We start from the raw sequence: 57,671 nt of genomic DNA on the forward strand, positions 1-57,671 counted from the left end.
CTCCGCCGCTGCCCGACGGCATCAACGTCAAAGGTGCGGCCCCCTACATCACCGGTAACGCGGACTTCTACCGCATCGACACGGCGCTGCGGGTGCCCCAGCTGACCACCGCCGAGTGGCAGCTCAACATTCACGGCATGGTCGACCGCCCGCGCATCCTGACGTGGGCAGACCTGAACGCCATGGCAGCAACGGAACGCGCCGTCACCTTGACCTGCGTCTCCAACGAGATCGGCGGAGACTTGATCGGCAACGCGATGTGGACCGGCTTTCCCATCAAGGCGATCCTGGAATCCGTTGGAGTCCACGGTGATGCGGACATGCTGTTGTCGAAGAGCGCCGACGGCTGGACGGCCGGCACCCCACTCGATGTACTCACCGATGGCCGTGACGCCATCTTGGCCGTTGCGATGAACGGGACACCGCTGCCCGTCGAGCACGGATACCCGGTCCGGCAGGTGGTGCCCGGGCTGTACGGCTACGTGTCCGCGACCAAGTGGGTTGTCGACTGGGAGATCACCCGATTCGACACCGCACGGGCGTACTGGACCGTTCGCGGCTGGTCGGCGCGCGGCCCCATCAAGACGGGATGCCGCATCGACACGCCCCGAACGGGCGGCCGCCTGGGCACAGGCACTCAGATCGTGGCGGGCACGGCGTGGGCCCAGCATCGGGGCATCACCAAGGTGGAAGTACAGGTCGACGACGGCCCCTGGCAGCCCGCGACGCTTGCCCCCGAGTACTCGGTCGACACCTGGCGGCAATGGTGGTTCGGTTGGCAGGCGACGCCGGGTGAACACATCATCACCGCACGCGCCACCGACGGCACCGGAGCGGTGCAAACCGATCAGATCGCGTCCCCCGTACCCGATGGGGCGACGGGATATCCGAAACGGCTTGTCACGGTGGCGGCCTGACTATCCGAACTCCACAATGCTGCGAATATTCTTGCCCTGCTTCATGTCCCGATATCCCTGAGCGATCTCGTCAAGGGCATAGGTGCGGGTCACCATCTCGTCCGTCTTGAGTTCACCGCTGGCATAGAGCGCCAGCATGGTGGGCACTGCCTCAAACGGGCTCCAGTTCCCGTAGATGACGCCCTTGATCGTCTTCTGCATCAACGTGACCATGCTCAGATCCAGTGACACATCCTCGGGACGGAAGGCGCCCATGCTGGTCATCGCCACCGTGCCGCCCTTACGGATGGAGTCCACGGCCGCCGTGAGATCGCCCGGCTCCATCCGGCCCACCGTGATCATGGTGGCGTCCGCGCCCTGTCCGTTGGTGTAGGAGCGGGCCCGATCGGCGGCTTCCTCCATCGAGGCGAACACCTCAGTCGCGCCGAATGTTTTTGCCGCCTCACGCTTGTACGCCACCGGGTCGACCAGCAGAACATTCGCCGCTCCTGAATGCGCGGCCCCCTGGACCGCGGCGGCACCGACTCCACCCAGGCCCATGACGATCACCGTCTGCCCGGGCTTGACCGCGGCGGCATTGACGGCAGTACCCCATCCGGTGCCCATCGCACATCCCAACAGACACAACCGATTCAACGGAAGCTCTTTGGGAACCTTGTACGCGGACTGAACCGAGACGGTGGTGTACTCGCTGAACGCCGAGAGCCCCAGCTGCTGCCCACACGGCTGCCCGTCGAGACGCAGCCGGTAGCTGGTGGGGTCGTCGAATCTGGATCCGGTGAGCGCATAGGCGCCGGCATCGCAGAGCTGCTGCATGCCGCGCGAACACCACAGGCAGCGGCCGCAGGCGGGCAGAAACGTCAGCACCACATGGTCTCCGACGGCGAATTGCGTTGTGCCATCGCCAACCTTCTCCACAACGCCGGCGCCCTCGTGACCCCCACACATCGGCAGCATCTCCACCGGGAAGTCTCCGGTGGCGATGTGATCGTCGGAATGACACAGACCGACCGCGGCCATCCGGACCATGATCTCGCCGGGTCGCGGATCTTCCACCTCTACCACGCAGGGCTCGAATTCTCCTGGCACGCTGCGTATCACCGAAGCGTGAGAACGACGATAGGACGTCATGCACTCGCCCGCTGGGCACGCCGGACAGCAGATGGTTCGCCCTTGTCGTGCGCTGCGAAATTGGCCAGTTCACGGCCGCGCATCCGGTTGATCACTCGCTGATGTTCGCGGGCATGGTAGGCAAGCGGCGAATAGGTGACACGCTCGGGCAGCACCCGAGCGGCGGCACGATAGGCGGTGAAAAACCTACGCAGCAGACGCTCATCCCGCTGGGTCCATGCGACGCCGAGAATGTCCCGCACCCGCTGATCCATGGCCCCGAAAGTCAGGACGAAGAAAACGCGGGAAATCGGTGCCAGCACGGGCTTTAACGCTGCGACCACGAGACTCGAGGGAACCCAACGCGGGAGCCGGCGCAGCAGCGGTGAGTCCTCGATGCCGCTCAAAGGATCGACCAGTTTCCCCAGATTCTCTGCGACCGCAGGATGATTGATCAGAACCTGCCCGACCATGCGGTCGTAGTACTCCCAGAACTCCGCGCGGGTTCTGGGATACCCACGCTCGGGTACCTGAGTGATCCGGGCCAGTAGACGATTGTCCTGAAAGAGCTGCTCGTCCTCCTCGTCGGTCAGGTCCCGTCCCAGGAATCGCGGCGTCACCCGGCGCCCCGCCACATACGCCGTCGCGATCACCCAGGCGTACGCCTCCGGGTCCAGGGCGCTGATGTGCTTACCCTGCCTCCCGCCGCTCTCACCCTGCATCTGCAGCGGCTTGTGCATCGTGCGTAACCAGTAACCCTGTTCGATCGCGGCCTTACCCCCGAAGATCCACTGCTGCACCGCGTCGAAGGAACGAATGGCCCGGCCCGCCGGGTCTCGATCTGCCACCGAGTACCGATCGGTCACATCCCCGATCACCGGATGCATGCCCTGCATGATGAACGCCGCACCGACAGCGGGCAGATACAACCATTGCCCACCCAGGGACGCGGTCACACCGAGGGGATCGAACAGCTCGGGCACCGGCTGCGCCCAATCTCGCGAAACCGGGCCCTGCGTTGCCGGGGACTCCACCAGTGCAGTCACAACGAAACCTCCTTGTGTCGTTACCCGAGAAGCTAACGTGAACACCAGGTCGCATATAAGTCTCGTCTGGGGGCCGTCATGGCATCGGAAAATCGCAGTTCACGGCTGCGCAAGGCGCCACAACAGCAGAGATCGCGGGAACTGGTCGCAAAAATCGTGACGGCGACCGGGCAGCTGCTGCGCACCGAAGGCCCGGAGGCGATCACCACCAACCGCATTGCCGCCATCACGGGTATCGGCAAGGGCTCGATCTATCAGTACTTCAGCACTAAAGACGACATCATCATGGCCGCGATCCGGGACGCCGCTGACCGACAGCTGCCGGGTGTCCGGTCAGCGCTGGCGGCCAACGCACTGGCGCCACCGCAGCAGATGATGGACTCCGCCATCGACATGTTGATCGCATTCACCACCGACAACGCCCCTACCCTGCGCTATCTCAACGAGAATCCCGAGTTCGCACGCGAGGTCGAGGCCAGCTCGAATATGCCGGTACTGATGCAGACGATGATGACCCTGCACGTTCAGCAGTATCGCGATCAGTACCACGCTGATCTGGAAGCGGAGACGATCGCGTGGCTCTTCATCAACTCGGCGATCACCACCACGCTGATGTTCTTCCAGACCGACCGGACTCCGATCGATCTCCAACAACTCCGGGTGGGCCTCAAACGAATGGCATACGGTCTGCTGACTTCGTAGCCGTACCGGCGGGCTGCCCAAAAAATTAGGTAGCCCCGCGCCGCCGTCGGGTCGGGGGGTCGGACGGTGGCGCGAGGCTACCCATGTATCGACACCTACTTCCAGAGCGTTACAGCCTCTCCGAAAAATCTTGAAACTTTTTTTAACCAGATTCCGGGAATGACAAAACCCCCGGTCACAGGCGTAGTGCCGATGACCGGGGGTCTCGATGAGGTGCTTAGGTCGCTCAGGCTTCCAGGATTGCGGTCACGCCCTGGCCGCCCGCGGCACAGACCGAGATGAGTCCGCGCACCGGCTTACCGGTCTCAGCCTTCTTCTCGGCGAGCTGCTTGGCCAGCTGGGCCACGATGCGGCCGCCGGTGGCCGCGAACGGGTGCCCGGCCGCCAGCGACGAGCCGTTGACGTTGAGCTTGGATCGGTCGATGGCGCCCAACGGCTTGTCGAGGCCGAGGCGCTCCTTGCAGTAATCCGCCGACTCCCACGCCTGCAGTGTCGCGAGCACCACCGAGGCGAACGCCTCGTGGATCTCGTAGAAATCGAAGTCCTGCAAGGTCAGGCCGTTGCGGGCCAGCAGACGCGGCACCGCGTAGGTCGGCGCCATCAGCAGACCATCGGGACCGTTGATGTAATCCACCGCCGCGGTCTCGCCGTCAACGAAGTAGGCCAGCACGGGGATGCCGCGCTCGGCGGCCCACTCCTCGCTGGACAGCAGCGCCACCGAAGCGCCATCGGTCAACGGGGTGGAGTTACCCGCGGTCATGGTGGCGTCGCCGTGCTTCACACCGAACACCGGCTTCAACGTCGCCAGCTTCTCCACGCTCGAGTTCGGGCGCAGGTTGTCGTCGCGGTACAGCCCCAGGAACGGGCTGATCAGGTCGTCGAAGAAGCCACGGTCGTAGGCAGCGGCCATCTTCTGGTGGCTGGCGGCGGCCAGCGCGTCCTGCTCGGTGCGCTTGACGCCCATCTGCTTGGCGGTGATGGCGGCGTGCTCGCCCATGGACAGCCCGGTGCGCGGCTCGCCGTTCTGCGGAATGTCGACGCCGAGCGCGGCGGGCAGCTTGCCCAGCAGCTTGAGACGGGTGACGTTGTCCTTGGCGCGACGGATCGCCAGCAGGGTGTGGCGAAGATCATCACCGAAGTTGATGGGCGCATCGGAGGTGGTGTCCACACCGCCGGCCAGCACCGACTCGTAACGGCCCAGCGCGATGCCGTCGGCACCCACGATGGCCGCCTGCAGACCCGTGCCACATGCCTGCTGCAGGTCGAACGCCTGCGAGTACGGGGACAGCGGGCTGCCCAGCACCGATTCGCGGGTGAGATTGAAATCACGGCTCAGCTTGAGCACCGCACCGGCGATGACGGCGCCCAAGCGCTCGCCCTTGAGGTTGAAGCGATCGGACGCGCCGGTGATGGCGGCGGTCAACATGTCCTGGTTGGAGGCGTTCGCATAGGCGCCGTCCGAACGTGCGAAGGGGATGCGGTTACCACCGAGAACCGCGACGCGGCGGCGACCTTGCGAAGCGTCTGACTTGCGTGCCGAGCTAGTTGCCACTTGTCTCTCCACTGTTGAGGGGGCAGGATTACCGAGCATTCTTACTCTGGAGTAAGTTCTTTGTCGAATTCACCCTAGACCAATTACGAAGGACGGCACATGTCCCCCAAGCTCACTGACGACCTGTACGCGCTGCTGGTCAACTCCGGGCCCGGCAACCTGCTCGCCGGCCGCCTGGGTATCCCGCAGCCCGAGAACCTGCGCCGCTACAAGAAGGGCCAGCCCGCACTGGCCGGGCCCGTGCTGATCGGCGGCGAGGGCCGCCTCGCCGAGCCGCTGCGCGCCGCGCTGGCCGAGGACTACGACCTGGTGTCCAACAACCTCGGCGGCCGCTGGGCCGACAAGTTTGGCGCCCTGGTCTTCGACGCCACCGGTATCACCACACCGGTCGAGCTCAAGGGACTCCACGAGTTCTTCACCCCACTGCTGCGCAATGTCGGCAAGTCCGGCCGCCTGCTTGTCATCGGCACCACCCCGGACAAGGCAGCCACCACCGACGAGCGCATCGCCCAGCGCGCCCTGGAAGGCTTCACCCGCTCGCTGGCCAAGGAGTTCGGCAACGGCGCCACCGTGCAGCTGGTCTACGTGCACCCCGACGCCAAGACCGCTGCCACCGGCCTGGAGTCGACCGTCCGCTTCATCCTGTCGGCCAAGTCGACCTACGTGGACGGTCAGGTGTTCTACGTGGGCGCCGACGACTCCACCCCTCCCGCCGACTGGGACAAGCCGCTGGCCGGGAAGGTCGCCATCGTCACCGGCGCCGCCCGCGGTATCGGCGAGACCATCGCCGAGGTGTTCGCCCGTGACGGCGCCGCCGTCGTCGCGATCGACATGCCGTCCGACGACCTGACCGCCGTCGCCCAGAAGGTCGGCGGCACCTCGCTGGCCCTGGATGTCACCGCGGCCGACGCCATCGATCAGATCACCGCGCACCTCAAGGAGCACCACGGCGGCAAGGCCGACATCCTGGTCAACAACGCCGGCATCACCCGCGACAAGCTGCTGGCCAATATGGACGACGCCCGCTGGGACTCCGTCATCGCCGTGAACCTGCTTGCCCCGCAGCGTCTTACCGAAGGCCTCATCGACAACGGCACCATCGGAGAGGGCGGACGCATCATCGGCCTGGCCTCCATCGCCGGTATCGCCGGTAACCGTGGCCAGACCAACTACGGCGCCACCAAGGCCGGCATGATCGGCATCACCCAGGCGCTGGCCCCGTCGCTGGCCGAGAAGGGCATCACCATCAACGCCGTCGCACCGGGCTTCATCGAGACCAAGATGACCGCCGCCATCCCGCTGGCCAACCGTGAGGTCGGCCGCCGCATCAACTCCCTGAACCAGGGTGGAGAGCCGGTGGATGTTGCCGAGACCATTGCCTACTTCGCCAGCCCCGCCTCGAACGCGGTGACCGGCAACGTGGTTCGCGTCTGCGGCCAGTCCTGGCTGGGGGCGTAGCCATGGCTCAGCCGTCCGGGCTCCAGAACATGGTGATGGCGGCAGTGGGTGCACTGCCGTTCATCCCCCGTCCGTCCACCCTGCCCAGCAGGGTTGTTCGGACCCACGGTGTACAAATCGACCCCGCACACGTCGCCGCCTACGCCAAGGTGACCGGCTTGAGCTTCACCGACAAGGTGCCGGTGACGTATCCGTTCGCGCTGCAGTTCCCCTCGGTCATGGCATTGGTGACGGGATTGGACTTCCCGTTCCCGGCCATCGGCACCGTGCACCTGGAGAACCACATCACCCAGCACCGCGCCATCACCGCGACCGACACCGTCGACATCGAGGTGCGCACCGAGAACCTGCGCGAGCATCGCAAGGGCCTGCTGGTGGACGTCCTGACCGACATCACGATCGGCACCGACACCGTGTGGCAGCAGACCATGACGTTCCTGCGTCAGCAGCGCACCAGCCTGTCCGACGGGCCCAAGTCGGAACCGCCCAAGGCCGTCAAACTGCCGCCGCCGAACTCGACGCTGCGGATCAGCGGTGGACAGATCCGCCGGTACGCATCGGTGGGCGGGGACCACAACCCGATCCACACCTCGTCGATCGGCGCGAAGGCGCTGGGCTTCCCGAAGGCAATCGCTCACGGAATGTTCACCGCCGCAGCAGTTCTGGGAAACATCCAGGGCGAGATCCCCGACGCTGTGCGTTACGACGTCAAGTTCGGCAAGCCGATCCTGCTGCCCGCCTCGGTGGGCGTGTGGATCGAGAAGGACGGCAAGGGCTGGGACATCGCCGTTCGCAATCCCAAGAAGGGTGATCCGCACCTGAACGGAACCATCACCCCGCTCTGATAGCACCTCGTTGAAGGCCCGCGACCGGTAATCCGGTCGCGGGCCTTCTGCGTTCGCCGAGTGTCGACTTTCCGCGCGAAATCGCGCGAAGGCGACCCAACACCTCGACACTCGGCGGCGAAGCGAGAGACGCACCTGGCCATCCTTGCCCGTCAGCAGATCCGCAATTAGATTCATGTCAAATAGCAACGAAAAGACAGGCGCGCCATGGATAAAGAGCAGGTCTATGCGGCGATTGCTGCGGAGCGCCGCGAGCTCGCCGATGCACTCGCGGGGCTCACCGACGACCAGTGGGCAACGCCTTCACTGTGCGGAGCCTGGACGGTGCGCGGCGTGGCCGCTCACCTCATCGCTCCGCTGATCAATTCACCCGCCAAGTTCATACCGGCGATCCTCAAAGCCAAAGGCAGCTTCGACAAGGCCAGCGTTGCGGTCACGGCCGATGTCATCGAGCGACACGGCGCCGAGCTGCCCCGATTGCTACGCGAGCAGGCCGAAAATCGTTTTGCCCCACCGGTTCTAGGACCTAAAGCCCAGCTTGCAGATACCGTGATCCACGGCCAGGATATCCGCCGGCCGCTCGGGATCAGCCGGTCCTTCGATCCGGAGCGCCAACGCACCATACTCACCTTCCTGACATCGTTCGCGGCACAGCGGGCGTTCACTCCTCGCGATCGAAGGCGCGATGGACTGCGATGGGAAGCAACGGATCTCGCATGGTCATCGGGCCAGGGGAAGGTCGTGCGCGGCCCCGCGGAAGCCATCATGCTCGTGCTCTCGGGTAGGCCGGTTGCCCTCGCCGAGGTCACCGGGGATGGCGTGGCCCAGCTACACGGTTAGCGCGCACGCCCGGGTAATACTCACGCTGATCTCGACGGCTGCACTTCGGCGAACCGCTCGTTAGGATCGCTCGTCATTTCCTGCAGCAAATTCGAGGAGTACGTCGTGCCAGCGGACGAGGATCACCAGGAAGCGCCATCCGTCGACTGGCGCGCACTGCTGCGACAGCTCCCTTTGTTGAACATCCTCGGCGTGGTCGCCGTCCTCGTCGCGGCCACCCTGGTGGTGGTCAAGAATCTGCCCGACCACAGCACCGACCAGCTACTCAACGTGTCCTACGACCCGACGCGTGAGCTCTACAACGTCCTCGACGGCACCTTCACCAAGCAGTACAAGGACAAGACCGGCAAGACGATCGAGATCAAGCGCACCAACGGTGGATCGGGGCGCCAAGCCCGCAGCGTCCTGGACGGCAGTCAGCGCGCCGACGTGGTGTCGCTGGCATCTGTGAGTGACGTGGACACATTGAGCCTGCGCGGGCTGATCGCGCCCAACTGGCGGCAACGGCTGCCCAACAACTCCGTCCCCTACACCTCGACCATCGTGTTCGTCGTGCGCAAGGGCAACCCGCGCGATATCCACGACTGGCCCGACCTCGCCAAGGAAAACGTCGCCGTCATCACGCCGAACCCCCGCACCTCCGGGAACGGGCAGCTCTCCGTGCTCGCGGCATGGGGCTCGGTGGTGACGCGCGGGGGCACCGAGACGGACGCACGTTCCTATCTCACCGCGTTGTTCCGCAACGTGGCCGCGCTCGACAGCGGAGCGCGCGGTGCCACCAACACATTCTCGGTTCAACGGCTCGGCGACGTGCACCTGACGTGGGAGAACGAGGCGATCAACGAGGTGAACGCCAACAAGGGCGAACTCGAGATCGTCTATCCGCCGGTGAGCATCCGCGCAGAGCCTGCGGTCGCCTGGGTGGACGCCAACTTGCACGACACCAAGCGCGCCGCGATCGCCAAGGCGTATCTGGAATACCTGTTCACCGATGAGGCGCAGGAGGTCGCCGCCCAGCGCGGTTACCGTCCGATCAAGCCCGAAATCCTTGCTCGCCACAGCAATACGCTGCCCGCGATAAACCTGTTCCCCATCACGGCCATCGCGACCAGCTGGGATGACGCACGACAGAAGTTCTTCTCGGAGAACGGGATCTACGAGACCATCCCGCGCACCACCGACCGGGGCACCACCACCTTCGCCTCCGACAGACAAGGACGCTAGATGCCCTCGGTACTAGGAGTATTCGAGAACTACGACGCGATCAAGGCCCGTCGCGACATCGTCGCCGGTCTGACGGTGGCGGCGATATCCCTTCCCCAAGCCATGGCCTATGCGCTCATCGCCGGGGTCGACCCGAAGTACGGTGTCTACTCCGCGATCGTGGTCACGGCCATCGCATCGATCTTCGGGTCCTCGTCGCATCTGATCAACGGACCCACGAGCGCCATCTCACTGCTGGTGTTCAGCTCGCTGGCATTCCTGGATCCGGAGAACCGCACCGGGCTGTTCGAAGCCCTGTTCCTGCTGGGTGTGCTGGTCGGTGCCATCCAGATCCTCATCGCCGTCTTCAAGCTCGGTGACCTCACCCGATACATCTCCGAGTCCGTCGTCATCGGATTCATGGCAAGTGCTGCCCTGCTGCTGGCCATTGGCCAGCTAGCCAATGCTATTGGTGTGCGGGACAAGGGAGATGGGCACATGCAGGTGCTGCAGCGTGCCTGGCTCACCCTGTTCCACGGCGATGGCGTGAACTACCGCGCGTTGGTCCTGAGCGTCTCGGCGGTGGTGTTGGCGATACTCCTGCGCCGTCTGGTTCAACGCTATGGCCTGCCGCAGATCGACATGCTGCTGGTGCTCATCGTGACGGCGGTCATCGCGTACGCCTATGGCTGGTCGGTGCCGGACGGCACTGGACATACCGATGTGAAGATCTCCGGCAAGATCCCCGCCAGCCTTCCGGAATTCCACATCCCCGAGGTTCAGGTGAGCACCCTCGGTGAGCTTTCGCATGGCGCATTGGCCATTGCGTTCATCGGTCTGATCGAGGCATTGTCGATTGCCAAGGCCATCGCACACCACACCGGACAGCAGATCGATTACAACCGTCAGATCCTCGCCGAGGGGCTGGCCAACCTCACCGGTGGCTTCTTCCAGAGCCTGCCCGGGTCGGGTTCGTTGTCCCGATCGGCCATCAACTACCAATCCGGTGCGGCGACCAGGTTCTCCGGAATTGTCAGCGCCGCAACGGTGACCATCGCGCTACTGCTGTTCGCGCCGCTGCTCCGGTACATCCCGCAGGCGGCACTGGCCGGCCTGTTGTTGGTCACCGCTGTGCGGCTGGTCGACTTCCGGCGCCTCTCGTACGCGCTCAAGGCCTCGCGGTACGACGCCGGGCTGGTCATCATCACGGCGCTGGTCGGCGTGGCCGTGAACCTGGACACCGCGGTGCTGATTGGTGTCGTGCTCTCGATCCTGCTGTTCGTGCCGCGCGCGGCCAAGCTCAAGGCTGCCGAACTCATCGTCACCGAAGAGGGTGTGATCCGTGAGCGGACCCCCCAGGACAACCCCGCCGACGCCGCCAGCTCGGTTCGCGCGTCGTCCCCCGTCATCTACGACCTGGAGGGCGAGCTGTTCTTCGGTGCGGCACCCGAACTCGACCGCTATCTCGAAGCGCTGCACGCCCGGATCCGCGACGAGAATCTGAAGGTCGTGATCCTGAGGTTGAAGCGGGTACGCCATCCCGACGTGGTCTGCATCGAGCGCCTGGAGCACTTCATCCGAGAGCACCAAGAGCTGGGCGTCACCGTCCTGCTCGCCGGAGTGCGGCCGGATTCGCTCGCGCTGCTGCAGAACGTGGGCTTCACCGATTGGCTCCCCGCCGAGCAGGTGTTCCCGGAGGAAGACCGCGAATTCTCGGCGACGCTAAAGGCCGTGCGATACGCGCAGACCCGGTTGGCCGAAACACCTTCGGCCCCGGCGGCACACCAGGAAAAGCTCTACTACCTGGTCTGAGGACTTAGGCGCGCTTGGCCACGGGCTCATCGCGCGGACGACCACGCAGACCGCGCCAACCGAGGTTGAGCAGCGTGTCCTTGGCGCTTTCGACCTTGATATCGCCGGTCGCCACCCGGGAGGCGACAGCCTCACCACCGCCGACGAGGGCCACGGCCATCGCGTCGTAGTCGGTATCGGGATCGATTTCCGGTGAAGCGGCCTTGATCAGCCGCGCCACCAGTTCGATGATGCGGTCGCGCCCCTCGCGTACTTGCTTGGCGAACAGCTGCGTACTGGTGGCCTGTCCGTAGATCACGATCCACGAAGCCCGGTGGGTGTCGACGTAGTTGAGAAACGATACGACGGTGGTGCTCAACACGTCTCGCGGCGATTTCGTGAGGTCGATATCGCCACGCACCGCCTCGACGAACCTGCCGAGTTCGCGGCGTAAGCAGGCGACAAAAAGGTCTTCCTTGGAGCCGTAATACAGATAGAGCATCGGCTTGGAAATCTTGGCCGCCGCAGCGATGGCGTCCATCGAGGTGTCCCGGAAGCCGTTGAGCGCGAACTCCTCCACGGCGGCGTCCAGCATCTGCTGCTCCCGAACAGCACGGGGCAGCCGCTTGGTACCACCGGCCATGGATGCCTCCGAGGTTGGGACGTCAACGCGAACTTACTCCAGAGTAAGCTACTGAGTGGTTCGACTATTGCACACACCCCAGAACTGCGGGTCCAAAGAGAGTTTATCTGCCCGACTCGGGGGCGGCGCGCAAACGTCACTCACCCGATACCCCCACCCCGTACCATGCGCGACGTGGACTTCACCCTTGCGCTGACCCCCGACCTGGTGGCCGTCTTTCTGACCCTGTTCGTGCTGGAGGTGGTCCTGGGCATCGACAACGTCATCTTCATCTCCATCCTGGCTAGCAAGCTGCCCAGCGCGCAGCAGGCCCGGGCCCGCAATCTGGGGCTGACCCTGGCAATGGTGATGCGCGTGGGGTTGGTCTTCTTGGCCGGCTGGATCATCACGCTCAAAGAGGACGTTCTCGAACTGTTCGGCCAGGGGTTCTCGATCAAGGACTTCATCCTGATCGCCGGCGGGCTATTCCTGGTCTACAAGGCTGTCCACGAAATACATCTCAAGCTCGAAGGCACCGGCGAAGAAAGCGGAACTTCCACGGGTGTAACGACATTCAAATCCGTGCTGGTGCAGATCCTGCTGCTGGACCTGGTGTTCTCGCTCGACTCGGTGATCACGGCGGTGGGCATGACCAGCAATATGATCATCATCGTCACCGTGGTGGTGCTGTCCTTCGCGATCATGCTCTTCGCATCGCGCTTCGTCTTCGCCTTCGTCAACCGCCATCCCACCGTCAAGATGCTCGCGCTGTCCTTCCTGCTGCTCATCGGGGTGTTCCTCATCGCCGACGGCTTCCGTATCAAGATCGACAAGGCGATGATCTACGGCCCGATGGCGTTCGCCATCTTGGTCGAGGCCCTCAATCTGATGGCCGCCGCACGTAAGGCCCGACAGGACAACACGACTCAGCGTCCCGTTGCCCTACGTCCCAGCTACCCCGGTGTGGACGAGTCCGTGGCGATTGCCGCGGCCACCTCGACGAGTCCGGACGCAGGTTCGGTCGGATTATCCCGAAAGCCCGTGACGGGCGAGGGCGGCGATACCCCGGCCGGACTCGGCTAACGCGGCACGAGCCGAACCCGCAGCTCCTCAAGACCACGCAGTGAGCTGTTGGTGGTCCACCTCGGTGCGCCCTCGACCTCGACGCGTTGCACTCGGTTGACCAGTTCTCGCAGCACCGCCTGCCCTTCCATGCGGGCCAGCCCTGCCCCCAGGCACAGATGTACACCGGAACCGAACGCCACGTGCTGGGTCACCGGGCGAGTCGCGAGAAAACGATCCGGGTCATCGAACTCGCGCGGATCACGGTTGGCCGCACCCCATAACAACGCCACCCGGACACCGGCCGGGATCACCGCGTCCCCGACGGGGTAATCCTGCGCCGCAGTGCGATAGAAGTTCTGGATCGGAGAGGAATAGCGCAGCTGCTCCTCGACCGCGCCCGCGAGCAACCGCGGATCTGACCTGATGAGCTCGAACTGGTCCGGGTTTTCCGACATGGTCAAGAACATGGTGCTCAGCAGGTTGGTGGTGGTCTCATTGCCTGCCAGCAAGAGCAAGAGCGCGAAGTAGAACAGCTCGTCGTGGCTGATCTCGCCCTCGCCCGCATCCGCGACGAGCTTGCCCAACACGGTGTCTGCCCCCAGCAGGTTTCCCTTGCCGAGTTGAGTCATGAAGTAGTCATGCAGATGCCGAACACCGTTGAGAGTTCCCGGAACCTGCCGCAAGCCCTTCGGGCTGAACTCGACATTGGCCACTCGCACCGATTCGTTGGACCAGTGCCGGAAGAACGCCTCATCTTCGGGCGGAATGCCGAGAATGTGCGCGATCATCCTCATGGGCAGCGGAACTGCCAGGTGCTCGACGACATCCGAGCCGGGGTCGCCCAGGAGTCCCGTCACCAACTCGGCGGCCATCCGGTCGACCGTCGGCGCCCAACCCTCCAGGGCTCCACGGGTGAACCCGGGCAGCGCCTTACGGCGCAGTTCGGTGTGTCGCGGTCGGTCCATGTTCAGCAGCACCGGAACTTCGAACCGTGCCCGTACGACGCCGTCGCGGTTGGACAGCAGCGCGTCATTACGAGCTGCCGCGCGCACATCCTCATAGCGACACAGGATGAAGGCGTTGCGTTTTCGGTTGTAATGCACCCGGCCACCCGCCAGCAGTGCGCGATATCCGGGGTATGGATTGGCGGCGGTCTCCGGGTCCATCGGATCGAAAACGGTCTCCTGCACGCCCGGAAATCGGCGGCCGGAAACCTTGGCTCGCATCTCGGTGGCCGCGTTGGTGATCAGTGACCGAACAACGGGTTTGGTGGTGGTGTAGACCAGCCGTGCATCATGTTTGAGGGTCATTTCAGATGCCCGACAAGTTCACCCTCGGTGCCGAAGAGCCTTTCCTGCCATTCGACCATGAGGGCACTGGTGTCGATGTCATCCGGATGGAATCCCTTGCGCATGAACGGCTTCATCTCCCGATAGATGCCCCGGAACAGCGGCCCGCGCACCATCCCGAAGGTCTCTCGCAGCAGCCGCAACGGCTGGCGCCGACCCACCGGATCCGTGGTGACGATGGACACCCAGGACGAGGCCACGATCGCCGGCACCGCGATGGTGGAGAGGAGCCGCATCATGCGGATGCGCAGCTGCTCGGACGCGCCGATATCGCGATAGACGTCGAAGGCCACCGACTTGTGTTCCAGCTCTTCCAGCGCGTGCCAATTGAGCATGTTCCGGATTTCGGGGTCGGACAACAATTTCTGGATATCCGGCCGCCCCAGGACATTCTCCGCGAACACGGCGGTGAAGTGCTCGGCTCCCACCGTGAACGCCAGGAACAGGTGCCGCAGCCGGGTCAACCGCTCCGGATCGGGGTACTGCTTGTCGAGGAACTTCTCCATACGCTCGGTGCTCTGCAACAGGTACTCAAACCACGCTGTGGGGTAACCCATTTCGGCAAGCTGCTCGTTGAGCTCACGATGCTGCAATCCGTGCGTCATCTCCTGACCGATGAACCCGGCCACTCTTTTCTTGAGATCGGGATCGGTGATCTTGTCCCGGTACCGGCGCACGGATCGCACGAAGATGTCCTCCCCCGGCGGAAATACGGCCGACAGGAAGGCCACGGTGTGGCTGAAAACGATGTCGTCCTGCGCGAAGTGCTTGGGCCCGGAGGGCGTCTCTCCGAATCCGAATTGGATTCGTCGCGTCTTCGGATACGTAATCTCGGCGGTCGCCACCATCGCACTACCTCTCGCTCGTCATTGAGTTCCGTAAATAACCGTAACGGAGACTTCCGTAACGGACAAGGGAGTAAAGTTCACGCGTAATGGACCTGACTATCGACCAGCTGGCACAGCGCGTAGCCATGACGGCGCGCAACATCCGCGAGTGGCAGACACTCGGGCTGGTACCCCCGCCCGAGAAGCGGGGACGGGTCGGCATCTACTCCGACGACCATGTCGCGATCATCAATCACGTCAAGAACTTGAAATCCCAGGGGTTCCCGCTGGATGTCATTCGCCGGGTCATCGACTCAGGCGGCGGCTCCGAGGACAGCGTCCGCAAGATGGTGATCGAAGCCCTCAGCCCATTCGCCACGGGAGATCCGGTGGTGATGCCGCGCGCCGAGCTCATCACGCGCGTCGGCACGGGCGCCGATGTGGCACTGGCCGAGCTGGGGCTGGTATCCGATGTCGATGCGAAAACGATCTCGGTCCGCGACGGCGAAACCCTCGATGCAATCGAACTGCTGATCGCCGCGGGCATGTCGATGTCCCGCATCACCGAGACCCTGCGCGAAGTGGACCGGCTGCAACATCAGATCGCGCAGCTGTTGCTGGGGGCCTACGTGGCCGACGTGTGGCAGCCCTTCGTCGAGTCGGGCTACGCATCCGAGGACTGGGCTAAGATCGCCGAAAATGCTTCAAAGGCAAAACAATTGACTGTCACGCTGGCATCGCGACTGTTGGCGCGGGCCCTCGATGACACCGTCGACCCGATCCTGCTGCAACAGGCCGACGAGGCCGAGGCCGTGCTGGAACGCAACCGCCCGGCCTCATCGGCCTAGTCTCAGTCGACCTCGCCGCAACCCCGGTCCAGGCCACGAACCTCGATGGGGCACCACACCGCACGGGATACCTCGGCGGCCCACTGCTGGGCGTCGGCCAGGGTCGGCACCTCGATGATGCTGAAGCCGCCGAGTTGTTCCTTGGTCTCGGTGTACGGCCCGTCGGTCGTGGTATGCCCAGAGGCGTTGGCACTCACCATGGTCGCGGTAGCGGCCGGCTGCAGACCAGCGGCGAAGAGCCACACCCCCGCCTCCTGCATGCGGCGGGTGACAGCCTGTACATCGGCACCGACGGTCACCAAGGCGGCATCGTCGGGCTGCACCGCATCAGGTGGATAAACAATCGAAAGCAGATAGCGGCTCATGTCAGGCCTCCTCGTCCTGGAAGGGCCGCACCTCGACGGGCTCCTCGCATGCCGCCGACCCCTCGGCGGCCCACTTCAACGCCGCATCGAGGTCAGGCGCGTTGATGATCCAGAAGCCACCGAGGTGTTCCTTGGTCTCCAGGTAAGGGCCGTCCGTGGTGGTGACCTTTCCGTCCACACTGCGGACGACAGTCGCATCCGATGGCTCGGTCAGACCGTTCGCGAACACCCAGACGCCGGCCTCTTTCATTCTCTCGTTGAGCGCGCCGGTCTGGGCGTACAGCCGCTGCACATCCTCATCACTCCAGTCGGCTGCGTTCTCCGCGTAGCTGTGGACCGAGAGTAGGTACTGCTTCATGGTCGTCCTTTCTATCCGCTTCTGGCGATGGGGACGCCCGGTCGGCTTCCCTTCAACCTCACTACGAATAGACCTGCCCGAAATCGACACCTCATCGCATAAGTCGGAAAGAAATTGCGGAGGATCTCACTGCGGGCAGCCGAACTACGAGCCGTGCGTCCCGAGCTTGTTGTCCAGGTACTCCTGGCGGCAGGCTCGGCGCGCGATCTTTCCGCTGCTGGTGCGCGGGATCGCGCCGGCCTGAACCAGCTGGACATCGGCGATGGGCAGGGCGTGCCGACGAGAGACAGCGGCCCGGATCGCCTCGACGATGGGGCCCGGTTCTGCCCGCCCGGCTCCCGCGGCGCGTTCGGCGACGATGACCAACCTCTCTCCGGCACCTTCACCTGCCTCGACGCCCACGGGCAATTCGTTGGTGGGCACTGAGAAAGCCGCCACGAATCCACGCCGCACCACCGGAGAGGCGTCCTCGACGGTGGCCTCGATGTCGTGCGGGTAGTGGTTACGGCCGTCGACGATCACCAAATCCTTGACCCGGCCGGTGATGTACAGCTCACCCTCGAGATAGACGCCGAGATCGCCCGTGCGGAACCAGGCAGCGCCCAGTCCGGCGCCGGTGGCATGGCTGCCCTCGCCCAGGCGCGCCCGCAGCGTGTTGCGGAAAGAGAAGTCCGTCTCCTCCGGACGGCCCCAGTATCCGCGGCCAATATTGTTGCCGTGCAACCAGATCTCGCCCACCTGTCCGTCGGGCAGCTCCGCCCCGGCAGTCGGGTCGACAATCACCGCCCACTGACTGCGGGCGATCTGACCACAGGACACCTGCGGCACCGCCTTCTCATGGGCGGCGTCCACCCGTACCGCGTATCCGGCACCCAGCTGTTCGCGATCCACATAGATGACGGACGGCTCCGCTTCGGGCGCGATCGAGGAGACGAACAGCGTCGCCTCGGCCATACCGTAAGACGGCTTGATGGCGTTGGCCGGTAATCCGTGGGGACCGAAGGCCTCATTGAACTTGCGGATCGACGCGATGCTGACCGGCTCGGAACCATTGATCAGCCCCGCCACCTTGCTCAGATCCAGGGCTTCGCCATCCTTCGGCAGGCCTCGCTCGGCGGCCAGCTCGAAGGCGAAGTTAGGGGCGGCGCCAAAGGTGCGGCCCACGTGAGACGCGGCCGCGAGTTCCTTAATCCAGCGACCGGGCCGCCGCACGAACGACATCGGCGACATGAGCGTCATCCGCCCCCCGCACAGCGGGAACATGAGCATGAGCAGGCCCATATCGTGGTAGAGCGGCAGCCAGCTCGCTCCGCGGACATCCACATCCAGACCAACGGAAATGACCATCTGCAGCACGTTGGTCATCACCGCACGATGGGTGATCTCGACACCGGCGGGCACTCGCGTCGATCCCGACGTGTACTGCAAGTAGGCGATGTCATCGGTATCCGGCGTCACCCGCACATACGTCGCGCCCACCGAGTCGGGCACGCCGTCGACGGCCAAGACCCGGGGCCGGCGCTCGCGCGGCAGCCTCCGGACGAAACCGCTGACGGATTCGGCGGCCGCCTCGTTGGTGAGTACCACCGTCGGTTGGGCATCGGTCAGCACCGCATCGAGCCGCTCGGCATGACCCGGCAGTTCGGGGGCGAAAAGGGGCACCGCGATGGTCCCGGCCTCGATGGCGGCGAAGAAGCCGATGACGTAATCGAGGCCCTGCGGCGCCAAGATCGCGACCCGATCCCCGGGCTTGGTCACCTGCTGAAGCCTCGCCGCGACCGCACGCGAACGCGCCCGCAGTTGGGGCCAGTTCAGATCGGACGGAGCGCCCTCCGGGTCGCTGCTGAAATCGACATAGCGGTAGGCAAAAGTGTCGTGCTCGCCATCGACGGCGCACTCCAAATAATGGTTGACGGTGTAGCCATCCGGTAAGGAGATCGCGCCCGTCTCGTCCAGGTACTCCTCGACACGCAACCCTGACACCAGCGCACTCATCGCAACCTCCGCGTAGCCGTAACTACGACAGCCGGACAACAACAAGCAGCAACGAATAGCCATCACGCTTTGCTACGGTCCCGACCGAACGTAGATGGTACGTGACGTACCAGTAGCAAACGGTACTCGAAGTCCCAATAAGACGCCGCGTCTAAAAAGGCCTGAAGGGACATTGTTCACTGTGTGCTTTGACACCCCCGAGTAGCGATGTGACGGGTGCGACCGCGCCGGGCCGAACCTGCGCCGGTGCCCGACCCTTTTCGGGCATTCCCTTCCCGGCCGGTCACTATTAGACTCGTGACAAATAGCATCCAGCGTCGGAGGCGAATATGCGATCCAGGGATCTGATCAAGTACTGGTCGCGGTGGGTGACCATGCACGGCATCAGCCGCGTCGGACTACTCACCCAGGTCCGCAAAATGCCCTTGGCGGCGTTGTTCCTCAGCCCGGATCGCGCCAACAACCATTACCGGTACATCGAACAGATCCGGTCCGTGGGCCCCATTGCTCCGGCCCGGGCCACCGGCCTGGTCTTCACCGGTCTGGCGCAGACACGCGAGATCCTGCGGGACCACCGATTCATCACCATGGCGCCCAACAACATTCCCTCCCCGGTGCTCCCCCAGGGGCTCAGCCGGTGGATCTTCAACAGGACCGAGCCCGGTCTGCCCAACCCGGTGGAGCCTCCCGCCATGCTGGCCGTCGACCCACCCGAACACACCCGGTTCCGCAAGCTGGTGTCGAGGGCGTTCACACCGCGCGCGGTAAGCAAGCTGGAGGACCGCGTCCGTGAGGTGACGCTGGAGCTGCTCGACAACCTGGAACGCAAGGAGCGAGCCGACCTACTCGACGACTATGCCTCGCAATTGCCGGTGGCGATCATCGCCGAGATGCTCGGTGTTCCACGCGAAGACGCTCCGTTCCTCCTGGAATGGGGCAATCACGGTGCGGCGCTGCTGGACATCGGCATGACCTGGTCTGCGTATCGCGATGCCACCCAGGCGCTCATCGAGATCGACCGCTACTTCGACGCTCACCTAGTCCGGCTGCGCCGCGAGCTTGCACAAGACCCCACCATCGACGGCATCTTGGCGAGCATCGTGCGCGACGGCGATCTGGACGACCGCGAACTCAAGGCCACCATGACACTGCTGCTCGGTGCCGGATTCGAAACGACGGTCAACCTCATCGGGAATGGCATCGTGGCCCTGCTGCGTCACTCCGAACAGCTGGCGTACCTGCAGGAGAATCCGGAAGGCTGGCCGAACGCCGTCGAGGAGATCCTGCGTTACGACTCCCCGGTACAGGTCACCGGCCGGGTGGCCACCGAAACCGTCGAATTCGACGGCCACACACTGCCTGCCGGCTCGATGGCAGTGCTACTCCTCGGCGGAGCCAACCGCGATCCCGCTGTTTTCGATGAGCCCGATGTCTTCGACGTGAGCCGCGCCAACGCCCGCGAACACGTGGCATTCGGCAGTGGTGTCCATGTCTGCCTGGGCGCGAGTCTGGCGCGGATGGAGGGTGTGGTGGCGCTGCAGTCGCTGTTCGAACGCTTCCCCGAACTCGCGCTGGCAGCCGATCCCACCCCGGGCAAGCATGTCAATCTGCACGGCTTCGGAAGCCTGCCAGTGAACCTCGGCCGTGCCCGGGTACGAGCCAGCAGTTAATCTCGAGGCTGCGCGATGTCCGTTCGGCATCGAGCGAGCCGACACGGGGATCGGACGGATGCACGACCGGATCAAACAGCGCACCCATTGGGCGGTGACGCACGGGATGGCCCGTGCGTACCTCAAAGTGCTTGCCCGACGCGGTGAACCCGTAGCGCAGCTGGGAATCGACACGTCCCAGGCCGCAGGCATCTACGCAATCATCGACAAGATCCGTGGCCGCGGGAGGATGTCGCAGGCAGGCGATGGCTGGATCACCGCGGATGCGCAGATCGTCCGAACGATCTTCCGCGACAACCGGTTCGTCACCTTCAAACCCGAACACCGGTCGTCCTCACCGATCATTCAGCGCTTGGCGGCGTGGAGCGACCCGCAGCTGCTCAATCCCGCCGAACCGCCGTCCATTCTGATCACCGATCCACCCGACCACGGGCGGCTGCGACGCCTCGTCGCCGCGCCGTTCACCCCACGCGCCATCGAAGCTCTGCGCGGACGCATCCAGGACGTGACGAACGGCCATCTGGACGCGCTGGAACAGCATCCGCACCCGGACCTGATCCCCGATTTCACCGCGAAGATCCCCATCGCCGTGATCGGCGAGATGATCGCCGTGCCGCCGCAGGATTACTCACTGCTCTATACCGCGATGAATCGAGCGATCCAGCTGATCGCGACCACCGCCCCGTCATGGCGCCAATATCAAGACGGCACAGCGGCTTTACGGGAAATAGACGAATACCTTGAGAAACACGTCGCCCGTCTGCGCCGTGAAGGCACCGAAAGCGAGCTGGCCACAGGACTTCTCGACAGCGATCTGAGTCACTTCGAGCTCAAGATGTTCTTCGCAGTGTTCCTGGGCGCGGGATTCGTCACCACCACACATCTGATGGGCAAGGCTATCCTCGCGCTGCTTCGCCACCCCGAGCAGCTGGCGGCGCTGCGTGCCGATCCGAGCCTGTGGCCCAACGCCGTCGAGGAACTCATGCGCTACGACACCTCGAACCAGTGGTCGGCCCGCGTCGCCACCGAAACCGTCGAAATCGAAGGACACACCATCGAGGCCGGCCAGTCGGCGCTGCTACTCCTCGGCGGAGCCAACCGCGACCCTGCCGTGTTCGAGAACCCCGACGTCTTCGACATCACCCGGTCCAACGCGCGCGAAAACATCACGCTGGGCACCGGAATTCACGTGTGCCTGGGCCAGGTGCTGGCACGCGTCGAGCTGCATACCGCGCTGCAATCGCTGTTCGAACGCTTCCCAGGGTTAGCGCTGGCCGGTGAGCCGGAGTACTTCGACGGGATGGGTATTCACGGGCTGCGCAGCCTGCCCGTGACGCTGGGACGTTAGCCGCAGGCGGCGACGCCCTTGAAAGCCAGCACCCGGCGCACCGAGGCGTTGATCGCGTCGCCGTTCAGTTCGCCTGCGTTGTAGGCCGATTCGAGGCGATCCAGGACTGAGCCAACCTTTTCGGTGCTCACCCAGAGCGCCCAGTCGACACCGGCCTTGATCGACTTGAGCACCGCCTCCTCGATCGGGAAACGGTCGGTGATGGCGGCCATCGAGGACAGGTCATCGGTGAAGATCACTCCGTCATAGGCAGGCGCCCCGTAGCCGGTTCCCTTGCGCAGCAGGTCGACTGCGGCCGGACTCAGACTAGATGGGTCGTCGCCGGTCAGTCCGGGCACCTGCATGTGGCCGATCATCACGGCGGCACCGCTGGTCACCAGCGAGCGATACGGCACCAAATCGTTGTCCTTCAGCTGCTCCAGCGGCGGGGTTACCACGCCGTTGGTGTGCGAGTCACCCGACGCGTGGCCATGGCCCGGAAAGTGCTTCACCACAGCGCGCACACCACTGGCCTGATATCCCCGCACCGCTGCCTCGGCGTACTCGGCGACCTTCTGCGGGTCGCCGCTGTACGAGCGGTCCCCGATGGCGCCGTCCGGGTCGCCGTCGGTCACGTCGGCATCGGGTGCGAAGTCGATAGTGATGCCGAGGTCCTTCATCTTCTGACCGCGCTCCTGGCTGAGCGCCTGCACCTGTTCGGGAGTCTGCGTGGCGGCCAGTTCCCGCGCGGACGGGGACGGACCGATGAGGTCCTTGAGGCGAGACACCCGCCCGCCCTCCTCATCGACGCTCACCGCTGCCGGGATCGGACCGGCGGTGACGACGTCGTGCAGGGAGCCGTCAGTCAGCATCTCCTTCTTGGTCCAGCTGCCGACGAAGATGCCGCCAACGTGATGGTCTCGCACCAGCGCACGGGCGTCATCGGCGTCCTTGACGCCCACCATGAGCAGCTGCGCCAGCCTGTCACGGGTACTCAGGCAGGCCAGGTCAGCGGCGGGCGCTGCGGTGGCGGGGGCCTTTCCCGAAGACGACGGCGAGGGTTCCTTGGACGGCTCCGAGGTATTGCCGCCGCAGGCGGACAGCGCCACCACAACGAGACCGGTCAGTACTGCCCCTGCACGCATTCTCATGAGGCCATCGTGTCATGCGCCGGTGTCCAGCCGGGCCAGCCGGTCGCCGAGGTAGCCACGGAACACCTCATTGTCCGTGGATACCAACGCTTTTCGGTAGGCCTCGGCGGCTTCCCGATTCCGGCCGAGTCGGGTGAGCAGATCGGCGCGCGCGGCGTGCAACGGGTAATACGCGTCGAGGTCCTCCCGCAACGGCTCGATGGCATCCAGTCCAGCCTGCGGGCCGTCGCGCTCACCAACGGCCACCGCGCGATTGAGCGCGACCACGGTAGTGGGGGTGAACGCCGTCAGCTGGTCGTATAGCGCGACGATCTGGCTCCAGTCGGTTTGTGCTGCCGTGGGCGCATCGTCATGCACGGCATTGATGGCGGCCTGGATCTGATACGGCCCGGGGGCGTTGCGTCTCAGGCAACGCCGCACCAGCTGGTGCCCCTCGTCGATCATCTCGCGGTCCCATCGGGTGCGGTCCTGATCGGCGAGCAACACCAGCGCCCCACTGGCATCGGTACGGGCGCGACGGCGCGCCTCGGTGAGCAACACCAATGCCAGGAGCCCCAGCACCTCGGGCTCGTCGGGCATGAGATCGGCCAGCACCCGCGCCAGTCTGATCGCCTCGGCGGATAGGTCCGTACGGGTGAGCGTCGCACCCGAGGACGCCGCGTAGCCCTCGTTGTAGACGAGGTACAGCGCGGCCAGCACCGACGACAACCGGTCCGGTAGATCGTGGTCCCCCGGCACCCGGTACGGGATACCTGCCGACGCGATCTTCTTCTTGGCGCGCGTGATGCGCGCGGCCATGGTCGATTCGGATACCAGATATGCATTGGCGATTTCAGGGGTGGTGAGTCCGCCAAGCAGGCGCAACGTGAGCGCGACCTGGGCCTCCTGGGACAAGGCCGGGTGACAGCACGTGAAGATGAGCCGCAGGCGATCATCCCGCACCGCACCCACCTCCTGCGGTTCCGGCCGCTCCTCCTGCAGAGCGGTTGCCTCTCTGGATAACTCGTCGCGTCGCTGGTCTCGCCGCAATTTGTCGACGCCGCGGTTGCGGGCCGTGGTGGTGATCCACGCACCCGGATTGGGCGGAATACCGTCTCCTGGCCATTTCGCGATGGCCACCTCGAACGCCTCCTGTACGGCGTCCTCGGCGAGGTCGATGCTGCCGAAGTAGCGAATCAAGGTTGCCACGGTGCGGCCGTACTCCTCGCGGAAGATGCGGCCGATCTCGTCGTGCGCCACGGGTCAATGGTGCCTCTCCGGTGTCGGGTGTCCTACAGACACCACGAACGAGCCGCGCGGAAATCGACAGCGCGCCACAATTGCCCCATGGCCTACGACGAAGACCTGGTAGAGCGCATCCGTGAAGTGATCGCCACAACCAAGGGCGTCACCGAGAAACGGATGTTCGGCGGCCTGGCGTTTCTGGTCGACGGGCACATGACCGTCGCCGCGAAACGCGAAGGCGGCCTGCTGGCGCGTTGCGATCCCACGGAGACCGAGGCTCTGGTGACCAAGACTCATGTCAGCCGGATGGTGATGGGTGGGCGCGAGATGGACGGCTGGCTGAGCATCGACGCCGAGGGCGTGCGCACCAAGCGGCAGCTGGAGCCGTGGGCGAAGCGCGCCCTGCTCTACGCCGGCTCACTGCCACCCAAATAGCCCGCGGCGGCCACTATCCGCCGCGCAGCACCATCAGCTTCTGCATATCCGCCAGGCCCTGCTCCTGTGCCTGCCCAAGGAACGTCGGCAATGGGGCCTGCACTTCGGGTAGTACTTCGTTGTCGATGAGGCCTTGCAGCTCGGCCTCCTTACCGCCGCGGCCTGCTTGGTTCTCGATTTCTTGCTGCCCGGAAAGCGTTGAATAATCGTAGAATTCGCGATCCGACGGCCGCGTACTATCGACCTGCATGCCGCCGGGTTTCCAATACGAGTAGTTGGCCAGCTTGGCTTCCGCGGTGCGGACCGCCACGATGTGGCTGGGCGCCGAGGTGGGAATCTCGCTGGGTGGCGCGATCTCACCCATCAACTTCTGCGTGTGTGGAGATTTCATGAGCGTGGTCATCTCCTCCACCGACATGTCATCGGTGACGTGTGCAATCCACTTGCGTCCCGCCACATTGTTTTTGGCGATGTTGGCGATATCGGCGCGGGCAGCCAGGTACGAGAAACGCGGATCGGTACGCCACCCGTTGCCGCCGGACCCGATGGTCAGCAGCAGCGGAGCCAGGTCGACGCTGGAGGTCAGCTGCGTGCGCGTATCCCCCGCCTTCGGGGTGAGCACCCCGTGCGGATCGCGGATGTACAGGGGAACCCGGATCGACTCCTCGTAGGCGGTGGCCCCCTTGCCGCGCAACCCGTGTGAGCCCCCGTATTCGCCGTGATCGGAGGTGAAGACGACCACCGTGTTGCGGTCAACGTCCGGACGCGATGCCAGCTTCTCGAGAACCCGGCCGATCTGAGCGTCCACCTGCTGTTGCAGCCACAGGTACATGTCCAGGCAGCGGGCCCATTGGCGGGCCATGTCCGGACCCGAATAGGGCACCGCGCCGGTCATGATCGGCGACATGAAATTGGCGTAGTCGATCTGCAGCTGCGGCTTGCGATGCTGACGCAGCTCATCGGGCGTCTGAAAATTGGCGGGGACGTTATCGAACCAGTGCGGAACATCTTCCGGAAGAGGGTTTCTCGGCCACCAGCAGATGTCGTGCGGATTGACCAGTGACACCGTGGTGCACCAGGGCCCCTTGCCCGCTTCGGCGTCGAACCACCCTGTGAACTGATCGACTATCCCCGGGTCCTTCTGCAATCCCTGGTTGGGAGCCCCATTGGGCGAGGGGAAGGTTCCACCCGAGAAACCGTGTGCGTCAAGACCTTCAGGATTGGTGTCGCTCCAGTCTCCCAGGTGCCACTTACCCCACCACCAGGTGCGGTAACCCTGCTGGCGCAGCATGGTGCCCCAGGTGGGGAACTGTGGAGCCAGGCTCGATTCACTGGGCCCTTCGCCGGTGAACAGGCAGCCGGTCTGGTGTGAGTACAGCCCGGTCGTCATGACTCCTCGCGATGGGGTGCACATGTTCGACGCGGTGTAGTGCGATGCGAAAGTAACGCTTTCCCTTTGCAATCGGCTAAGGCTCGGCAGGAGGTTGGTGAGTTTCTGGATATCGGGGAACCACTGCGGGGCCCGCATCTGATCCACGATGATCACCAGGATGTTCGGCTTGTTGCCACCCGCCGCCGTCGAATCAGTACGCCCCGGCTTGCGGAGCAGTTCATATCCCCCGAAGCCTACGGCGGCGGCACCCGCCGCGACTGCCCCGGTAGTAAGCACGGTCCTGCGGTTGAGCTCGGCCATGGATCCAACGTAACCGCAATTCCTGGCAATGAACGCTGAAGAACCCTGCCAGTTTTGGGTACGACGCGCTACGGCTGCGCGGGAGCGGCCGGCGCCGACGGCGGCGGGCCCGCCGGAGCCGTAGTCACGGGGGCGCCGGGAACAGCATTCGAGCTATGCGGTGGCGCAAGGGGCGCCGGTGCAGGAGCAGGAGCAGGTGCCGGTGCAGGAGCGGGGACAGCGGGAGGCTGGGTGCCCATGATCTCGATCTCGCTCACCGAGACCAGGCCGTTGAACGCGTCCTGCCGTTGGCCGCTCTTGTTCACGATCGACACCCCGGGTTCGGTGGCCTCGATGACCATGGTCACCGAATCAGTCACCACATTCACCTTGATACTCGCCAGCGCACGACTCACCGGAACCTGCTGCTTGACCGAGCTGCCATCGCTGAATTCCCAACGCACCCGGGTGATCTTGCGGTTCTGAGCGAAGCGGTCCGATCCGTCGATATCGGTCTTGGCGTATCCGGGGATCAATCCCACCGAGGTGATGAGTGTTGGATGATCGAACTTGGCCGTGATCGACTGCCCGTCTTGTTCCTTCCACTGGCACCGCCACGCGGTGAGTGGGTCGTTGTCGAACGCCTTGGCGGGGTCGTAGACGTATTTCACCCCGTTGCTGTCGGTGCCGTCCTCGGCCTGAACGCAATTAGTGGACACATCCACCGGCTTAACGACACTCGAGGGCGCCGCAGGTGGCGCCGTGGTGGCGGTCGCCGCGGCGCTGCTGGTGGTCTTCGGGTCATTCGGCGGCAGCATTCCGTGCGTCTGCTGCTGGGTGGATCCATCGCCACGCACCGCCATGTATCCGACGTAGCCGAGGCCGACGATCACGAGCAGACCGGCAAGCATCGCGAAGGCCATGATGATCCCGCGATGCGATCGCGCATTGGGGTCACGCCACGGATCGGAGAACTGCACCTGCGCGGCCAGCGCGGGCGGGCACGCGGGCAACTGCGCCAGGGCCTCACGCAGATCGGGGCGTGTGTGCCACAGCCGCAGCAGTTGATCCTGAGGTAGCGCCGGGTTGTGCGCGGCGGCGAACTCCGCGTCGTAGTCCGGCGCCGGTCCGTAGTTATATGGACCGGTCATGGGCGGCCATTATTCCGCACGAAGAGCCGTCGGGGGCCACAGGTAGCCACCCGCCATGCCGGTCCGTTCACGGTTCTCCATGTTCCGTACTCGCCCCCATCGAGTATCCGCAGGCCCGCTGCGTGGTCCGCCAGAGAATCGCGACCATCTTCGGACGTGCTACTTTGGCCGCTGGTATCTGCATGACCCAGAGGAGCTCCGATGACCAGATTTGTGGTGCCAGCCGCCGCGAGCGTGCTGATCGGTCTGCTGCTGGGCGCTGCGGCCGTCTTTGGCCTGACGCTGTCGGTTGAACAGGACAAGAAGCCCGTCGTGACTGGTATCGATCCGTCGACGGCAATCCTCAACCGTCCCGATTACGGCAACCGGAGCTGACATCGCGCGGCTCCCGGCAGCGCCGCGCCGCATTTCCTGAACCGTGACGCACCGCCTTGACTCTTCCCCGCTGAGCCTGCGGTGGCTCGCGGTCGCATCGGTACTCGCCCTACTGCTGACCTTCGCCCAATCACCCGGACAGATATCACCGGATACCAAGCTGGACCTGGCGATCAATCCGCTGCGGTTCGCCGCGCGGGCCCTGAACCTGTGGAGCAGCGATCTGCCGTTCGGGCAGGCACAGAACCAGGCCTACGGATACCTCTTTCCCCACGGCGCTTTCTTCTCGATGGGTCACCTGCTCGGGGTGCCGGCCTGGGTGACGCAACGGCTGTGGTGGGCGCTGCTCATCGTGGCCGGGTTCTGGGGTGTCATCCGGGTCGCCGAGGCGCTGGGTATCGGTACCCGAGGCTCCCGGCTCATCGCGGCGACCGCCTTTGCGCTGTCCCCCCGGGTGCTGACGACCCTGGGCGCCATCTCGTCGGAAACGCTGCCCATGATGCTGGCCCCGTGGGTGCTGTTGCCGGTCATCCTGGTCTTCCAGGGTCGGATGTCTCCACGCCGGGCCGCGGCATTGTCGGCCCTCGCGGTCGCATTGATGGGTGCCGTCAACGCCGTCGCCACCGCCCTGGCCTGCGGGGTGGCCTTCATCTGGTGGCTGGCCCACAGGCCGAACCGCACGTGGTGGCGATTCACGGCATGGTGGATTCCCTGTCTGGCGCTGGCCACCACATGGTGGATCGCTGCCCTGCTCATCTTCGGCAAGATCAGCCCGCGGTTCCTGGACTTCATCGAATCCTCCGGTGTCACCACGCAGTGGACCTCGCTCACCGAGGTGCTGCGCGGAACCGACAGCTGGACCCCGTTCGTGGCCCCGACCGCGACGGCGGGGTCCTCACTGGTCACCCAGTCGGCCATGGTCATAGCCACCGCGATGATCGCCGCCGCCGGCATGGCGGGGTTGGCCATGCGGGGTATGCCGGCTCGCGGACGGCTGGTCGCGATACTTCTGGTGGGCCTGGTGCTGCTGACGGCCGGATACACCGGAGCACTCGGATCGCCTGTGGGCCAGCAGATTCAATTCTTCTTGGACGACAGCGGCACGCCGCTGCGCAATGTGCACAAGCTCGAGCCGCTGATTCGTCTACCACTGATCCTTGGCCTGGCGCACGCGTTATCGCGGATACCGCTGCCCGGGAGCGTGCCCATGCGGGAGTGGCTCGCCGCGCTGGCACGCCCGGAGCGCAATCGGGCCGTTGCTTTGGGGATCGCCGTGTTCGTGGCACTCGCCGCGAGCACTTCGCTTGCCTGGACAGGCCGGCTGGTGCCCCGCGGCGGCTTCGATGCCATCCCCGGCTACTGGCAGGACACGGCGCACTGGCTGGCGGATCATGATGACGGCGGACGGGCACTCGTGGTACCGGGAGCCCCGTTCGCAATCCAGACCTGGGGCCTCACCCGCGACGAACCCCTGCAGGCTCTGGGTCAAACTCCTTGGGGTGTACGCGATTCCATCCCGTTGACACCACCGGAAACTATTCGTGCCATCGACTCCGTGCAGCAGCTGTTCGCCGCCGGCCGTCCCTCGGACGGGCTGGCCGACACGTTGGAGCAGCAGGGCATCTCGTACCTTGTGGTGCGCAACGACCTCGATCCCGATACGTCCCGTTCCGCCCGCCCGATCCTGGTGCACCACACCATTGAAGGATCCCCCGGACTGACCAAGGTCGCCCAGTTCGGGGACCCCGTCGGGGCCGGGACGGTGGAGGGCTTTGTCTCCGACAGCGACCTACGCCCAAAGTATCCGGCGGTCGAGATCTATGCGGTGGGTCGGCAAAAAGCCTACGGAGAACCGTATTTCACGGACATCGACAGCATGCCCCGGGTAGCGGGCGGACCCGAGGCCCTGCTGCGCCTGGGCGAGCGGCGCCGCCAGCTGAACCAGCCACCGCTGGGCCCGTCCCTGTTGGCCACCGACGCCGCGCAGGCGGGTTTGCGTCCCGGGCCCGCGATGGTCACCGACACTCCGCTGGCTCGCGAGACCGACTACGGGCGTGTGGACGACCATTCCTCGGCCATCCGCGCACCCGGGGACAAACGCCGCACCTTCAACCGGGTGCCCGACTACCCCGCCACCGGGGTTCCCCTCGTCAACGGAAGCTGGACCGGCGGAACCATCACCGCGTCCAGTTCTGCCTCGGATTCCACGGCGCTGCCCAATGTGGCACCCGGCACCAGCACTGCGGCCGTCATCGACCGCGACAACGCGACAAGCTGGGTCAGCAGCTCACTGGAAGCCGCTCTTGGACAATGGATCCGAGTAGACTTGGATCGGCCGATCACCAACGCGATCCTGACCGTGACACCGAGCGCCACCGCACTGGGAGCGCAGGTGCGGCGGCTGGAGGTCGAGACCGACAACGGCACCACATCGGTGCGGTTCGATGAGCCGGGTAAACCCCTGGACATCGCGCTGCGGCCGGGGGAAACCAACTGGATCAAGGTGACGGCCACCGGTACCGAAGACGGCACCTCGGGTGTGCAGTTCGGGATCACCGAGCTGTCCCTCACTCAATACGATGCCGCCGGATACGCCCATTCCGTCGATTTACGCCACAGCGCAATCATTCCCGCGCCGCCCGCGGGAGCAGCGGTGCTCGGCTGGGACCTGGGATCACCGCTGGAGGGGCGGCCCGGCTGCATGCCGTCACCGGCAAGACTGCGCTGCGCGGGGACGCTCTCGCTCTCTCCCGAGGAGCCAGGCACCTTCATCCGGACATTGACTGTGCCCCATCCTGTTTCGCTTACGCCGTCGCTCTGGGTACGGGCTCGCTCCGGGCCGCAGCTGCGCGATTTGATCACGCAGCCCGGTACCACCACGGCCTCCGGCAGTGCCGACCTGATTGACCTGCGGGGCTCGTCCTATGCGGCCACCGACGGCGATCCGGGCACCGCCTGGACGGCACCACAGAACTCGGTACTTCGCGAGCACCTCCCCTCTCTGGTGATCAAACTTCCCAAACCCGTCGCCGTCGGTGGTATTCGATTGCGCCCCAGTAGCACCGAGGTCCCCGCACACCCCAAGCAAGTAGCGATCGATCTCGGGGATGGTCCGCAGGTGCGTTCCATCGATCCCAAGGCCGACACCTCCACGCTGTCTCTGCATCCGCGCGTCACCGACACCATCACCGTCACGGTGATGAACTGGACCGACATCATCGACCGGACCGCGCTCGGAACCGATCAGAACAAACCACCCGGTATCGCCGAGCTCGTCGCACTGGACACCAGCGGCCGGCCGGTCGCTCCCGCCGACGCAAACACCAACGACAACCGTGTGATCAAAATCGGGTGCGCTGATGGACCGGTGCTGGCTCTTGCCGGGCGCTTCATCCCCATGTCCATCACCACCACCGTGCGGAAACTATTGGACGGCAGTGCCATCCAGGCCACACCGTGCGATACGACACCCATCGAAACGGGCGCGGGGCCTCAGGACGTCACCGTCAACCCACGCCAGCAGTTCATCGTCGACGGTGTCCAGCTCACCGCACCGGGCACGACACCGTCCGCCGCCACCGTGACAGCGGCAGTCAAGGGCAGATGGGACGCGGCGCGACGCGAGGTCTCCGCGGATCCGGCCCCACAGGACCGGGTGCTCGTGGTCCCAGAAAGCATCAACCCCGGGTGGACTGCCCGCGACGGGCAAGGACACGCGCTCAAGCCGATACGGGTGAACGGGTGGCAGCAGGGCTGGATGCTTCCGGCCGGCGCCGGCGGCCCCATCACGCTGACCTTCGGCCTCGACACCTGGTACCGCACGGGACTCTTCGGCGGACTGGCGCTGCTTCCCATCCTTGCGCTGCTTGCCCTCATCCCGGTGCGGCGAAAAACCACGCTGCCACAGGTGATCCCCTGGGGCTCCGGCCCGGTCACCGGTGTCGCGGTGCTGGCCGCCCTCACCGCCATCAGCGGCATCACCGGAACCGTAGTGGGCCTGGCCGCACTGGCGCTCAAGGTAGGAACACGCTGGCCGCTCCGCGCGCTCACGGCGGCAGGCGCATATATATCGGGCGGCGCGCTTCTCCTGGCCGGGGCGGCTCTCTCACGACATCCGTGGCGATCGGTGGGCGGCTACACCGGCCACTCGTGGTGGATTCAGTTGTTGGCGCTGATCTCGGTGGCCACCGTGGCCCTCGCCGCGGTGCGACTCCCTGCCCGAAAACCAGCGCGCCGGTTCTGGAAGCGCCGTAATGCTTCACGTGACGGGGATTCCACCAGCGCGTAACTGACAGCGGCCATCGCGAAGCCAAAGATCAACGTCAGAATCAGCACCAGTGGGAAGTGACCGCTGAACGGAAAGCGACCGATCACGGTGAAGACCATGTTCAGCGCCGCCAGATGCCAGATGAACAGGCCATAGGACCACCGCCCGAGTGTCACCATCAGGGGGCTGCCCAGTATCCGGTGCGGCGTGCCCGGGGTGTCCAGTGTCAACGGCAGCAGCAGCGCCCAGGCCAGCGTCGCCCCCATCGCGATCTTGACGGCGTACTGATGCGGTGGTGCCTGCGTCAGGCCCTCCGGGCCGGCCAAGGGGGACGCGGCCACCGCGAATGCGACGAGGGCCACCAGGGCAAGCAGCACCCGTCGGCGCGCCAGGCGCAGCGTCCAGTCTGGTGGTGCGGCGCTCCACTCGGCCAGCAGCATGCCCGCCACGAACCATGAGAAAAAGGCCGGTGGCCATGTCAACGGATTGATGCCGACAGTGGTGTGAAAGGGGATGAACGCCCACCCGAAACTGGCGGCTCCGGCCACCACCAGTACCGGTGCACGCCAGCGCAGCGGTACCCGCCGCATGATGAGCGCGATGGCGGGCAGCGCGATGTAGAACGCGACCTCCACGGCGAGGCTCCACATCTGTGTCAGACCCGCCGTGAGTGTTAGCGGAACGTACAGCTGTGTGAGCGTCAGATTGGCGGCCCAGACCACCCAGTTGGCCCCCGCAGCGTCCGGCAGCAGCAACAGGATGACGAAGACGGCGGCCAGGTAGGCCGGGACGATACGGACGAACCGCGACGCGAAGTACCGCCCGGTCGACTGGGGTGCGGGCCCATCGTGTGCCGCCAGCGCGTGTGGCCGCCACAGCAGAAATCCCGATAGCGCGAAGAAGACTGCCACTGCCAGGTCAAAGCGGCCCAGAATGCGTCCGTCGACACCGCCATTGTGGCCGGTTTGGAATGCGGTGTGTGTGACGACGACCCCCATCGCGGCACAGGCGCGCATGCCCTCCAATGCCGGGACGAAGCCCCGGGCATGGACGGCCGGAGCCGATACGTGCGCTGCTGTCACCCCGCCGAGGGTACGGTTCTAAGTCGATCCGGCGGCGTTTGACCAGAACGAGACCGGTGAATCCGTAACATCGCCGAATGACCACCCGATGGCAGCGGCTGTTAGGGTCAGACAGATTTGCCCTGGGCATGCAGTGTCATCCGGCCACCGCCGGGACCAGGGTTACCGCACGTTAAGGAGGGTTCGGCGACTGTGAACCGCGGGGTCATGATGCGTATCGCAGCGTGCGGACTGCTGGGGCTCGGCTCGGCTCTTATCATCGCCGCGCTGTTACTCAGCACGTACACCAGCAACCGGCTTGCGAAGATTCCGCTCGACTGGGACGCCACTTTGGTGAGTGAGGGCAAGGGCCGCGCCCTGGACCCGGCGTCGCTGTCCGGACAGAAGTTCATCGCCGACCCGGATAAGCCGCTGGCACTGCAGGAGCAGATCAGCACGGTCAGCCCCGCCGATGCCACCAAGGTCGGCCTGCAGGCGGGCATCACCCTGCGACGGACCGACAAGCAGGGCGACGCCGGATTGATTCTGGCCACCGTCGACACCGTCACCGTCGATCGTCACTCCGCCGAGGCCATCTCCAGCGATGACAACCCCGGCGGCAGCGTGCAGAAGCCGCGCGCCATCGAGGACGAGACGCCCCCGACGACGATCGCGCTCAAGCACGAGGGATTGAGCTACCGGTTCCCCTTCGACACCGAGAAGAAGACCTACCAGTACTTCGACGTGGTCGCCCAGCGCGCCTTCGATGCCAACTACACCGGCGAAGAAGATGTCAACGGGCTCACCGCCTACCACTTCACCCAGAATGTCGGCTACGACGCCAACGGCAAGCTGGTGGAGCCCGTCTCTTACCCCTCGCTGTACGACAAGGACGAGGACTCGAAGGTGACGGCGCGCGCCGTGCAGTGGGGTGTGGAGGCCGAGCGCGAGGACGAAGAGATCACCATGACCCGTTACTACGCGGCACAGCGCGAGTTCTGGGTCGACCCGGTCAGCGGCATCATCGTCAAGAGCAAAGAGCATGCGCTGCACTACTACTCGCGTGACGCGCTCAAGCCCGAGGTTCCGATGGTCGACTACACCGTGCAGTCGAACGACGAAACCGTCGAGAAGCAGGTGAAGGCGGCCCGCGATACCCGCGACAGCCTTTCCATCTGGTCGAACATCCTGCCCATCACGTTCGCGGCCCTGGGCGTCGTGGCCCTCGTCGGCGGCGGCCTGCTGGGCTCGTTCAGCCTGCGGGCCGAGTCCGCACTGATCGATCCCGGTCTGGACACGGTAGATCACGGCTTCTTCGGCCGCCGGAGCCCGGAGAAACCCTCCGCCAGCGAGGCCGACACAGACAAGTTCCCGTCGCCTCGAAACCACCTCTAGCCGGGACGTCTTGCGCCGCACAGGCCTTATTGCGCCGCTGTACGCATTTGGCTTGGCGGCGGCGATTACCGCGCCACTTGCCGCACCCGGCTATCTGCTGATCCGCGACGCCGTCTCGACCCCGCGCTCGTACCTGACCGACGCGGCACTGGGGGTCGGTGAGGCAGCTCCGCGCGCCGTCCCGCAGGACTTCTTCATCGCCCTCGTGACAACGCTTGTCGACGGCGGAATTCTCGTCAAGATGCTTCTCGCAGTGGGTTTATGGCTTGCCGGCTGGGGTGCGGCGCGCCTGGTCGGCCACCTGGTTCCCACTGCAGGGATTCCCGGCGAGCTGGTAGCGGCCACTATCGCAATCTGGAATCCCTATGTGGCCGAACGACTTCTGCAAGGACACTGGAGCCTGCTGGTCGGCTACGGGTGCCTGCCGTGGGTTGCGCTGACGACAATCCGGCTGCGAACGGCATCCGGTATCGACACCTGGTGCACGCTGGCATTCTGGATCGCCTTGGCCGGATTGACGCCCACCGGAACGGTGCTCGCGCTGATCGTCGGGCTTGCGGCGGCACCGGGCCTACGGTCACGGCTAGGCGTACTGACGATCTCGCTACTGGCCGCGATGCCGTGGCTGGTGGCCTCGGGGCTGGGAACCGCCATACCTGCCGGGGACGAGGCGGGGGTCCATGCCTTCGCGGCACGCGCCGAGCCCGGGTTGGGCACGCTCGGAAGCCTGGCCTCACTGGGCGGTATGTGGAACGCGTCCGCGGTGCCTGCCTCACGCACGACACTGTTCGCGTTGGCCTTCTCGGCGGTGCTCCTGGCCGTGGTGGCCGTGGGCGCAGTGGTGCTGTGGCGCGCCCGGGCAGCGCTCGGGTTGCTCGGCATAGCCGTTGCGGCCGTGGCCATTCCGGCACTACTGGCAACGGGCCCGGGGTTGACGCTGACCACCTGGCTCATCACCGAAGTACCGGGGCTGGGCATTCTGCGTGACGGCCAGAAATGGGTGGCATTGGCGGTGCCGGGGTACGCGGTGGCCGGCGCAGCGGCCGTCACCGTGCTGCGTGAACGTTCCTCACAACTTGTGGCTTCCGGGCTAGCTTGCGCAGCACTGATATTCACACTTCCCGACCTGGCGTGGGGGGTGGGTGGCCGCGTCGAATCGGTGACCTATCCGGCCGGATGGGCTGCCGTCGCGGCCAGCATCAACGCCGAACCGCATCCGGTGGCGGTGCTGCCCGCGGAAACCGTGCGGCAGTTCCCCTGGACCCCCTCGTCGATCCCGGTACTGGATCCGTTCCCGCGCTGGATCCGCGGTGACACGGTGAGCAGTGGGGATCTACGCGTCGATGGGCGCGACGTACGCGGGGACGGCACCCGGGGACGCCATGTCGCCGAGCTGCTACGCACGGGAGCCGCACCGCGCGAGCTCGCGGCGCAGGGCATCGGCTGGGTGGTAGTGCAGTCGAAAACTACTGGTGAGCAAGGGGTTTCGTCAGCAACACTGACGCAGCTCGAGCCCGTCTACCGCGATGGCGACATCGCGCTTTATCGCGTACCCGGGCCGTGGGCACCCATCGGAGCTTCGCCGGGCCGGCGCGTCACCGTCATCGCGGCGCACCTGATATGGATAGCGCTGCTGGCGGCGGGCTGCGCCCCCGCGATCAGTTGGCTGCGTGGGCGACGGCACGCGCCGTGATCAAGCGGGGATTTCGACCTGCGGTGCCTCCACCGGTTCGTCACCGATAATCCCGGAAATCGGGACGCCGAGAATCGCGGCCTTGAGCACCGTCCACACACCGGATGCGCTGCGCTGCCACGACAGATCGGCGCAGCGAGCTCGTGCCGCCTCGCCCATTCGGTATCGAAGTTTGTTGTCCGCCAACAAAGTAGCGGTGTGCCGAACAAACTCGTCCTGATCGCGTGCCAACAGACCGGTGATGCCATCGGTGACCGAATCGGTGAGCCCGCCGGAGGAGCGGTAGCCGATCGTGGGTACGCCGTGCTGCGCGGCCTCGGTGACCGCCAGGCCCCAGCCCTCCTTGCGTGACGGCATCAGGTGCACCCAAGCGCGTTGCAGTACCCGATGCTTGGCCTCCTCGCCGAGGTAGCCGTGGAATGTCACCGAGTCGGAAATACCTAGCCGGGCCGCATGTTCCACCAATGGATCCATCCACCAGCCATCCCCGACGACATCGAGGTGCACATCGGACACGTGATCGCGCAGCAGCGCAAGGGTGGTCAGCGCATGCTCGATCTGCTTATGCGGCACCAGACGCGAGAGCACCACGACCCGAGGCGTTTCACTGCGCACGCCGTCCAGCGCGCCGATTACGGGCAGGCCCGGAATCTCATCGATACCGTTGCGTACCACCGCAATCCGCCCAGGCGCTACACCCAGCGACACCAGGTCCGATGCGGACGGTTGCGAGACCGTCAAATACTGGTTGCGCCGATGCATCCGCGGAGACAACCGCGATTCCAGCCACCAGCCCAGCCTGCCGATGAGCTGCCCGGCGACGGGCCACTGCTCACGGTGGCAATGATGCACGAGTACCACAACGGGCGCACTGACCACGGTGCTTGCGAAAAAGGGGATGCCATTCTGGGTGTCGATGACGACATCGGGCCGCACATCGCGCAATGCCCCCAGGCCCACGCGGCTGGCCAGCAGCGACAGCAGTGCCCGCGGATACACGGTGAAGCGCCCGCCACCGCGCGAGATGTGCACTCCGTTGACCACCTCGCGGCGGGGGGCGCCCGGGTAGGCGGCGCAGCGCAGCGTCACCTTCACGCCGGATGCGGCCAGTTCGGCACCGATGCGCTGTAGGTAGGTTTCGCTGCCGCCACCCTGCGGATGGTCGGTATCGCGCCAACACAACATGAGGACCTCCCGCGGGAGGCCCTGCTGATCTGACACTTCGCTGAACACCGCTATGCACCCTAGGCCGTTAGGGTGGGCCTCCAGAAATTCCGTCTCCCTTAATAAGGAGACCAAGCAGAACGAGAACCCGTGCCGGAAATCACCGACCTATTTGCCCAAAGGGCCACTCTGCGGCGTTCCGCCAGCTTATTGTCCTCTTTCCGCTTTGAGCAGAGTGCGCCGGAGAAGTTTTACGGCACGGTGGCACAGGACACAGTTCACCTGGTCGCCGACTTGTGGCGACAGGAGATGAACATCGGGCTGCAGGGCCGCACGGTGCTCGATGTCGGGGGCGGACCGGGCTACTTCGCCTCGGCCTTCGCCGACGCCGGAGCGCGGTACGTCGGCGTCGAACCAGACCCCCGTGAGATGCATGCGGCCCCCGAGGGAACCCCGGGCATCCACGACCCACGAGCGGCCTATCTGCGCGCGTCCGGCATGGCCCTACCGATAGCCGACGACAGCGTCGACATCTGCCTGTCCTCGAACGTCGCCGAGCATGTACCGGAGCCGTGGCGGCTCGGCGCGGAAATGCTGCGAGTCACCCGGCCGGGGGGACTGGCCGTCTTGTCCTACACCGTCTGGCTCGGTCCGTTCGGTGGTCACGAAATGGGATTGACGCATTACTTCGGCGGCGCCCGCGCCGCCCGGTGGTACACCCGCAAGCACGGCCATCCGCCCAAGAACAACTACGGGTCGTCACTTTTTCCGGTATCGGTGCGCGATGGTCTGGAATGGGCCCATGGGACGGGCGCGCTGGTCGCTGCTTTTCCCCGCTACCACCCAAAATGGGCATGGTGGATCACCAAAGTTCCCGCTGTGCGGGAGGTTCTGGTGAGCAATTTGGTGCTCGTGCTGCGCCCCCACTGAATCGGAAATTGCAACAGGTTCCACTTCCCCTGACTGCCCGGTAGTGTTGCGTACGTCACGCAACGAGGCGGACATGAAACGGAAGTCACGACACCTTGACTGAGCAGACAGCGACGCATGAGGACGTTGCACGCCCCGCCGAGTCACAGCGGGACCCGGAGACCTTGCGCGGAGCACTGGCCGATTGGATTTCGGGCCAATTGCCATCCGATGCCGCACTGAGCGTCGATCACGCGGAGCTGCCCAGCGCCAACGGCATGTCCAGCGAGACGATTCTGGCCGATGCGCAGTGGACCGAGAACGGTGAGCGCGCCGCCCATCGCCTGGTGATCAGAACGGCGCCGCAGCCCGATTCGAGCCCCGTATTTCCCACTTATGACATGCGCCGCCAGTTCGACGTGATGGACAAGCTCGGCCAGTACACCAGCGCCGTGGCGCCCCCGGTGCTCTGGTACTGCGACGACCCCTCAGTGCTCGGCGGAGAGTTCTTCGTCATGAAGCGCGTCGACGGGGAGGTCCCGCCCGACCGCATGCCCTACACGTTCGGATCCTGGGTGACCGAGGCCTCCGACGCCGACCGCCGCAAGATGCAGCGGCTCACCATCGACCAGATCGCCCGGGTTCACTCCGCCCCCGTCGAGGAGTTCGCGTTCCTCAACGACGCCCGCGAGGGCGAGACGGGCCTGGATGCCCATGTACGCCGGACCCGGGACCTGTATGAGTGGGTGCGCGGCGACGGCCCCGCCATCCCGCTTATCGATCGCGGATTCGAGTGGCTGCGGGCGAATTGGCCGACCGAATCTCTGCGCGCGGCCGACACGGTCAGCTGGGGAGATTCGCGCCCGGGAAACGTCATCTATCAGGACTTCGAGCCGGTGGCCCTGCTCGACTGGGAGATGGCCACCATCGGACCGCGCGAGCTCGATTTGGGATGGATCATTTTCCTGCACAGGTTCTTCCAGGACCTGGCCGAGATCGCCGGCCTGGCTGGGCTGCCCGGATTCTGCCGGCGCGAGGACATCGCCGCCGAGTACGCCGCCCTCACTGGGCACCACGCGAGCGATCTGGACTTCTACACCACCTATGCGGCGTTGCAACATGCCGTGATCATGGTCCGAATTCAAATGCGTGCCATGGCCTTTGGCATGGCCGAGATGCCGAATGACCCCGATGACCTGATCCTGCACAGGGTCACCCTGGAGAAAATGCTGGACGGAAAGTACTGGAGCGAGGTTTCCGCGTGAGCCTGTCTCCCTTCGACGATTACCCGATCCATCAGATCGCCGATGTGGTCCGCCATGTCGGCACGTCGGACCGAAACTTCTACGATCGCTACTACTTCGGCTGTCACGGAGGCCGCGCCGACCTGCCGTACCTGATCACCGGGCTGGGCGTCTACCCGAACCTGGGTGTCACCGACGCATTCGCATCGGTACGCAATGGCGAGGACACCGTGGTGTTCCGCGCGTCGCGCGCGCTCGGAGACGACCGCGCCGATCTGAAGGTCGGGCCGTATCGCATCGAGGTTGTCGAAGGTCTGAAGAAGGTGCGGGTGATCCTGGAGCCCGGCGACGACTACGACCTCGCCTTCGATATCACCTACACCGGCGAGATACCGGCCTCCCTGGAGCCGGGTCATTACCAGCGCCAGCTCGGCCGTGTCATGTTCGATACCTCGCGATTTGCCCAAACCGGCACCTGGGCAGGCCAATTGACGGTCGACGGCACCACCCACGAACTCGATGGCGTCAACTGGTCGGGCAACCGGGATCGCTCTTGGGGCATCCGGCCAGTCGGCGAGGGCGAGCCCGCCGGGCGGCGTGCCACCCTGGCGGGCGGCTTCTTCTGGCTCTACAACGTGATCTCGTTCCCCGAATACTCGATTGTGTTCATCAACCAGGAGGACGAGCACGGCACCAAGGTGGTCAGCGGTGCACGCCGGGTGTGGCGCGATCCGGCGAAGGGGATCGAGGAACTCGGCCCCATCACGCACGACATCACCTTGGTTCCCGGCACTCGCGAGGCGAGTTCTGCGGTGATCACGTTGGGTGACATCACCATCACCGCCGAGATAGTGCTGCCGCACTACTTCGGCTTCGGTACCGGATACGGCCTGGATCCGGACTGGCGCCACGGCATGTGGCAGGGCGACCTCGTCGTGCAGGGCAAGCGGTACAAGACCGCGGAACTGGACGCCACGCTCAAACTGCTCTGCCCCGTCGACAATCTCGCGACGTTCCGCCTGGTCGAGAACGGCGTGGAGAACCACGGCAGTGGACTGTTCGAGTTCGGGCCCATAGGCCCACATAAACCCTCCGGCTTCACCGGATTCGTTGACACACATCAGGAAAGAGACAGCGATTCATGACGAATTACGACAAGCTCTTCATCGGCGGCGTATGGACCGAGCCGGCCACTGACCAGGTGATCGAGGTCATCTCGCCCGCTACCGGACAGAAGGTAGGCCAGTGTCCGCTGGCATCCCCCGCCGACGTCGAAGCCGCGGTAAGCGCTGCCCGCCGCGCCTTTGATGACGGCCCGTGGCCCAAGCTGACTCCGCACGAGCGCCAGGCGATATTGCAGAAGGCGGTTGCCGGGCTGGAGGCCCGCAAGGACGAGATCTGCAAGGCCATCGCCGACGAGACCGGCGCTCCCCCTATGGTTATCGAAACATTGCAATGGTTGGGCGGCTTCGGTGCCATCCAGTACTACGCCAATGCGGCGGACGCGGTGAAGTGGAAGGAACTGCGCAACGGCGCCTACGGCCAAACGGTGGTAACCCGGGAGCCTGCCGGCGTGGTAGCCGCCATCGCGGCCTGGAATGTGCCACTGTTTCTGGCGCTCAACAAGATCGGCCCGGCGTTCCTCGCCGGGTGCACGGTTGTGCTCAAGCCCGCTGCCGAGACTCCGCTGTCAAGCTTCATCCTCGCTGAGGTGTTCGCCGACGCGGGTGTTCCCGAGGGCGTGCTGTCGGTGGTACCCGGTGGGGCCGAAACCGGCCGGGCACTGACCAACAACCCCGGCGTCGATGTGTTCAGTTTCACCGGCAGCACCGTCGTCGGTAAGGAGATCGCCGAGATCGCCGCCAGGAACCTCAAGAAGGTCACCCTCGAGCTGGGCGGTAAGTCGGCCGCCATCGTGCTGGAGGATGCCGACCTGGCGTCGGCCTTGCCGATGCTGGTGTTCGCGGGCCTGATGAACGCGGGCCAGGGCTGCGTCAACCAGACCCGGGTGCTGGCACCACGATCACGGTACGACGAGGTTGTCGACGGCATTGTGGGGATGGTCTCGCTGATGGGCGTGGGCCTGCCCGACGATCCCGCCACACAGGTGGGCCCGCTGATCACCGAGAAGCAGCGCGCCCGTGTCGAGGGCTACATCGCCAAGGGCATCGAGGAGGGCGCTCGGCTTGCTTACGGTGGCAAGCGTCCTGAAGGTCTGGACGGCGGATACTTCGTCCAGCCAACGATTTTCGCCGATGTCGACAACTCGATGACCATCGCGCAAGAGGAAATCTTCGGCCCCGTGCTGTCGATCATCGCCTACGACTCCGTGGACGAGGCCATCAAGATCGCCAACGACTCCAACTACGGTCTGGCCGGCAGCGTGTGGACCACCGATGTGCCCAAGGGCCTGGAGGTCGCCGCGCAGATCCGCACCGGCACCTACGGCATCAACTGGTACGCCTTCGACCCCAGCTGCCCGTTCGGCGGCTACAAGCAGTCCGGCATCGGCCGGGAGAACGGGCCCGAGGGCATCGAGGAGTACTGCGAGCTCAAGAGCGTGCTGCTGCCGATGGGCTACACCCTCGACTCGATCTAGACCCCGACACGCCGTCTCCTGGCGGATACGTCTCGCACAAGTTCGCCACGAGACGGCGTGTCGCTGGATAGGTTGGCGCAATGTCGCTGACCGCACCCCCGGACGAGCCCCAGCCCGCACCCGTGTCCGGTCTGCGCAAGGTGGTCGCCGCATCAATGGCGGGCACCGTCGTCGAGTGGTACGAATTCTTCCTCTACGCCACCGCCGCCACCCTCGTCTTCAACAAGGTCTTCTTCCCCGCGGTGCAGGCCGGAGGCAATGACCTCGACAACATCATCAAGGCATTTCTCACCTACGCGGTAGGGTTCGTCGCCCGGCCCATCGGCGGAATCGTGTTCGGGCACTTCGGGGATCGCTACGGACGCAAGCACCTCCTGCAGATCGCGATCGTGCTGGTCGGCGTGTCCACCTTCCTGATGGGCTGCCTGCCGACCTTCGCACAGATCGGCTATGGGGCCCCGATCCTGCTGGTGGCGCTGCGATTCCTGCAGGGTTTCGCGGTCGGAGGGGAATGGGGCGGCGCCGTGCTGCTGGTGGCCGAACACTCCCCCGACTCGCAACGCGGGTTCTGGTCGAGCTGGCCGCAGGCGGCGGTACCGCTGGGCAATCTGCTGGCCACCCTGGTGCTGCTCACGTTGTCGTGGACCCTCTCCGATGCCGCCTTCCTGGCCTGGGGCTGGCGCGTCGGATTCTGGCTGTCGGTCGTGATCGTGGCCATCGGGTACTACATCCGCACCCGGATATCCGATGCGCCGATCTTCCAGGAGGCGCGCAAGGAGATCGAGCAGAACAAAGCCGGTTCGTACGGCGTCGTCGAAGTGTTCCGCCGCTACCCACGCGGGGTGTTCACCGCCATGGGGCTGCGGGTGGCCGAGAACATCCTCTACTACATGGTGGTCACCTTCTCGATCACCTATCTCAAGGTCGAGCTGCACATGGATACCAGACGAATCCTGTTGCTGCTCTTAATCGCTCACGCGGTTCAGGCGATCGCCCTGCCGATCGTCGGCCGGTACACCGATATCGTGGGGCGACGTGTGCCCTACGCATTGGGGGCCCTGCTGGCGGCGGGATGGGGCTTCATGGCGTTCCCGATGTTCAACACCCGGGACGAATGGGTGATCCTGGCGGCCATCGTGATCGGTCTACTGGTGCACTCGCTGATGTTCGCGGGGCAGCCGGCCATCATGGCGGAGATGTTCCCCACCCGTATGCGCTACTCCGGGGTGTCGGTGGGTTATCAGGTGACCTCGATCTTCGCCGGATCACTGGCCCCGGTCATCGGCACCGCACTGCTGAGCAAGTACCACAGCTGGGTGCCGGTGGCTATATATCTGGCCGCCGTTGCCCCCATCACGCTCATTGCCGTCTGGGCGCTGCCGGAGACCAGGGGCAGCTCGCTGCATGCACTGGATGCTGCCGACAGGGCGCGCGCCTGACGCTAGGTTGGACCCATGGCGACCTATGGCTGGATCGGTTTGGGGAACATGGGCGGCCCGATGGCCGCGAATCTGGTGGCGGCCGGGCACACGGTGCGCGGTTTCGATCTCTCGGGTGACGCACTGGCTGCCGCGGCGGCCAACGGTGTGACCGCGGTGGACGAGATCGCCGAGGTGCTGGCGGGCGCCGAAGTGGTGTTCACCATGCTGCCCAAGGGTGAGCATGTCCGCTCGGTGTTCGAAGGTCCCTACGGCATCTGGGAAAACGCTTCGCCATCAACGCTTCTGGTGGACAGCTCAACCGTCGACATCGAAACCTCGCGGTACTGTCACGCCGAATCGGCGCGCCGGGGGTTCCGGTTCGTCGACGCCCCGGTCTCCGGCGGGATCAGCGGCGCGCAGGCCGGCACGCTGTGCTTCATGCTGGGCGGAGATTTGGAAAATTCCGGCGCGGCAACCGATTACATCAAACCGATGGCCGGGCGGGTGATCCACGCCGGTGACGGTGGCGCGGGCGTGGCCGCGAAGATCTGCAACAACATGATGCTGTTCATCGACATGATGGCCAATTCGGAAGGTTCACAGCTGGCCGAGCGGCTCGGCCTGGATCCCAAAGTTTTCTGGGAGATCTGTTCGGTGTCCTCGGCACGATCCTGGGCGCAGCAGACCTGGTACCCGGTGCCGGACATCATCGAATCCGCCGCCGCCAACCGGAACTTCGATGCCACCTTCACGGTCGACCTGGCGCACAAGGATGCACGCCTGGCGCTGGCCGCCGGTGAGGCCACCGGTGTGAAGCTACCCGCCGCGACCATGGTGACCGAGCAGTTCCAGCAGCTCATCGACGAGGGCCTGGGCGCCAAGGACTGCTCGCTGATCGTCAAGTACGCGACGCCCGACGGCTCGGCGCGCGGTTACACGCCGTGACCGGGCCGTTCTTCCCGTAGTTGCTGTAAAAACCGGTTGTACGAGGCTAATTCGTCTTCTTGCCGGGCGTCATCGGCCTCGCGTTCCTCCGTTTCGGCCTGTTCCTCACGCCGCCACCTGATGGCGAAGATCAAGGTAGTCGCGAGCGCGATCGGCTCACCGTAGGACCAGGCCAGCGCGCCCGCCACCGCCTGGTCCTTCACCGGGTCGACGGCCCACGCGGCGGGCGGATTGGCGAAGATGCCGATCAGCGGCCTGGGCGCCATCATGAGGATGACGCCGATGAACACGTGCAACGGCATTTCCACGAAGATGTCGAACATCCTGCCGAGGTTGGTCTGCCGGACCGGCAGCGGGTCGGTGGACAGGATGGGGATGACGAACAGCAGGCCGCTGGCCAAGAAAAAGATCTCTAACCCGTTATGCCCCAACCAGGTAACGGCAATGGTGTCGAACAGCTGGGATAAATACAGGCCGTAATAGCTGAACAGGAACAGCGGAATGGTGACGGCGGGATGCAACAGCATCGCGGCCGCGCGGCTGCGCAATCCGGTCAGCGCGGCCACCAGTACCCACCTGCCGGGCCCGTGGTGCGGCGTCGAGCGCAACAACAGCCGCCCCGGTGAGCCCAGCACCAGCAACGGCGGCACCAGGATCGACAACGTCAGCTGCTGGAACATGAACGCGCTGAACAACCGAAATCCGTAGCGGTCTATCGACAATCCCATGACCGCGCCCAGAATCAGGCACCCGGACAGGAAGCACGCGGTTGACCACCACGGCCAGCTGCGGCCCATCCGGCGCAGCCGAAGCACGCTCAGCAGGTACCACCCGGCCAGCAGCGCCGCTACAACAGGAAGCACCGGAATGGCGGGCGGGTTCCAGGCGAACAGTGACCACACTGTCGGCGGTTCGGCGGGGATTGTGGCCAGCCCGCTGAGCCACCTCACGTCGTTCATTGATTGAATTATGCGCATATTTGAATGAACTGGCCATCCGGGTGCCGAACCAGGCGTTCATCGGCAGTTCGGATCGCCGCTAGCCAAACGGCGTTGGTTCACAGCTTTGGTAGCTAGGGTGCGCCACGGGCGGGGCAAACCAGAGGAGGAACGATGGCTGTATCCGTCAATCTCGAGAAGGCACTCGACAAGGCCTACGAGAACAAGGACCTCAAGGACGTCCTCGACGCTCCCCCGTCTGCTCTCGCTGGTCTCACCGAGAAGCACGACGCCGCACTCAAGGAAGCCCTGAACATCTCGACCGTGCGCGAGCTGGGCACCAACAAGTACATCGCACTTGCTGCCGCGCTGGCGGCTTTGGAGAGCAAGACCGGTTAAACCGTTGGCCGAGAAGGCATCTACGAACGCCAGCCGCTACGTAGATGCCTTCTCGTCATCAGCCTCGCAGCGCCTCCGCCAACGGCTCCAGCACCGCTGTGTCGTACGGCGGAGGCAAGTAGATGATCGCCACGTCGAGCCCCTCGGCCCCTAGCGCGGCTGCCTCATCGACAACCTTCGCGTAATCGCGATCCTCGCCGAGCCGAATGTGGGCCGAGAGCGTGATCTCAGCCGGATCCCGGCCGATGTCGGCGCAGTGCGCGGCCAGCACATCGCGCTTGCGCGCGAACTCCTCGGGCGGTCCGCCCACGAAATTCCAGTGCTGCGCGTACTTGGCGGTGATCCGCAACGTGCGCTTCTCGCCGCTGCCGCCTATGCAGATCGGCGGGTGTGGTTTTTGCGGCCCCTTGGGCTCGTTGCGAGCGTCTTTGAGCTGATAGAACGTGCCGTCAAAGCTCGTCGTCTCCTGGCTCAGCAGACCGGTGAGCACCTCGCAGGCCTCTTCGAACCGGTCGAATCGCTCCTTGATGCTGCCCAGTTCAATGCCGTAGGCGCCGGATTCCTCCTCGTTCCAGCCGGCGCCGATACCGAGTTCGAGGCGACCACCGGACACGATGTCCAACGCCGAGGCCATATTGGCCAGCACGGCCGGATGCCGATAGTGGATACCGGTCACCAGCACCCCGACGCGCAGCCGCCGGGTGGCCTGCGCGAGCGCGGTGAGGGTTATCCAGCCCTCCAGACACGGCCCGGTGGAATCCGAGAAGATCGGATAAAAGTGATCAAAGGTCCAGCCGGACTCGAAGACGTCGATCTCGTCGGCCACCTTCCAGATGGCCAGCATGTCGTCCCAGGTGGTGTTCTGCGGAGATGTCTTGAATGCGAAGCGCATTGCACAACCCTATGCAGGATCCACCTGGAGTGTCGACCAGATACGAACTACCCCAGCCGCTGCTTGAGCGCGTCGAACTCGTCCTTGACGCCGCTAGGCAGCTTGTCGCCGATGAACTCGAACCACTCTTCGATGAGCGGCAACTCCGCGAGCCACTCATCGTTGTTCACCGCGAGCGCCTCGGCCACATCGGCCTCCTCGACGTCCAACCCGGCCAGGTCCAGGTCCTCGACGCCTGGAACGGTGCCGATCGGAGTGGATACACCGTTGGCGCGGTGCTCGATCCGGTCGACGATCCACTTGAGCACCCGGCTGTTCTCGCCGAATCCGGGCCACAGGAAGCGTCCGTCATCGCCACGGCGGAACCAGTTCACGAAGAACACCTTGGGCAGCTTGGACTCGTCGGCCTGCTTGCCCACGTTGATCCAGTGGTTCAGGTAGTCGCCCACGTGGTAACCCATGAAGGGCAGCATCGCCATCGGGTCGCGGCGCACGGTGCCGACCTTGCCCTCGGCGGCCGCGGTCTGCTCCGAACCCAGGGTGCCGCCGATGAACACGCCGTGCTGCCAGTCCCGGGCCTCGGTCACCAGCGGCACAGTCGTCTTGCGGCGGCCGCCGAACAGGATGGCCGAGATCGGCACACCCTGCGGGTCATCCCACTCGGGAGCCAGGATGGGGCACTGCGACATCGGGGTGCAGTAACGCGAATTCGGATGCGCCGCTTTGGTCTCGGTCTCCCGCAGAACCCAGTCCTGACCCTTCCAGTCGATCAGGTGCTCGGGCTCGCCCTCCAGACCTTCCCACCACACGTCGTTGTCGTCGGTACGTGCGACGTTGGTGAAGACGGTGTTGCCGGCCTCGATGGTCTTCATGGCGTTGGGGTTCGAGCTCCAGTTGGTGCCCGGAGCCACGCCGAAGAAGCCGAACTCCGGGTTGACGGCGTACAGACGGCCGTCCTTGCCGAAGCGCATCCAGGCGATGTCGTCACCCAGAGTCTCTGCGCGCCAGCCGGGGATGGTCGGCTGAATCATGGCGAGGTTCGTCTTACCGCAGGCCGACGGGAAGGCCGCGGCCACGTAGTAGGCCTTGTTCTCCGGCGAGATGAGTTTGAGGATGAGCATGTGCTCGGCGAGCCAGCCCTCGTCATGGGCCATCGCCGAGGCGATGCGCAGCGAGTAGCACTTCTTGCCCAGCAGCGCGTTACCGCCGTAACCCGAACCGTACGACCAGATTTCACGGGATTCGGGGAAGTGGGTGATGTACTTGGTGTCGTTGCACGGCCACGGCACGTCTTCCTGACCGGGCTCCAGGGGGGCACCGATCGAGTGCAGCGCCTTGACGAAGAATCCGTCGTCGCCCAGCTTCTCCAGAGCGGCGGCACCCATGCGGGTCATCACCCGCATGGAGGCAACGACGTACTCCGAATCGGTGATCTCCACACCCAGCTTGGGGTCCTCGGCACCGAGCGGGCCCATGCAGAACGGCACCACCCACATGGTGCGTCCGCGCATGCTGCCCCGGAACAGCTCGGTCATGGTCGCGCGCATCTCGGTGGGGTCCACCCAGTTGTTGGTGGGACCGGCGTCCTCTTCACGCTCCGAGCAGATGTACGTCCGCGATTCCACCCGGGCGACGTCCGACGGGTCCGACAGCGCCAGGAACGAGTTGGGGTGCTTCTCGGAGTTGAGCCGCTGGAAGGTGCCCGCGTCCACTAGTTGCTGAGAAACGCGCTCGAACTCTTCATCGGAACCATCAGCGAACACGACCCGATCAGGTTGTGTCAGCTCAGCGACCTCGCGGACCCAAGCGAGCAATCCGGCGTGTTTCGTCGGAGCGTTGTCAAGACCGGGAATGGTCGCTGCTGTCATCGAGAGCATCTCCTCGTTGAGCCGGGTGAGGTACGCAGTTGCCGCACCGGCGCTGGTCGGAACCTAGATATATGAGGTTAGCGCTGGCGCTATTCAGCGTGAAACGGGGTTGGTACGTATCCATCAATAACAAGCGAGCTTCGGCCAGTACTCCCCGCGGTACAACCCCAGCCCATTTACTTACCGCCGACGCGACCGTGCTCGATGAGCTCCCAGTGCGCACCCGCACCGCGGGCCCAGGTCTCATACGTGCCGTCCGCCCCGAACGTGGTCACCTTGTCGGCGATACCGTCCTCGTCGATGTCGGACACCACCGATAACCCGTCAGGTTCATGCAGCGTGACGGTGTCGCCGATGCCGTCATGGTCGGTGTCGATGAGGTCTGTTCCGAGGTCCACCAGACCGCCATCGGTGGGCAGGTACATGTGGTGATCGACGTGCAGATCGGGGCTGAGCGCATGGCCTGGTTCGTGCACCCCTTCACCTGGCCCCCCAAGGCCCACATGGAAACCCTGGTCAAAACCATCGATCATGTCTCTGCCTAACCCTCGCGCGCGCGGCCTATCGATCTATTCTCGGCTGTCCCCGCGATCGCGTCCAGCCGTTCGGTGACCGCCGTTAACGCTTTATGTACGGAGGGCAGGTCGCGGTTGCGCAGCGCCGTTGCGCGCGCGGTGTTCATAGCGGCCTCACGCAGCTCGGAATCGATTTGCCCGACCCGGGCGGCCAGCTTGTCGTTCTCACGTTCGTCGATCTCGACCAGATCGGCGTTGAGCCTGGTCTCCACCTCCAGCACCCGCGCGGCGACCCACTGCTCCAAGTACGCCCGCAGCTCTCCCGTGGTGTCTCCCAACCACCGGTCCAGCACCGTCCGATCGTGCAGGAGTCCCCGCACCGCGACCAGCCACACCGCGATGCAGGCACCGGCGATGAGGCCCACCGCCAATCCCGCCGGCGCCAGGCCGGGACGCGCATACGCCACCAACCGGGACACCGTCAACGCCGCGCCCAGCCCGAAGAACACCCCGAACAGCGCCATCATCCGGGTCTCCAGCCGACGTGATCGCACCGAAGGATCGGCCGCTTCGGGCGGCACCGGACGATTCGCGCTGGGGCGCGGTGCCGCCCAGCGTTGGGTTACCTCGGCAGAGATCTCGGCCAAGTGTTCCTCGGTGCCCTGTTCCACTTCGGCCACCACCTCGGCCGCCCGGCGCCGCACCCGATCACCGAAGCCGGGCACATCACGGCGCTTCAGTTCGGCGATGTCCTCGCGCAGCTCGCCGGCCACCGAGCCCACCCGCTTGCGCGCGAAGTACAGCAGCGTCATGCGTGCCTGCGCGATGCGGTTGCGCAACGCCAAGGTCCGTTCGGACTTACCCGAACGCGTCCGCCGTACCGCCGCCTGCCGCTGATTGCGCAGTTCGTCCGCGCGTGCACCCTCCCCGGCCTCCGGCGGCACATTCAGCATTCCCTGCAGACGAGTCGCCCAGGCACGCAGCCGGTTTCGCTCGGCCAGGGCAGGTTCCTCACGAACCCTGCGCACCGCCCGCACCAATTCGTCGAGTCCCGCCGCCGTGCCACGCGTCGAGACCCCCAGCCAGGTGACACTGCTGAACCGCGAGTCATGCTCGGCCAGGATCTCCCGATTCCGGTTCATGACCTCACGCCAGGACTGGTGCACATCGATCTTGGAAACCACCGCGACAAGCGCATCGGTGTTGGCGGCGGCCAGCTGAATCAGACCGCAGTCCGACGGTGTGAGCGGTGCGGTTCCGCTGCACACGAAAACCACCGCCGAGGGCGCCTGCCCGTGCTGCAGCTCCTCAGGCTCGACGATGCGCACACCCGATATGCGTGAGGACAGCTCGGTGGCCAGGGTGCTCGCGCCGGCCAGCCAGCTGCCGGTCACCATCACGGCGTCGTGCACGTGCACGCCGAGCGGACCGAGTGTGGGGTCTACCGCCAGCACCAGCTCGTCGACCCGCTTGTCGGTAGGAGTTGTCACGCCCGGCCCCCCGCCAGCCGCCACAAGCGCAGCGATCCCCGCACGATGTCCGTGCCCATTGCGGCGTATGTGGCATTCACCGGTCCGGCGGCGAATCGCTGCCAGTGTTCGGCGCGGTAGCGGTGATCTTCTGGATGATCGCTCAGCTCCACCGTCAGGCCCGCCGCCGTCGCGGCATCCACCGCACACTGCATCGCCGCGACCACCACATCGTCACTGGTCAAGAAGGCGTCGATCTGCACCGGCAGAACACCCGTCACGCCGATCCTGCGGAGTTCGGCGAGCACGGCGCGCATTCGGCGGTACCAGCCCTGGGCAATGGCCGCGCGAATCGCGTTCACCACCGCATCGATGCCCGACAGGTCGCGCAGCAGTGCGGCGAGTCCCGGGGCCGCCAGGGTGGGAACCTGCCGAAGCGCCCCGATCGCGCACCCCATCGGGTACAGGTCCAGTTCATGGAGCAACCGCTGCCTCATCGAAACCGGCACCTGGTGTGTGCCGGTGACGAAGGCATCGACGGAGCTGGTGTCCGCGGGGTCCCCGACCATCAGTTTGAGGGCCTCGACCATGGCTTCATCGATATCCGCCAGCGGAACGTGCGCCGATAACGGCAGTGTCGGTACCCGCGTCTCAAGGCGGTACTGGGCGCACCTCTCCACAGCAGCGGTCCAGGGGCCGCGAGCGGCGCCGGGATCGGTCAGATCTGCCTTGTTGAGAATCAGCACCTTGGGTGCGTGGGATGCCTCCAGTACCGCGCGGTCCTCGGGCTTGAGCGCCTCCGCGAACACCACCACGTCGACGTCAGCCGTGATCGGTTCCGACGGGATTGGCACCTCGATAAGCGCATGCCCCGGCCCGTCCGCTACCGGCAGGGTGCGTCCCAACGCGCCGATCACGCTGGTGACGCCCACACCGGCCCGGCCCCGGACGGTAACCCGAAGAGGGTCTCCCGACCGCACCGCCAGATCGTGAATCCGCTGGCCGCCGTGCACCTGGCGAACCTCAGGACGCGTGACGAACCGGTCGAGCGCTCCCCGGAAGACCTCGAACCCCCGCGTCATTGCTTTGCAGACCCAATCTCATCGCGCTTACGGAAATGCTCACATTGTCACCCGATCCGATGGAGGGTTCCACCCTGGTAGGCAACTGTTGAGTATCAATATGCGCTGGGATTATGGGATCCGCCGCCCATGAGTGACCATGGGAAGATGCGTTATGACGGCCAGGAGCCGGGCTGTGTGGCATCTGAAACAGCCACCGACGAGCTCCCTGGGACCGGCGGTGTCGATTCCACTGCCGGTACGGATGGCCGCGACCACCACCCCCGCCGCGTATCCAGCTTCCGTTCACGAGGGTCATCGCTGTCCGACGGCCAGCAGAAGGCCTGGGACAAATCCTGGCCGACCTATGGGCGCGTCGCCCGGGAAGCCGACGGCACCTGCCCACCGCTGGAACCTGCGGCCTGGTTCGGCCGCACTGCGCCCTTGATTCTTGAAATCGGCTGTGGCACAGGCACATCCACCGCCGCGATGGCATTAGAAGAACCACAATTCGATGTGCTTGCGGTGGAGGTATACCGCAAGGGCCTGGCGCAGTTGCTCTCGGCGATCGATCGTGAGGGCATCGAGAACATCCGGCTGATCCGCGGCGACGCCCTGGACGTGCTGGAGTACCTGCTGCCGTCGGGATCGCTGACCGCGGCGCGGGTGTTCTTCCCGGACCCCTGGCCCAAGGCCCGCCACCACAAGCGGCGGCTGCTCCAACCGGGCACCGTGGCACTGCTGTCGGACCGCCTCCGGCCGGGCGGCACCCTGCATGTGGCCACCGATCACGCGAACTACGCCCAGCACATCGCCGAGGTGGGCGATAACGAGTCCACGCTGCGGCGTCTTGAGCTCGACGATCCGCGCATTCCCGTCTCCGTGAACCGGCCCACCACTAAGTTCGAGGGGAAAGCGCACACGGTCGGCAGTGCGATCAACGACTTCGTCTGGGAGCGATTGTGAGCCTCGCCGAGGACTTGGAGCGCCCCAACACCGTGGACGAGACGGCCCACCGACGCCGGGTGCTGCGAGTACTGCTGGTGTGGGACGCACCCAACCTCGACATGGGCCTGGGCGCCATCATCGGCGGCCGCCCCTCCGCGGAGAACCGGCCCCGGTTCGACGCCCTGGGCCGCTGGCTGCTCGAACGCACGGCCGCCTATTCGGCGGATCACCCCGATTGCCTCGTCGAACCCGAGGCCACCGTGTTTACCAATATCGCGCCGGGAAATGCCGACGTGGTGCGCCCATGGGTCGAGGCGCTGCGCAATGTTGGGTTTGCGGTATTTGCCAAACCCAAGATCGACGAAGACAGCGACGTCGACGTCGACATGCTTGCTCACATCGAGCTACGGTCCGACGAAGGCCTGGCCGGGGTGCTTGTGGCCTCGGCGGATGGTCAGGCTTTCCGGGAACCGATGGAGAAAATCGCCGGTGACGGGGTGCCCGTCAGTGTGCTGGGATTTCGCGAACATGCGAGTTGGGCGCTAACCTCGGATACTCTGGAGTTCGTCGATCTCGAGGACATACCCGGAGTTTTCCCCCGAGCCTTACCGCGGGTGGGTCTAGATTCGCTCCCCGACGAAGGCGCCTGGTTGCAGCCATTCCGACCCTTGTCGGCGTTGCTGACGTCCAGGACATGAAAACCGGCGCGTGAGAGACGCTAGTTAGGAGATTCTGTGTTCGCCTGGTGGGGCCGAATGGTGTACCGGTATCGGTTCATCGTCGTTGCCGCGTTCGTCACGGTCTGCCTGGGTTCCGGGCTTTTCGGGATAACGCTCGGCGACCACGTGACGCAGAGTGGCTTCTTCGCGGACAACAGCGAGTCGGTGAAGGCCTCCGTGATGGCCGACGACGCGCTCGGACGCGACCGGACCACCCACGTCGTCGCCGTCATCGCAGCCCCCGAGGGTAAGACGGTCGACGATCCCGCTTTCCAGAAGAAGGTCATCGACCACTTCGACCAGCTTCAGAAGGACAACCCCAACGAGGTCTACGGCTGGGCCGGCTGGTTGCGCGCCCCCACCACCACAGACCCCACCGTCAAACGGATGGTCACCGACGACCGTAAACACACCTTTGTCTCGGTCAGCCTCAAGGGCGACGACGACGACACCATCCTCAACAACTACAAAGCGCTGTCTGATCCGGATAAGGACCACGACCCCGCCAAGAACAGGTTCCTGCTCGACGGCGTCGACATCCAGCTGGCCGGCCTGCAGCCCGTGGCCAGCGAGCTGACCGGAACCATCGGTACCGACCAGCAGCGCATGGAGGTGCTGTCGCTCCCGATCATGGCGGTCGTGCTGTTCTTCGTTTTCGGTGGTGTGATCGCCGCGGGCCTGCCGCTGATGGTCGGCGGTCTGACCATCGCGGGCGCACTCGGCATCATGCGGCTGATCACGCTGTTCGCCCCCGTGCACTTCTTCGCTCAGCCGGTGGTCACGCTCATCGGCCTGGGTATCGCCATCGACTACTCGCTGTTCATCGTTAGCCGCTTCCGCGAAGAAATCGCCGAGGGTTACGACACCGAAACCGCGGTCCGGCGCACCGTCATCACCTCCGGCCGCACCGTCATGTTCTCGGCCACGCTGATCGCGGCCGCCCTGATGCCGATGCTGATCGTGCCGCAGCAGTTCCTGAGGTCGCTGACATACGCCGGTATCGCCTCGGTGCTACTCGCCGCGATTCTGGCGGTCACCGTGCTGCCGGCGTGCCTGGGTGTTCTCGGGCGCCATGTCGATGCCCTGAGCATCAAGCGGTTCAGCCGCACCAAGTCGCGCGAGGAGCTGGAGAACGGCTTCTGGGGACGCACCGTCGTCTTCGTGATGCAGCGGCCGCTGGTCTTCGCCGTTCCGATCGTCATCGTGATGCTGCTGCTGATCATCCCGCTGGGCAACCTCAAGCTCGGCGGATTCAGTGAAAAGTACTTGCCGCCAACGAATTCGGTTCGCGTAGCTCAAGAGGACTTCGACAAGCTGTTCCCCGGGTTCCGTACCGAGACCATCACCATCGTGACCAAGGGCGCCACGGATTCGCAGCTCAACCAGATCCGGGCCGACGCCATGAAGGTTCCCGGGTTCGTCGAACCTGGCGGAGACAAGAGCCAGATGTGGCAGCGCCGCCAGTCCGTCAAGACCGACGGCGACGCCAGCGTCAAGGTCATCCAGAACGCCCTGATCAACCGTGATACCGCCGGGGCCAAGGTCAAAGAGCTCCGCGCGATGTCCGTTCCCAAGGGCGTCACGATGTATGTCGGTGGTACTCCCGCCCTCGAGCAGGACTCGATCGACACCGTGTTCGACAAGCTCCCGCTGGTGATCGTGATCCTGATCAGCGTCACCACAATCCTGATGTTCCTGGCGTTCGGCTCACTGGTCTTGCCCATCAAGGCAGCCGTCATGAGTGCCTTGGGCCTGGGTTCGACGATGGGCATCCTGACCTGGATATTCGTCGACGGACACTTCTCCAAGTGGCTGAATTTCACTCCGACACCGCTGACCGCGCCGGTGATCGTGCTGATCATCGTCGTCATCTACGGCCTGTCCAGCGACTACGAAGTGTTCCTCATGTCCCGCATGATCGAGGCGCGGCATCAGGGCCTGTCCACCACCGAGGCTGTGCGCGTGGGTACTGCCAACACCGGGCGGATCATCACCGCGGCCGCGTTGATCCTGATCGTGGTGGCCGGCGGCTTCGCCTTCTCCGATCTGGTGATGATGAAGTATCTGGCCTTCGGTCTCATCGCCGCCTTGATCCTGGACGCCACCGTCGTCCGCATGCTGCTCATCCCGGCGGTCATGAAGCTGCTCGGCGACGACTGCTGGTGGGCACCGGCCTGGATGAAGCGCATCCAGGTGAAGCTCGGCCTCGGCGAGGTCACCCTGGCCGACGAGCGCAAGCGCCCGACCGGACGCGAGCAGGCCATCGCGGCTGCCAGTTCTCCGGTCGGGTCCAACGCACGCACCACCAAGCTGCAGATCGCCTCCGAGCGCACCCGGTTGCCCTCGACACCCACACCGCGCCAACATGATCCGTCCGCACCGGCGCGGCCCACTCCGCCACCTCCCGCTCCTCCGACCACTCCGGTCAACATCGCGAGCGACGACAGTGGGGACGCCCCTGCGACAACGCGGATGTCGGTGCCCGGCAAGAACGTTGCGCCTACCGACGCGCCCACCACGCGCGTGCCTGGCGGCAATCCGACCGGCCCGGACGCTCCGACCACCCGCAGCAGCGTCCCCGGCGCTCAGCGCCCGGCCCCCCGGAACGCCGATCGGGAGATCGAATCGTGGCTCGGCGAGCTGCGCGGCCCCAAGCAGCCCGGTTCTGCCCCGGCCGAGGCAGGCGACGCGACCACCGCGATTCCTGTCGCGAAGCCCAACCCTGCCAATGGCACCTCGGGTGAGGATGCGACAACGGCAATGCCTGTCGCCAATCCCGACGCCACTCGACAGGGACCGCCGCGGGCACCCCGTCCGTCACGGGCCCAGCAGACCGCGCCGCCGTCCGCCGACGCGACGGAAGCATTGCCTGCGTCCGATCAGAAGCGCACGCCGCAACAGCAACAGGAAGCGGACGAGGCCACTCGCCGCAGCCGTGGTGGCAGTGTCAGCGCGCAGGATCTGCTACGCCGCGAGGGGCGCCGCATCTAGCGCCGCCCCTGCCACCGGCAGCTGGAATTACTTCACAGGCATCTTCGATACGGATTGCTCATCGCGCGTTGCGTATTCGCGTGCGTACAGCGTGCCGCCACCCAGGAGTAGCAGCCCGGTGACGATGAAAGCTCCAATACGGGCGATGCCGTCGAGAGTGGCCAGGTCGAAGAGGAACAGCTTGGCAACGGCCATCGCTGCAAGCACGAATCCCGTTCTGGTGACCCAGCTCTGATCACGGTAGCGCCGTAGGCCCGCCAGCAGCAGCGTCACGGAGACGACCATCCAGGACACCGTCGCCAGACCATGTCCCAGCAGGAAACCATCGTTGTTGCCCAGCAACGCGGTGCCGGAGAGCACAACAGCCGCGGTCCCCGAGTACAGAATCGATACCCCGGCCAGCACGCCACGCGCCGGAGCGGACTGCGGGCTCGCCCAGCCGACCCGATGCATCGCCGCCATCACCATGCCGACCGTGGCGGCACTCAGCACGCTCGCCACGATCAACAGCGGACCCGCACCGCGCACGGCGCTAGCCGAGTTGGTCAGTAGTTCCGGGGGTACGTACGCGATGTAGGCCGCACCGCCCAGCACACCGAACGCCTGCCCGAGCGCCAACGAAATACGTTCCCTCAGTTGATATCCAAGGGCAGACAGGGTCAGTGCAAGCACCAGCAGCACCACCACGAGCAGGGCGTCCCGGGCGCCCTGGACCGATGCCTGCAGCAGCGCCAGCCCCGCCACCGAGGCCATGGTGATGCGCGCATGTATCGGAAGGCCACCCACCAGCAGCAGCACCGCACCCATCACTGCGGCGACCCCAACCGGCATCAGCACGCCCAACGGCCACACCGGGAGGAACAGGGCACCGTAGAGGCCGGGTGTGCAAGCAACCGCGATCATCACCGACGAGGTGAGATCACCCTCATCTCCGGTAAGCAGCCACAGCGACCCCACCAGGGTGACCAACAGTGCCAGCACCGCCATGATGAGCAAGACGTGCGGGTGCTCCTCCCCTGCCGCGGCACCAATCGCGCCCAGCAGCGTCAAGCTGACGCCCACGGTCCGAAAAGCATGCAGTACTGGCCAATTCCGGCCAATCTGGGCAGGCAGACTCGCGATCAGTAGCACCAGTGCGAAAGCTGCAAGTTCAACGGTAAAACCGTTGGTGAGGATAGGCGCCAGCACCGTGATCGCGCCGACCACACCCGCCGCAAAGGGTTGAGAGTTCCACTGCCGCGCCAACACCAGGCCCGCGCCCGCGATGGTCAGCCC

General features: G+C 65.2%; 46 protein-coding genes and 2 pseudogenes (2 of these 48 cut by a window edge). 26 read left to right on the top strand and 22 right to left on the bottom strand.

Going from position 1 to position 57,671, the window contains the following annotated elements; all coding sequences use genetic code 11:
- Nucleotides 1-917, top strand: partial view of a molybdopterin-dependent oxidoreductase gene (locus RHO23_RS19105; protein ID WP_423488199.1) — the 3' portion only. It extends 577 nt beyond the left edge of the window; 917 of the gene's 1,494 nt are visible here — the last part of the coding sequence; its start codon lies off the left edge, out of view; it ends in the stop codon at nucleotides 915-917.
- On the opposite strand, the gene RHO23_RS19110 is transcribed toward RHO23_RS19105, so the two are convergent.
- Together RHO23_RS19110 and RHO23_RS19115 are read right to left on the bottom strand one after the other, a co-directional pair.
- A complete protein-coding gene (locus RHO23_RS19110) occupies nucleotides 918-2,048 on the bottom strand; it encodes an NDMA-dependent alcohol dehydrogenase (protein WP_064409852.1) in 1,131 nt (376 codons plus the stop codon). It lies immediately after the preceding gene.
- Complete coding sequence (locus tag RHO23_RS19115; RefSeq protein ID WP_423488200.1) at nucleotides 2,045-3,073, bottom strand: oxygenase MpaB family protein; 1,029 nt, start codon at nucleotides 3,071-3,073, stop codon at nucleotides 2,045-2,047. The genes RHO23_RS19110 and RHO23_RS19115 overlap by 4 nt, the downstream gene beginning before the upstream one ends.
- A gap of 78 nt (nucleotides 3,074-3,151) precedes the next feature.
- Here RHO23_RS19115 and RHO23_RS19120 point away from each other — a divergent pair, with 78 nt between their 5' ends.
- Nucleotides 3,152-3,775, top strand: coding sequence for a TetR/AcrR family transcriptional regulator (locus RHO23_RS19120; RefSeq protein WP_423488201.1), 624 nt, complete (start codon nucleotides 3,152-3,154; stop codon nucleotides 3,773-3,775).
- 226 nt (nucleotides 3,776-4,001) lie between these two features.
- Here the strand turns inward: RHO23_RS19120 and RHO23_RS19125 are convergent, their stop codons facing one another.
- Nucleotides 4,002-5,327 carry an acetyl-CoA C-acetyltransferase gene (locus tag RHO23_RS19125; RefSeq protein ID WP_057965472.1) on the bottom strand — a complete coding sequence of 442 codons (1,326 nt, stop codon included), beginning with the start codon at nucleotides 5,325-5,327 and terminating at the stop codon, nucleotides 4,002-4,004.
- A 99-nt stretch (nucleotides 5,328-5,426) separates the two neighbouring features.
- Here RHO23_RS19125 and RHO23_RS19130 point away from each other — a divergent pair, with 99 nt between their 5' ends.
- The 5 genes from RHO23_RS19130 to RHO23_RS19150 all read left to right on the top strand — a co-directional run bounded on the left by RHO23_RS19130 (nucleotide 5,427) and on the right by RHO23_RS19150 (nucleotide 11,485).
- Nucleotides 5,427-6,785 (top strand): 3-oxoacyl-ACP reductase, encoded by a 1,359-nt coding sequence (locus tag RHO23_RS19130; protein ID WP_057965473.1) that lies wholly within the window; start codon nucleotides 5,427-5,429, stop codon nucleotides 6,783-6,785.
- Nucleotides 6,786-6,787: 2 nt separating this feature from the next.
- On the top strand, nucleotides 6,788-7,630 hold the full coding sequence (locus RHO23_RS19135) for a MaoC/PaaZ C-terminal domain-containing protein (protein ID WP_030097303.1): 843 nt from the start codon (nucleotides 6,788-6,790) through the stop codon (nucleotides 7,628-7,630).
- A 207-nt stretch (nucleotides 7,631-7,837) separates the two neighbouring features.
- The gene (locus RHO23_RS19140; protein ID WP_101312072.1) at nucleotides 7,838-8,470 is read left to right on the top strand and encodes a maleylpyruvate isomerase family mycothiol-dependent enzyme; all 633 of its coding nucleotides are present in this window, start codon (nucleotides 7,838-7,840) and stop codon (nucleotides 8,468-8,470) included.
- 105 nt (nucleotides 8,471-8,575) lie between these two features.
- On the top strand, nucleotides 8,576-9,694 hold the full coding sequence (locus tag RHO23_RS19145; RefSeq protein ID WP_423488202.1) for a sulfate ABC transporter substrate-binding protein: 1,119 nt from the start codon (nucleotides 8,576-8,578) through the stop codon (nucleotides 9,692-9,694).
- Nucleotides 9,695-11,485, top strand: coding sequence for a SulP family inorganic anion transporter (locus RHO23_RS19150; protein ID WP_423488203.1), 1,791 nt, complete (start codon nucleotides 9,695-9,697; stop codon nucleotides 11,483-11,485).
- 4 nt (nucleotides 11,486-11,489) lie between these two features.
- Here the strand turns inward: RHO23_RS19150 and RHO23_RS19155 are convergent, their stop codons facing one another.
- Nucleotides 11,490-12,107 (bottom strand): TetR/AcrR family transcriptional regulator, encoded by a 618-nt coding sequence (locus RHO23_RS19155; protein ID WP_078300098.1) that lies wholly within the window; start codon nucleotides 12,105-12,107, stop codon nucleotides 11,490-11,492.
- 174 nt (nucleotides 12,108-12,281) lie between these two features.
- On the opposite strand from RHO23_RS19155, the gene RHO23_RS19160 reads away from it, so the two are divergent.
- A complete protein-coding gene (locus RHO23_RS19160; protein WP_423488204.1) occupies nucleotides 12,282-13,169 on the top strand; it encodes a TerC family protein in 888 nt (295 codons plus the stop codon).
- Here RHO23_RS19160 and RHO23_RS19165 read toward each other — a convergent pair.
- A complete protein-coding gene (locus tag RHO23_RS19165; protein ID WP_423488205.1) occupies nucleotides 13,166-14,461 on the bottom strand; it encodes a cytochrome P450 in 1,296 nt (431 codons plus the stop codon). The genes RHO23_RS19160 and RHO23_RS19165 overlap by 4 nt on opposite strands.
- Complete coding sequence (locus RHO23_RS19170; protein ID WP_423488206.1) at nucleotides 14,458-15,348, bottom strand: metal-dependent hydrolase; 891 nt, start codon at nucleotides 15,346-15,348, stop codon at nucleotides 14,458-14,460. Before RHO23_RS19170 ends, RHO23_RS19165 begins: the two co-directional genes overlap by 4 nt.
- 86 nt (nucleotides 15,349-15,434) lie before the next feature.
- Here RHO23_RS19170 and RHO23_RS19175 point away from each other — a divergent pair, with 86 nt between their 5' ends.
- Nucleotides 15,435-16,175: a MerR family transcriptional regulator gene (locus tag RHO23_RS19175; protein ID WP_423488207.1), complete on the top strand. Its 741-nt coding sequence runs from the start codon at nucleotides 15,435-15,437 to the stop codon at nucleotides 16,173-16,175.
- Nucleotides 16,176-16,177: 2 nt separating this feature from the next.
- On the opposite strand, the gene RHO23_RS19180 is transcribed toward RHO23_RS19175, so the two are convergent.
- The 3 genes from RHO23_RS19180 to RHO23_RS19190 form a co-directional block, all read right to left on the bottom strand.
- Nucleotides 16,178-16,540 carry a YciI family protein gene (locus RHO23_RS19180; protein WP_423488208.1) on the bottom strand — a complete coding sequence of 121 codons (363 nt, stop codon included), beginning with the start codon at nucleotides 16,538-16,540 and terminating at the stop codon, nucleotides 16,178-16,180.
- 1 nt (nucleotide 16,541) lies between these two features.
- Nucleotides 16,542-16,898, bottom strand: coding sequence for a YciI family protein (locus RHO23_RS19185; protein ID WP_046255103.1), 357 nt, complete (start codon nucleotides 16,896-16,898; stop codon nucleotides 16,542-16,544).
- A 144-nt stretch (nucleotides 16,899-17,042) separates the two neighbouring features.
- Entirely contained in the window at nucleotides 17,043-18,893 is a 1,851-nt protein-coding gene (locus RHO23_RS19190) for a fatty acyl-AMP ligase (RefSeq protein WP_064409861.1), read from the bottom strand.
- Between the two features lie 329 nt (nucleotides 18,894-19,222).
- On the opposite strand from RHO23_RS19190, the gene RHO23_RS19195 reads away from it, so the two are divergent.
- Together RHO23_RS19195 and RHO23_RS19200 are read left to right on the top strand one after the other, a co-directional pair.
- Nucleotides 19,223-20,563, top strand: coding sequence for a cytochrome P450 (locus RHO23_RS19195; protein WP_423488209.1), 1,341 nt, complete (start codon nucleotides 19,223-19,225; stop codon nucleotides 20,561-20,563).
- Nucleotides 20,564-20,621: 58 nt separating this feature from the next.
- Nucleotides 20,622-21,911, top strand: a complete 1,290-nt coding sequence (locus tag RHO23_RS19200; protein WP_064409863.1) for a cytochrome P450 — start codon at nucleotides 20,622-20,624, stop codon at nucleotides 21,909-21,911.
- Here the strand turns inward: RHO23_RS19200 and RHO23_RS19205 are convergent.
- Nucleotides 21,908-23,035: a glycoside hydrolase family 3 N-terminal domain-containing protein gene (locus RHO23_RS19205; RefSeq protein WP_064409864.1), complete on the bottom strand. Its 1,128-nt coding sequence runs from the start codon at nucleotides 23,033-23,035 to the stop codon at nucleotides 21,908-21,910. The genes RHO23_RS19200 and RHO23_RS19205 overlap by 4 nt on opposite strands.
- 18 nt (nucleotides 23,036-23,053) lie before the next feature.
- Nucleotides 23,054-24,280: an RNA polymerase sigma factor gene (locus tag RHO23_RS19210; RefSeq protein ID WP_070922306.1), complete on the bottom strand. Its 1,227-nt coding sequence runs from the start codon at nucleotides 24,278-24,280 to the stop codon at nucleotides 23,054-23,056.
- A gap of 87 nt (nucleotides 24,281-24,367) precedes the next feature.
- On the opposite strand from RHO23_RS19210, the gene RHO23_RS19215 reads away from it, so the two are divergent.
- Nucleotides 24,368-24,700, top strand: a complete 333-nt coding sequence (locus RHO23_RS19215) for a TfoX/Sxy family protein (protein ID WP_070922307.1) — start codon at nucleotides 24,368-24,370, stop codon at nucleotides 24,698-24,700.
- A 13-nt stretch (nucleotides 24,701-24,713) separates the two neighbouring features.
- Here the strand turns inward: RHO23_RS19215 and RHO23_RS19220 are convergent, their stop codons facing one another.
- Entirely contained in the window at nucleotides 24,714-26,393 is a 1,680-nt protein-coding gene (locus RHO23_RS19220; protein ID WP_070922308.1) for a sulfatase-like hydrolase/transferase, read from the bottom strand.
- A 68-nt stretch (nucleotides 26,394-26,461) separates the two neighbouring features.
- Nucleotides 26,462-27,523 carry an NADase-type glycan-binding domain-containing protein gene (locus tag RHO23_RS19225; protein WP_423488210.1) on the bottom strand — a complete coding sequence of 354 codons (1,062 nt, stop codon included), beginning with the start codon at nucleotides 27,521-27,523 and terminating at the stop codon, nucleotides 26,462-26,464.
- Between the two features lie 201 nt (nucleotides 27,524-27,724).
- On the opposite strand from RHO23_RS19225, the gene RHO23_RS19230 reads away from it, so the two are divergent.
- Both RHO23_RS19230 and RHO23_RS19235 read left to right on the top strand, forming a co-directional pair.
- On the top strand, nucleotides 27,725-27,898 hold the full coding sequence (locus tag RHO23_RS19230; RefSeq protein ID WP_005063958.1) for a DUF2613 domain-containing protein: 174 nt from the start codon (nucleotides 27,725-27,727) through the stop codon (nucleotides 27,896-27,898).
- A 43-nt stretch (nucleotides 27,899-27,941) separates the two neighbouring features.
- Entirely contained in the window at nucleotides 27,942-32,186 is a 4,245-nt protein-coding gene (locus RHO23_RS19235; protein ID WP_423488211.1) for a DUF3367 domain-containing protein, read from the top strand.
- Here RHO23_RS19235 and RHO23_RS19240 read toward each other — a convergent pair.
- Nucleotides 32,099-33,247, bottom strand: a pseudogene (locus RHO23_RS19240) (acyltransferase family protein); the annotation flags it as partial. The gene RHO23_RS19235 and the pseudogene RHO23_RS19240 sit on opposite strands and share 88 nt — an antisense overlap.
- Nucleotides 33,248-33,439: 192 nt before the next feature.
- Between RHO23_RS19240 and RHO23_RS19245 the strand changes: the two are divergent.
- Together RHO23_RS19245 and RHO23_RS19250 are read left to right on the top strand one after the other, a co-directional pair.
- Nucleotides 33,440-34,621 (top strand): DUF3068 domain-containing protein, encoded by a 1,182-nt coding sequence (locus RHO23_RS19245; RefSeq protein ID WP_030097323.1) that lies wholly within the window; start codon nucleotides 33,440-33,442, stop codon nucleotides 34,619-34,621.
- A 52-nt stretch (nucleotides 34,622-34,673) separates the two neighbouring features.
- A complete protein-coding gene (locus RHO23_RS19250) occupies nucleotides 34,674-36,314 on the top strand; it encodes a hypothetical protein (protein ID WP_423489261.1) in 1,641 nt (546 codons plus the stop codon).
- Here RHO23_RS19250 and RHO23_RS19255 read toward each other — a convergent pair whose 3' ends face one another.
- A complete protein-coding gene (locus tag RHO23_RS19255) occupies nucleotides 36,315-37,547 on the bottom strand; it encodes a glycosyltransferase family 4 protein (RefSeq protein ID WP_423488212.1) in 1,233 nt (410 codons plus the stop codon). It lies immediately after the preceding gene.
- Nucleotides 37,548-37,628: 81 nt separating this feature from the next.
- On the opposite strand from RHO23_RS19255, the gene RHO23_RS19260 reads away from it, so the two are divergent.
- The 6 genes and pseudogenes from RHO23_RS19260 (at nucleotide 37,629) to mmsB (ending at nucleotide 44,596) form a co-directional block, all read left to right on the top strand.
- Nucleotides 37,629-38,408 carry a class I SAM-dependent methyltransferase gene (locus tag RHO23_RS19260; RefSeq protein WP_264920712.1) on the top strand — a complete coding sequence of 260 codons (780 nt, stop codon included), beginning with the start codon at nucleotides 37,629-37,631 and terminating at the stop codon, nucleotides 38,406-38,408.
- A gap of 43 nt (nucleotides 38,409-38,451) precedes the next feature.
- Nucleotides 38,452-39,652, top strand: a pseudogene (locus RHO23_RS19265) (phosphotransferase family protein).
- A complete protein-coding gene (locus RHO23_RS19270; RefSeq protein ID WP_070922312.1) occupies nucleotides 39,649-40,776 on the top strand; it encodes a hypothetical protein in 1,128 nt (375 codons plus the stop codon). The pseudogene RHO23_RS19265 and the gene RHO23_RS19270 overlap by 4 nt, the downstream one beginning before the upstream one ends.
- Entirely contained in the window at nucleotides 40,773-42,230 is a 1,458-nt protein-coding gene (locus tag RHO23_RS19275; RefSeq protein ID WP_078284809.1) for an aldehyde dehydrogenase, read from the top strand. Before RHO23_RS19270 ends, RHO23_RS19275 begins: the two co-directional genes overlap by 4 nt.
- An 80-nt stretch (nucleotides 42,231-42,310) precedes the next feature.
- On the top strand, nucleotides 42,311-43,669 hold the full coding sequence (locus tag RHO23_RS19280; RefSeq protein ID WP_423488213.1) for an MFS transporter: 1,359 nt from the start codon (nucleotides 42,311-42,313) through the stop codon (nucleotides 43,667-43,669).
- A gap of 15 nt (nucleotides 43,670-43,684) precedes the next feature.
- Nucleotides 43,685-44,596, top strand: coding sequence for a 3-hydroxyisobutyrate dehydrogenase (gene mmsB, locus RHO23_RS19285; protein WP_423488214.1), 912 nt, complete (start codon nucleotides 43,685-43,687; stop codon nucleotides 44,594-44,596).
- Here mmsB and RHO23_RS19290 read toward each other — a convergent pair.
- Complete coding sequence (locus RHO23_RS19290; RefSeq protein ID WP_423488215.1) at nucleotides 44,584-45,555, bottom strand: cytochrome c oxidase assembly protein; 972 nt, start codon at nucleotides 45,553-45,555, stop codon at nucleotides 44,584-44,586. The two genes, mmsB and RHO23_RS19290, sit on opposite strands and share 13 nt — an antisense overlap.
- Nucleotides 45,556-45,708: 153 nt before the next feature.
- On the opposite strand from RHO23_RS19290, the gene RHO23_RS19295 reads away from it, so the two are divergent.
- Nucleotides 45,709-45,933: a hypothetical protein gene (locus RHO23_RS19295; protein ID WP_064409876.1), complete on the top strand. Its 225-nt coding sequence runs from the start codon at nucleotides 45,709-45,711 to the stop codon at nucleotides 45,931-45,933.
- A gap of 58 nt (nucleotides 45,934-45,991) precedes the next feature.
- Here the strand turns inward: RHO23_RS19295 and RHO23_RS19300 are convergent, their stop codons facing one another.
- The 5 genes from RHO23_RS19300 to RHO23_RS19320 form a co-directional block, all read right to left on the bottom strand.
- Nucleotides 45,992-46,825, bottom strand: coding sequence for an LLM class F420-dependent oxidoreductase (locus tag RHO23_RS19300; RefSeq protein WP_057965497.1), 834 nt, complete (start codon nucleotides 46,823-46,825; stop codon nucleotides 45,992-45,994).
- A gap of 47 nt (nucleotides 46,826-46,872) precedes the next feature.
- Nucleotides 46,873-48,693, bottom strand: a complete 1,821-nt coding sequence (locus RHO23_RS19305) for a phosphoenolpyruvate carboxykinase (GTP) (RefSeq protein WP_423488216.1) — start codon at nucleotides 48,691-48,693, stop codon at nucleotides 46,873-46,875.
- 176 nt (nucleotides 48,694-48,869) lie between these two features.
- Nucleotides 48,870-49,226 (bottom strand): DUF6802 family protein, encoded by a 357-nt coding sequence (locus tag RHO23_RS19310; RefSeq protein ID WP_057969253.1) that lies wholly within the window; start codon nucleotides 49,224-49,226, stop codon nucleotides 48,870-48,872.
- A gap of 8 nt (nucleotides 49,227-49,234) precedes the next feature.
- Nucleotides 49,235-50,698, bottom strand: a complete 1,464-nt coding sequence (locus tag RHO23_RS19315; RefSeq protein ID WP_423488217.1) for a hypothetical protein — start codon at nucleotides 50,696-50,698, stop codon at nucleotides 49,235-49,237.
- Nucleotides 50,695-51,759 (bottom strand): hypothetical protein, encoded by a 1,065-nt coding sequence (locus RHO23_RS19320; protein ID WP_070922315.1) that lies wholly within the window; start codon nucleotides 51,757-51,759, stop codon nucleotides 50,695-50,697. Before RHO23_RS19320 ends, RHO23_RS19315 begins: the two co-directional genes overlap by 4 nt.
- 129 nt (nucleotides 51,760-51,888) lie before the next feature.
- On the opposite strand from RHO23_RS19320, the gene trmB reads away from it, so the two are divergent.
- From trmB to RHO23_RS19335, 3 genes are all read left to right on the top strand, one after another.
- A complete protein-coding gene (gene trmB, locus RHO23_RS19325; RefSeq protein WP_423488218.1) occupies nucleotides 51,889-52,704 on the top strand; it encodes a tRNA (guanosine(46)-N7)-methyltransferase TrmB in 816 nt (271 codons plus the stop codon).
- A gap of 101 nt (nucleotides 52,705-52,805) precedes the next feature.
- A complete protein-coding gene (locus RHO23_RS19330; RefSeq protein WP_234796974.1) occupies nucleotides 52,806-53,384 on the top strand; it encodes an NYN domain-containing protein in 579 nt (192 codons plus the stop codon).
- A gap of 36 nt (nucleotides 53,385-53,420) precedes the next feature.
- Nucleotides 53,421-56,396, top strand: a complete 2,976-nt coding sequence (locus RHO23_RS19335; protein ID WP_070922316.1) for an MMPL family transporter — start codon at nucleotides 53,421-53,423, stop codon at nucleotides 56,394-56,396.
- 27 nt (nucleotides 56,397-56,423) lie between these two features.
- On the opposite strand, the gene RHO23_RS19340 is transcribed toward RHO23_RS19335, so the two are convergent.
- Nucleotides 56,424-57,671: the 3' portion of a DUF2339 domain-containing protein gene (locus RHO23_RS19340; protein ID WP_412457839.1), read on the bottom strand. It continues 585 nt past the right edge of the window; 1,248 of the gene's 1,833 nt are visible here — the last part of the coding sequence; its start codon lies beyond the right edge, outside the window — the gene reads right to left on this strand; the stop codon is at nucleotides 56,424-56,426.

The sequence above is a fragment of the Mycobacteroides sp. PCS013 genome, assembly GCF_049532645.1.
Classification (GTDB): domain Bacteria; phylum Actinomycetota; class Actinomycetes; order Mycobacteriales; family Mycobacteriaceae; genus Mycobacterium; species Mycobacterium gwanakae.

Excerpts from the sequence above, each read along its gene's own strand:
- RHO23_RS19155 (WP_078300098.1), bottom strand. The coding sequence starts at position 12,107 with ATGGCCGGTGGTACCAAGCGGCTGCCCCGTGCTGTTCGGGAGCAGCAG.
- RHO23_RS19135 (WP_030097303.1), top strand. The coding sequence starts at position 6,788 with ATGGCTCAGCCGTCCGGGCTCCAGAACATGGTGATGGCGGCAGTGGGT.
- trmB (WP_423488218.1), top strand. The coding sequence starts at position 51,889 with ATGAGTGACCATGGGAAGATGCGTTATGACGGCCAGGAGCCGGGCTGT.
- RHO23_RS19110 (WP_064409852.1), bottom strand. The coding sequence starts at position 2,048 with ATGACGTCCTATCGTCGTTCTCACGCTTCGGTGATACGCAGCGTGCCA.
- RHO23_RS19280 (WP_423488213.1), top strand. The coding sequence starts at position 42,311 with ATGTCGCTGACCGCACCCCCGGACGAGCCCCAGCCCGCACCCGTGTCC.
- RHO23_RS19140 (WP_101312072.1), top strand. The coding sequence starts at position 7,838 with ATGGATAAAGAGCAGGTCTATGCGGCGATTGCTGCGGAGCGCCGCGAG.
- RHO23_RS19130 (WP_057965473.1), top strand. The coding sequence starts at position 5,427 with ATGTCCCCCAAGCTCACTGACGACCTGTACGCGCTGCTGGTCAACTCC.
- RHO23_RS19300 (WP_057965497.1), bottom strand. The coding sequence starts at position 46,825 with ATGCGCTTCGCATTCAAGACATCTCCGCAGAACACCACCTGGGACGAC.
- RHO23_RS19295 (WP_064409876.1), top strand. The coding sequence starts at position 45,709 with ATGGCTGTATCCGTCAATCTCGAGAAGGCACTCGACAAGGCCTACGAG.
- RHO23_RS19170 (WP_423488206.1), bottom strand. The coding sequence starts at position 15,348 with ATGGTGGCGACCGCCGAGATTACGTATCCGAAGACGCGACGAATCCAA.
- RHO23_RS19190 (WP_064409861.1), bottom strand. The coding sequence starts at position 18,893 with ATGAGTGCGCTGGTGTCAGGGTTGCGTGTCGAGGAGTACCTGGACGAG.
- RHO23_RS19200 (WP_064409863.1), top strand. The coding sequence starts at position 20,622 with ATGCACGACCGGATCAAACAGCGCACCCATTGGGCGGTGACGCACGGG.
- RHO23_RS19220 (WP_070922308.1), bottom strand. The coding sequence starts at position 26,393 with ATGGCCGAGCTCAACCGCAGGACCGTGCTTACTACCGGGGCAGTCGCG.
- RHO23_RS19275 (WP_078284809.1), top strand. The coding sequence starts at position 40,773 with ATGACGAATTACGACAAGCTCTTCATCGGCGGCGTATGGACCGAGCCG.
- RHO23_RS19330 (WP_234796974.1), top strand. The coding sequence starts at position 52,806 with ATGGGCCTGGGCGCCATCATCGGCGGCCGCCCCTCCGCGGAGAACCGG.
- RHO23_RS19305 (WP_423488216.1), bottom strand. The coding sequence starts at position 48,693 with ATGACAGCAGCGACCATTCCCGGTCTTGACAACGCTCCGACGAAACAC.
- RHO23_RS19180 (WP_423488208.1), bottom strand. The coding sequence starts at position 16,540 with ATGAGCCGCTATCTGCTTTCGATTGTTTATCCACCTGATGCGGTGCAG.
- RHO23_RS19185 (WP_046255103.1), bottom strand. The coding sequence starts at position 16,898 with ATGAAGCAGTACCTACTCTCGGTCCACAGCTACGCGGAGAACGCAGCC.
- RHO23_RS19215 (WP_070922307.1), top strand. The coding sequence starts at position 24,368 with ATGGCCTACGACGAAGACCTGGTAGAGCGCATCCGTGAAGTGATCGCC.
- RHO23_RS19225 (WP_423488210.1), bottom strand. The coding sequence starts at position 27,523 with ATGACCGGTCCATATAACTACGGACCGGCGCCGGACTACGACGCGGAG.
- RHO23_RS19195 (WP_423488209.1), top strand. The coding sequence starts at position 19,223 with ATGCGATCCAGGGATCTGATCAAGTACTGGTCGCGGTGGGTGACCATG.
- RHO23_RS19290 (WP_423488215.1), bottom strand. The coding sequence starts at position 45,555 with ATGAACGACGTGAGGTGGCTCAGCGGGCTGGCCACAATCCCCGCCGAA.
- RHO23_RS19230 (WP_005063958.1), top strand. The coding sequence starts at position 27,725 with ATGACCAGATTTGTGGTGCCAGCCGCCGCGAGCGTGCTGATCGGTCTG.
- RHO23_RS19320 (WP_070922315.1), bottom strand. The coding sequence starts at position 51,759 with ATGACGCGGGGGTTCGAGGTCTTCCGGGGAGCGCTCGACCGGTTCGTC.
- RHO23_RS19310 (WP_057969253.1), bottom strand. The coding sequence starts at position 49,226 with ATGATCGATGGTTTTGACCAGGGTTTCCATGTGGGCCTTGGGGGGCCA.
- RHO23_RS19150 (WP_423488203.1), top strand. The coding sequence starts at position 9,695 with ATGCCCTCGGTACTAGGAGTATTCGAGAACTACGACGCGATCAAGGCC.
- RHO23_RS19175 (WP_423488207.1), top strand. The coding sequence starts at position 15,435 with ATGGACCTGACTATCGACCAGCTGGCACAGCGCGTAGCCATGACGGCG.
- RHO23_RS19165 (WP_423488205.1), bottom strand. The coding sequence starts at position 14,461 with ATGACCCTCAAACATGATGCACGGCTGGTCTACACCACCACCAAACCC.
- RHO23_RS19205 (WP_064409864.1), bottom strand. The coding sequence starts at position 23,035 with ATGCGTGCAGGGGCAGTACTGACCGGTCTCGTTGTGGTGGCGCTGTCC.
- mmsB (WP_423488214.1), top strand. The coding sequence starts at position 43,685 with ATGGCGACCTATGGCTGGATCGGTTTGGGGAACATGGGCGGCCCGATG.
- RHO23_RS19120 (WP_423488201.1), top strand. The coding sequence starts at position 3,152 with ATGGCATCGGAAAATCGCAGTTCACGGCTGCGCAAGGCGCCACAACAG.